We start from the raw sequence: 57,671 nt of genomic DNA, 5'->3' as shown, positions 1-57,671 counted from the left end.
TTGTCATGGTTAGCACTCCAAACTAGATTTACGAAGTATTACTGCCTTATGTAAATAAATATAACAAAAAAGTTGAGAAATGCAAAGCTAATTAATTTTTTATTGCTAAATCTTGACTTATTTGCTCGTAGTTAGTTTTAAGCAAATCACATCTATCACCGGGTATATTTACAGAAAGTTCTCGGCTGCCTGAAATTTATTGAGATATATTCTTAATAACTATAACATCCAATAAAAAATTTTGAGAATAATTTGTAATTGATAATGCCTCTTTTCCTGGGGAACGCTACGGGAACAGAGGCGCTTCGCTTTAAGCGCAGTTATGCCGTCGTAGGCTTTACCGTAATTCGTAGTTAGAATCTGTGGGGGCTTGTACCCATCTAATTACGAATTACGTTAGCGTAGCTCCTCTGCAAGAGGCATTACAAATTACGTTAGCGTAGCTCCTCTGCAAGAGGCACTACGAATTAGTAATTATTTGGCTGGCATTACCGTGATAATTCTTTCATCGCGCTGCAAGTCAAGAATGTTTTCACCGTGACCTTCTCTAGTTAAGATTGGCACTGTGTCTACAGGTATACGGACAACACGGTCTTTATTAGTAACTAGTGCTATCTCAGTAGAGGCGATCGCCTGAATCATACCCAGTAAATGATCAGTTTTACTCGCAAATTTCAGGGCTTGTGTGCCTAAATTAGCCCTTTCCGCCCGTTTTAAATGACTCACAGGCAGACGTTTGGCATATCCTTCTTCAGTCACTAATAACAAGTGATCTTCTGCTCCAGCACTGACACAGCCCACCATCTGTTGATGTTTCAGCAGGCGCAAGGCTTGTAACCCCATTGCGGTGCGTCCCATCATCGGCAATTGTTGATCATCGGCGGCGAACTTTAACAACCTACCGCCAGAACTGGCTAAAATCAGATGTTCCTTGGGACTAGTTAACTGGGTAAATAACAATTCGTCATTTTCCTTGAGCTTAAGAATAGTAATTCCCCGACGAGTCAGATTAGTTAATTCTCCTAAAGACAGGCGCTTAATTCGTCCTTCCTTGGTGAGCAGCACTAATTGTCGAGTTTCCAGATTTTCCGGTAGCACTAAGCGACCGACAATGGGTTCCTGCGTCCCTTGAGCCGTAGGACTGAGCATGGTAATCAGTGGAGTTCCCCGTGGAGAACGTCCAGTAGTCGGGCGAATATCTCCCACGTTTACAGGGTAGACTTTGCCGCTACTGGTGATAATTAACAAGTCTTTATCTGTGGCGGTGACATCGCTTTGGAAGATAAAGTCATGATCCGGTAAACCGTTTTCCAGTTTCGATTTTTTGCCTGACGCCTGGAGGCGACGCACATATCCCCGATGGCTAAACTCTAAAACTACTTCCTCTACTGGTTGGGAAGGGGGGGAATTGAGGGGAATTTCGGGTATTTTGCCTTCAAGTTTTTCGGTTTCTTTGTTTTGACTGGACTTGAGACTATTTTGGGTTAATAGCTTAGTGCGGCGGGGATTGTTATATTTGCGCTTGAGCGATCGCAAGTCTTTTTTCAGTGTCTTCAGTAATTCTCGGCGATCGCTGAGTAATATTTGCAATGAAGCAATTTGAGTGCTGAGTTCCTCAAACTCCTGCTGCAAGTTATGCTGTTCCAAACTAGTGAGGCGACGTAATGGCATCGCTAAAATAGCATCTCCTTGTGCCTCACTCAAATCCAGGCGACTACAAAGACTGATTTTGGCCGTACTACCATCAGCAGCTTGGCGCAAAATGTCAATTATTTGATCCAATTGAGATAAAGCTTTCAGTAGTCCGGACACGATATGTAGGCGACTTTCTGCCTTACCCAACTCGTAACTGTAACGACGGTTGAGGGTTTCTTCGCGGAATTTCAAAAACTCCTGCAACATCTGGCGCAAACTTAACTGGCGGGGTTGTCCATCCACCAAGGCTAAGAGAATCGCCCCAAAGTTACTTTGCAAAGCGGTTTGATGATACAAATTCTGGAGTAGTTCTTGCGGGTTAGTATCCCGTTTGAGTTCAATGACTACTCGCATTCCTTCCCGATCGCTTTCGTCCCGCAGATCAGAAATTCCTTGCAAGCGGCCTTGATTTACTAAATCCGCCACCTTCTCAATCCAGCCAGCCTTATTCACTTGATAAGGCAATTCCGTAATAATAATTGCCGTCCGCCGCTTACTACCCCTAGTAGCTGCAATTTCCTCCATATTTGCCACTCCTCGTAGCAAAATTCCCCCCTTACCACTGGAATATGCTTCCCGAATCCCGGCATTACCAACTATTTCTCCACCAGTAGGAAAGTCAGGGCCAGGGATAATTTCCCATAACTTTTCATTTGACAAATCCGGTTGATCAATCAGCGCAATCAAGCCATCAACCAATTCCCCTAAATTGTGGGGAGGAATATTCGTCGCCATCCCCACAGCAATACCAGAACAGCCATTCAGCAACAGAAAAGGTAATTGAGCCGGCAATACCGTTGGTTCTTGCTGGGAATTATCAAAATTACCGATAAATTCCACAGTTTCATCAGCAATTTCCGCCAACATCCCCTCATAGCTGATGGGGGCGAGACGTGTTTCTGTGTAGCGCATCGCTGCGGGGGGATCGTTATCGACGCTACCAAAATTACCATGTCCTGCCAATAGGGGATAGCGGCAGGAAAATTCCTGTACTAACCTGACTAAGGCATCATAAACTGATTGATCACCGTGGGGATGGTATTTACCCAGCACATCTCCCACCACACGAGCGCATTTACGATAGGGTCTATCTGGCGTTAAACCCAGCTCATGCATGGCATATAAAATTCGCCGATGCACTGGTTTTAAGCCATCCCGCACATCTGGTAACGCTCGCCCCACAATTACACTCATGGCATATTCTAGGTACGACCGTTGCATCTCCGTGTGCAGGGCTGTTGTGATTACCTGTCCTTTAGGGAGAAGGTTTAACTGTTTTGCCATGAGTTTTTTCCCTGAAATTTAATTACACAAAAGTCGCTTGAATTGAACACCGCAGCAAACACAGCATAACGGATGAAATGGGATTCCTGACACAATTTTGATCTTTAAAGGATAAATAGCAGTAGTATTATCCTTGATAATGGGTTGGCAATTTGATTGTGCAAAAGGAGTTAGACAACTGTTTTTGTGCGGGTGTCATCTCCCTTAACTCTATAAATAAAATTGTCATGAAAACTGTTTTAATTGTTGAAGACGATTTGATAAATGCGCGAGTTTTTTCCAAAATCTTGACTAAGCGCGGTGGCTTTAATGTCAAACATACAGAAAATGTGGCAGAAGTGATTCAAATTGCCGAAGCCGGAGAAGCCGACTTGATATTAATGGATGTTTCTCTCTCCAGAAGCGTTTACCAAGGTCAGTCTGTGGATGGAATCAAAATTACCCAAATCTTGAAATCCCACCCAAAAACGGCGAATTTACCTGTGATTCTAGTAACTGCACACGCAATGGAAGGCGATCGCGAAAACTTTCTCAAGCAAAGCGGCGCTGATGGCTACATCTCCAAACCCATTGTCGATCATCAAGAATTTGTGGAACAAATCACTGCACTTCTCCCTAATTCAATGCCTTAACTACTGCTGACTTCTCATAGGAATACTCGCCCACTGATATTTTGGGCGAATAGTTCCGATTTATCTAGTCTATATGTACTATAAAATGGTGTCTTGAGCAACTTTTACAGGCTTTACCCATGATCACTGCTATAGCAATGGACAAAGGGGTTAGGACATAAAGTGATATTGAAACCCTGGCAAATAGATGATTTCAAACCTGTTTCTACTCCCCACTCCCCACTCCCCACCCATAGGAGTGAGGAATTAGCACAAAGCTAAATTAATTGTCTGATTGCTGTAAAGCCGCTTGAATCCGGGGCAATTCTAAGAATATTTTGGTATCAGATAGCAATCTTTCACCCCAGAGATTTTCCTTGAGGAAATCCAAATTAGCATAGCGCTGATCAATACGGATTGCAGCTTCACCCATTGATAGAGCTTGTTGGCGGTCGCCTTGATTATACATGGCTACAGCGAGAGCCAATAAAGGTTCTGCCGCTTGTTTGTCGATTTCAACAGAAGTGCGCCATTGTTTCATAGCACTTTCAATGTCACCCTGTTCGTATTTGATTAAACCAATGTTATTAATCGCCGGCCAAAATTTTTGATCTTGAGAGAAAGATTTATTGTACTGGGCGATCGCTTCCGGTAATCGACCTAACATATAGTAAGCATTTCCCAAATCAAACAAACCTTCTCGGTAATCAGGTTTTAACTTTAAACCCTGTTTGTAATGATCGGCTGCGGCTTGGTACTTTTGCTGCTGGAAATTAGCCGAACCCAAAGCAAAGAAAATGTCAGGATTTTCAGGATTCAGAGAGTTAGCTTTTTCCAAAGCCGCCATCGCCGCATCAACATCTTGGGCTTGTAAATGTAACCCACCCAGTAAAAACCAGACTCGATCATTATTAGGAGCCAGTTGACTAGCTAATCTCGCCCGTGGTAAAGCCAGATCAAACTGCTGAAATTGTCCCAGTTGAGCTGCTTCTTGTGCTAACTGCAACCCTTGTCTTTCTAAATTTTCTGCATCTAGTTGCAGTGTATGCGGTATCAGTGCCTGCGCGTGAACTGCCTGGGGCATATTCCACAAACTACAGACCACCAAAAGAGAAATCAAACTAATATGTTTAGGCACAGTATCGCCTCTTAGCCACAAATCAAGGAATCTTCCAGTTAGCTTAAACGATCTCTGCTGGAGAATAAAGGGAAAGTTAATCATAAAGCCCAATTACAGCATCTTTTAGGTAAAGAAAATACACAGTAAGACTTAAGCCTTACCGCCACTGCTTAAGATGATTTTTCCACCAGCCAATTAGAATTTAGGTAATTTTTTTGGTTGATATTTGCGTATTTTTTCTCAAATTAGCCAAAATAATGACTTTTGTCATACTCCCAAAAACACTGACTAGTGACTTTTGTCATAGATAGCCAATAGCATTTTGGATAGATAATATTTACCATATACTGAAATTAATTCATCTCTCACTTAAACTCAGCCCTTTTTCTATTTATAGTCATCCGGTTTGATTTTTCAACCTATTTGCGTAGGTGGGGAGTAGGGAGTAAGAAACAGGTTTTTTAGTTGTAAGCGCAACGAGCAGGCTACGCCAACAGAAATCACATAGGAATCCCATATATAAACCAAGAAACTCAGAACTTACGCAAAAACTCTCTAAAACTGTTAACTCCCTAATTTATGCGTAAGTTTTAGTAATTTTTCTCAACTGGAATTTTATATGAAAATTGATACACCAAAAGCAGTAGATTCTTCAGATTTGATCACCAAGGTCAACACAAAGAAGCGTCATCATTGGCTATCCTGGTTACTTATCCTGGGACTGGTGGGAGGTGTGGGCTATGCGGTTTATTACCAATTAGCAGTTCGTCCCAACCAACAAGCCAGACAAACCTTACTAACACAGCCTGTAGAACGACAGAGCCTGACCCTCACAGTGTCTGCAAATGGCACAATCCAGCCTGAACGGTCAATTAACCTCAGCCCGAAAAATTCCGGCATCTTGAAAAGATTGTTGGTGGCAGAAGGAGATATGCTCCAGGAGGGACAAATTGTTGCTTACATGGATGATTCCAATCTCCAAGGACAACTCACCTCGGCCCGTGGACAACTGGCGCAAGCCCAAGCAAATCTCCAAAAACTAGAAGCCGGTAATCGACCTCAAGAAATTGCTCAAGCTCAGGCACAATTAGAGGAAGCTCAAGCAAATTTGCGGAGAGCCGAAGCGGGTAATCGTCCCCAAGATATTGCCCAAGCTGAATCCCGCTTAAACAGCGCTCAAACTAATTTCAATCAAACAGAAGATAATTTCCGCCGCAATGAGCAACTCTACAATGCCGGTGGTATTTCCCTTCAGATGCTCAATCAAGTCCGTGCAGAGCGGGACAGCGCCCAGTCCCAAGTCAATGAAACCCAGCAAGCCTTGGCTTTGCTACAAGCAGGATCACGGCAAGAGGATATTGACCAACTCAGGGCTACAGTTAGGCAAAGAGAGGAGGCTGTAGGACTGTTGAGAGCCGGAACCAGAAGAGAAGATATTGAGGCAGCCCGCGCTCAAGTGATGTCTGCTCGTGGTTCCCTGCAAAACATCGAAGCGCAAATCAATGACACGATAATTCGCGCCCCTTTTGATGGTCTAGTAACTAGGAAATTTGCTGATCCTGGGGCTTTTGTGACTCCCACAACTGCTGGTAGTGATGTATCGTCTGCTACTTCTTCGTCGATTTTGTCTTTGGCTTCTATTAATGAGGTGGTGACAAGTTTAGCTGAAACCAATATTTCCCAAATTAGTTTGGGTCAACCAGTGACGATTAAGGCTGATGCCTATCCAGGCAAGACTTTTGCGGGAAAAGTTAGTCAAATTGCTGCCCAAGCTGTGGTGGTGCAGAATGTGACGAGTTTTGAAGTCAGGGTATCACTGCTAGACCCAGAAGGCTTACTGAGGTCGGGGATGAATGTGGAAGCGGAGTTCCAAGTGGCTGAGGTGAAAGATGCTTTAGTGGTTCCTACAGCTGCGGTTGTGCGGCGACAAGGTGGTTCGGGTGTCCTGGTGTTAGGAGCTGATGGGGAATCTGTTTTTACTCCCATTGAAACTGGGGTGACAGAAAATCAGTTTACTGAGGTGAAGTCGGGTTTGTCGGGAGATGAGGAGGTTTTACTGAGTTTTCCGCCGGGATCACGTCCACAATCTACTCCACGAGGGGGGGTACTTCCTGGTATGGGTGGGGGTCGTCGTTAAGTTGAGGTTAAAGTTTATAGATATTTTGGGGGAATTGTGAAGATTAGTTTTTTACCGCAGCGCCTTCGCGCAGCGTATGCCCGCAGGGCGCTAGTACGCCAAGTACGCCAAGGAGGGGGAGAGGGTTTACGAAGTATTTCTGTGCCGTTGTGGGAGATATTATCAATGGCGGTGGAAACTCTTTGGAGTAATAAGTTACGCACGGGATTGACTATGCTGGGTGTGATTATTGGTATTGCTTCGGTGATTGCTATTACTTCTGTGGGTCAAGGGGTGCAACGGGGTGTTGAGCAACAAATTCAAGCTTTGGGTACTGATGTGATCCAGGTTTTGGCTGGTGCTGCTAGAGGGGGTAATGTTCGTCAGGGGTTGGGTTCTAGTAGCACTTTAACTTGGGAGGATGCAAAGGCGATCGCTAACCAAGCTCCATCAGCTGAGGTGGTTTCGGCTTATCTGCAACGGAATACGCAAGTTGTTTATGGTCAACAAAATACTTCTACAACGGTTTTTGGGACGGATTTAAATTATCCAGAAGCTAGAAATACTTTTCCCCAGGAGGGGAGATTTTTTACTCAGGAAGAATTGGATAATGCTACACAGGTGGCTATTATTGGCCCCACAGTCCAAAGAACTCTTTTTGGACAAAATACTAATGTAATCGGTGAGAGAATCCGCATTCAGGGAGAGCCTTATGAAGTGATTGGGGTAATGGAGGCTAAAGGTTCTCAAGGCCCCAATGATCGAGATGATCAAGTTTTTATTCCTCTGACGAGTATGTCCAGACGAATTGTGGGTAACAATGCGCTCACAGGTATTTCTGTAAATGGGATTTTAATTAAATCCAGTGATCCACAGAAGTTAGAAGCGGCTCAGTTTCAAGTCACTAATTTGTTACGTCTGCGCCATAATATTTATCCCCCCCAACCGGATGATTTTCGGTTAACTAACCAAGCAGATATTGTTAGCACCTTTACAAATGTGGTGGGTTTATTTACAGTCATGGTAGTGGCGATCGCCGGAATTTCTCTAGTAGTCGGTGGGATTGGAATTGCTAATATTATGCTAGTTTCTGTTGTAGAACGCACGCGAGAAATTGGCATTCGCAAAGCCGTAGGAGCCACCAATTCAGCCATCCTCAATCAATTTTTAGCCGAAGCCATCCTAATTTCTACCTTGGGAGGATTAATTGGCATGGGAGGTGGGGTGATGATAGCTTTTGGGGCGGCAAATGTATTTAATTTTCCCTTTGTAATTTCCTTATTATCAATCATTGCCGGCTTCGGATTATCTTTAGGCGTAGGCTTACTAGCTGGTGTAATTCCTGCCCGCAACGCCTCCAAATTAGATCCAATTACAGCCTTAAGAAGCGACTAATATAACTTTCTTTTTTACTTCTTTCCTTTCTTGACTTGGCGTACTTGGCGTACTTTGCGGTTCGTTTCTCCATCTCCAAACTTATAGCAACAGCCAAGGAGGTGTGGAAGGTGCAGAGGGCAAGATTTTGAGTTTTAAATACCCAATACCCAGTCCCCAATACCCAATCCCCAGTCCCCAGCTATATAAATAATTCATAATTAATATGACTACAATGATTTGGCTAGAATCCATTACTAAAACCTACAACTTAGGAGAAGTATCTGTCCCCATCCTCAAAGGTATTCAACTCTCCATTGAAGAAGGGGAATATGTCTCGATTATGGGTGCTTCTGGTTCTGGTAAATCTACCCTCATGAATATTGTCGGGTGTTTGGATCGTCCTACAGATGGAAACTATATTTTTGAAGGCAGAAATCTAACAACTTTTGATGATGATGAATTAGCATATATTCGTAACCAAAGAATTGGTTTTGTTTTCCAACAATTTAATTTATTAGCACGAGCTACAGCCCTGGAAAACGTCATGCTACCGATGATTTATGCTAATTTACCCAAAGCCAAACGCCGCGAAAGGGCATTATCAGCATTACAAAGAGTGGGATTGGGCGATCGCATCTCCAACCGTCCTAATCAACTTTCTGGTGGACAACAGCAACGAGTAGCGATCGCCCGTGCTTTAGTCAATCGTCCAGCCTTAGTTTTAGCAGACGAACCCACAGGTGCTTTGGATACTGAGACTTCCTACGATGTGATGAATTTACTCACCGAACTGAATCAGCAAGGTATTACTATTGTGATTGTGACTCATGAGCCAGATATTGCCGCCCAAACTCACAGAATTATTCGGGTTCAGGATGGTTTAATTGTAGGCTGATTCTATAATTGTTGAGAAAACTGATTAATTCCTAGATAAAAATATGAATTTACGCTTATTTTATCGGTATTATCCGAGTTTAGCTGTAGCCTGCGCTCTTCTTCCGTTTTTTACTACCAGTGTGGCGGCACAAACTCCCAATTCTCTCAACCCTAGTCCCAATCCGCTCCTGTTTCCCACTCGTCCAGAAGAAGTTAGAATTGAACGCAGTCAAGCCATTACTTTAACTGAAGCCTTGGAGTTAGCAAAACGGAATAACCAGGATTTACAGTTAGCCGTCTTAGAACTAGAACGTAGTCGCTCCGCATTAAGGCAAGCTCAAGCAGTTTTCTCCCCCAATGCCAATGTCAACACGAATTTAAATAACAATGGTGAGGGTTTTACTGGGAGTGGTTCCCAGACAAGCACTAGTTTTACTGGTCAAGCACAAATCAGTTATAACCTCTATACCTCTGGGAATCGTCGAGCTACCGTCCGCGCCGCCGAGGAACGGCTACGGATAGATGAACTGAATGTAGAGAACAGAAATTTAGAAGTTCAGTTAAGTGTCACTACCCAATATTACGATTTGCAGGAGGCTGATGAACTAGTCAGAATTAATCGCTCGGCGGTAGAAAACGCTCAAGCTAGTTTGCGGGATGCTCAATCTCGACAAGAATTTGGTGTGGGTACACAGTTTGATGTCCTACAGTCTCAGGTGAATTTCGCTAATGCTCAACAAGCTCTGACTAATTCTCTGTCACAACAACGAATTGTCCGGCGTAATTTTGCCGCTTTATTAAATTTGTCGCAGTCAGTGGATGTCAGCGCCGCAGATGCTGTGGAAGTGGCGGGACTTTGGGAACCAACATTGGAAGAATCTATTATCCAAGCCTTTCAAAACCGCCCAGAATTAGAACAGTTTCTAGCACAACGGAATATTTCTGAGCAACAGCGCCGACAAGCGATTTCACAGCTAAGACCCCAAGTTGGTGTCAGTGGTAATTACAACATCACAGATCGGTTTAATGATGGTAGCAGTCTGACTGATGGTTATTCTGTAGGAGTTCAAGCCAGTTTGACTTTATTCGATGGGGGAGCTGCTAGAGCTAGTGCAGCTCAGTCAAAAGTTAACATTGCGATCGCCGAAAATCAATTTGCTAGTCAACGTGACCAAATTCGCTTTAATGTGGAACAATTCTATGTGCAGTTACAGTCAAATTTAGATAACATCCAAACTTCTACCGTAGGTTTAGAGCAAGCTAGAGAAGCTCTGCGTTTATCAAGGTTACGCTTTGGAGCTGGGGTGGGAACTCAAACAGATGTGATTTTTGCCGAAAACGATTTGACAAGAGCTGAAGGAAATCGCATCACAGCGATTTTAAATTACAATCGCGCTTTGGCTAATTTACAAAGGAGTGTTACCTTGACGGGTTCCATCTAATTACTCAGGGAAAATTAACCCAGTAAATGTAGGCATAAATTAACACTAAAAGCTAAGATGAAGAAAGATTAAGCAATTATGAAGCTGAAATTCACCTTGCTGCATCTATGGATAAATATTTAGTATTTATTCCCAAATTGTTGAAAATTTCTCCACTGGCTTAATCGGGCTATTCCAGCCAAGTGTTATTCGTAGGCTAATATTTATGGTTACACACATAAAATTTCCCCTGATTGGCAAAGTTAAACATCCCCTACGGTGGGGCATAGGGTTAATAGTTGCAGGTTCTCTAGCAGTGGGTACAACTATTACCTATAACTTGGTAAATCAGAGAAATCGTCAACAAAATATTACAGAATTAACTGTCCCTGTAGAAGCACAAGATGTGACTTTAAGGATTACTGCCAGTGGTAAAGTTGTCCCAGTTCAAAGTGTAAATATTAGCCCGAAAAATCCCGGTGTGTTGGCACAGTTATATGTGGAACAAGGCGATCGCGTGGAACAAGGTCAAGTGCTGGCGCGGATGGATGTGGGTGACATCGAAGCTCAAATCCGCCAATTCCAAGCTAATTTAGCCCAAGCCCAGGCACAACTAGATCAAGCTCGTGCGGGGAGTCGTCCCCAAGAAATTGACCAAGCCAGAGCCAGATTAGCCCAGTCCCAGGCACAGTTAGATCAAGCCCGTGCGGGAAATCGTTTGCAAGAAATTGACCAAGTTAAAGCACAGGTAGATTCAGCCCAAGCACAAGTAAATCTCACCCAATCACGAGTTAATAGATATCGGCAATTAACAGAGGAAGGGGCAACTTCTCAAGACCAATTAGAACAATTTATTAGTGAAGATCAAAGGGCAAAAGCTAGTTTAGCAGAAGCAGAAAAACGTTTATCACTATTAGCAAGTGGTAGCCGCAATGAGGAAATTACTGTCAGGGAAGCTGCTGTTACTGAAGCCAGAGCAGCTTTGGTATTGTTGGAAAATGGCAGTCGTCCAGAGGAAATTGCTCGATTGGTAGCAGGGGTAAATGCGGCAAAAGCTCAAATTCAAGCGGCTGAAGTGAGGTTACAAGATACTGTAATTCGTGCGCCATTATCGGGAATTGTTACCCAAAAATACGCTAATGTGGGTGCTTTTGTGACTCCCACAACTTCGGCTTCTACTAGTGCTTCGGCTACTTCTAGTTCTATTGTGGCTGTGGCGAAGGGTTTGGAAATCCTGGCTCAAGTTCCAGAGGTAGATATTGGCAGAATCCAACAGGGACAACAGGTGGAAATTGTGGCTGATGCTTATCCTGATCAGGTATTTAAAGGTAATGTGCGGTTGATTGCTCCCGAAGCGGTGGTAGAACAAGGTGTAACATCTTTTCAGGTGCGGGTAGCTCTGGATACGGGGATAGAGGAACTGCGTTCTGGTTTAAATGTGGATCTGACTTTTTTGGGCGATCGCCTCAGTGATGCTTTGGTGTTACCGACGGTAGCAATTGTCACAGAACAAGGACAAACTGGGGTATTAGTTGTAGATGGGCAAAATCAGCCCCAGTTTCGGGAAGTGACTATTGGAGCGCAAATAGCAGACAAAACTCAAATTTTACAAGGTCTGCAACAAGGCGATCGCGTATTTGTTAACCCACCACCAGACTATAATAAGGAGCAACGCCGCCGATGAATTTCTTAGAAAGTATGGAAATGGCAGGAAAAACCCTGCTGTCTAATAAGTTGCGTAGCGCCTTAACTATGCTGGGAATTGTCATCGGTAATGCTTCGGTAATTGCCATGATTGGGATTGGAGAAGGTGGACAAAGATTTGTTAACAGACAACTAGAATCTTTAGGACCCAATGTCTTATTTGTGATTCCCGGTAATCAAGCAGCTCAACGCATTTCTAACGATGTCCCTAAAACTTTAGTCTATGAAGATGCTCTGGCGATCGCCAATCAAGTCCCAACAGTAGCCGGAGTCACCGGAGAGTTGAATAGTCGGCAGATACTCATATATGGTAATCAAAACAGTAATGTCAATATCATTGGCACAACTCCCTCATTTTTAGAGGTGCGTGACTTTGCAACTGCGACCGGGCGGTTTTTCAGTGACCTAGATATGAGGCGCAATAACCAAGTTGTGGTACTGGGTGCAGACTTAGCAGCAAGACTATTTGGTAATAGTAACCCCATCGGTGAGCAGTTGCGGATTAAAAACGCCAGTTTTCAAGTCATTGGCGTACTGGAAAGCAAAGGCGCAAATTTAGGTGTGAATTATGATGAAGCGGCTTTAATTCCCCTGATCACAATGGCTAACAGAATTGTCGGGCGAACTTCTCCCTACGGCTTAGAGTTAACTTATATTGTCGTCTCAGCGAAAAATGCCGAAAGTGTAGATGCAGCCCAGTTTCAAATTACTAATTTACTGCGGTTACGCCACAAAATTACAAATGAAGATGATTTTACGATCAATACTCAAAAGGATGCTTTGCAAACCGTCGGTCAAATCACAGGTGCATTAACCATTATGCTGGCTGCGATCGCCGGGATATCATTATTTGTCGGTGGGATTGGCATCATGAATATTATGCTCGTTTCCGTCACCGAACGCACCCAAGAAATTGGACTGAGAAAAGCCATTGGCGCAACGGAACAAGATATTTTACTTCAGTTTATGATTGAAGCCGTGATTGTTTCCATCATCGGTGGTGTAGTTGGCACTACAGTTGGTGTGAGCGGTATTCTATTCGTAGCAGTAATAACTCCCTTAGAAGCCGCAATTTCTCCAGTTGCGATCGCCACAGCCGTTGGTGTTTCCGGCGCTATTGGTTTATTTTTTGGTGTCGTTCCCGCCAGACGTGCAGCACAGCTAGACCCCATTGTCGCCCTCAGAACAGCTTAAAGTCTAATTGATTACTCTCCTATCAGTAGGTCAACATAATTAAACATAAAACCTTGACGATATAGATACCCGACTTCTTGAAGGAAGTTGGGTATAAGGATTTTAGAGAGTTTTTGCGTAAGTCATGAAACAAATTAGTGATTCTTTTCAACTAATTTGATTCCCTTTTGAACTAATTCTGGAATCAGAGAAGGACGTTCAGCGACTGGAATTTTAGCTTCTTGAAAAGCAGCTAGTTTACTTTGTGCTGTGCCAAAATTAGGGTCACGTCCAATGACTGTGGCTAAAGTTCCAGTTTGTCGCCAATTTTTAGCTGGTGGTGCGTGTCTACCTGCAATGTAGGCAATTACTGGTTTATCAATTGCTTCTGTAATATAGCGTGCTGCGGCTTCTTCACTATCGCCCCCTGGTTGACCGACTAAGACAATGGCCTCTGTGGTTTCGTCTTCATCGAGAATTTGCAGCCATTGCAGAAATGATGACCCCACGATCGCATCACTACCAATACTGACACTAATTGATTGCCCTAAACCTGCTTTGGTCAATTCCCACGCCACTTCATAAGTCAGGGTACTGCTGCGACTGACAATCCCCACGGGGCCAGGTGTATATAATTCACTAGGTTGACTACCTAAGAGAATTTTTCCCGGTACAATAATTCCCGGACTGTTCGGCCCTACTATCAAGGTTTCCCCGGCTTCGGCTGTGCGGAGTAATTGCACCATATCCAAGGGTGGTACACCCCCAGTGATAATAATAATCTGGCTGATATGGGAGGCGATCGCCTCTAAAGCTGCATCTAAAACTTGGTATGGGTGTACGCAGATAATCGCCGTGTCAATTGTGCCAAACTTCTCCACCACCTCCTCCACCAAATCAAATATCGGCAGATTATAGAATTGCTGTCCACCACATCCGGGATTCACACCAGCAACCAAATTTGTTCCATAGGCTTTCATTTGGGTAATATGAGTTGCTGTAATAAATTCCGAAAAGCCCTGGATTAATACTTTGCTGTCTGGTGTTAAGTTCATAAAAATTTGTGGTAAATGGGGCAAATTACAGAATAAGTTTATTATTACTTATAAGAATTAGTAGCCTCTTAATATTCCTTGTTGCTTGGCTTTGCCTTCAGCTTGACGAAATATCCATAATCCTACGGCAAAATATACTGCGCCATTGATAAAAGCTATTAATAATTTGGTTAAATTCAAACTTTCACCTCTAGCCATTAAATCACGGAGTAATTCAGCACCAGGAGTCATGGGAAGGAATGCTGCTAAAATTCTGGCTGATCCTGTCCAATTTTCGGTGGGTATGGTTAGTAAAAATAATAACGGAAATTGCGTCAGACCTAAAAGTTCTTGCAGACGTTTAAAGATTAAAGATAACGACCCCAATGCAAAAGCAAAACCATTAGCCCCTAAGACCACAGTAACAAAAGGGAAAAGCAATGTGGGAGGAAAGTTGAGACGGCTACCTGTTAGGATCATGATGATCACCAGAATGCCGAATATTTGAACTATCTGCAAACTCAAATCAGCCAACATTCGCATTAAAAAGACCTTAGTAGCACCATAGCGTGAGAGAAAAAGTTGTTCTAAAGTCCCAGTTTGGGCTTCTATTTGCAACTCTCCCGCCAGACTAGCTAGAATGAATGACGTTAAAGTCCAAAGCACGTAGCCAATAACAATAGAGTCGAGGCGATCGCCTAATTGAAAAGCATCACCAGAGACATAACGAGAACTTAAGAATAATCCATAAAATATGGAAGTAAACACAAAAATCCGGCCTATTGACTGTAGAGGATAACGAATGGATATAATCCAACTACGGCGCAATTCCGCTAAAAATAATTTAAGCATCTTGATTTCTGCCTTTTCTAATTATCCGCAAAAAGATTTGGGTGAGGTTCGCTTGCTCTTTTTCCAGAGATGATATAGGCAGAGGTTTGATTATATCAAGGATTTTGTAAAGTAATTCCGGCTGGGATAAATGGATAATTTGTGTGTCTTGAACTACTGTACCGAGATTTTCTAAGGCTGAGATTCGTGCATCATCAAGGACAGTTTCTACCTGAATTTTGTAACCAGTTCCAGAAAATTGGCGAATTAATTCACTGGTGGATAATTCTGTGATAATTTCCCCTGATTGAATAATTGCGACTCTATCTGCAAGTTCTTCAGCAATGCTGAGTTGATGAGTGGTTAGTAAAATAGCACAACCAGCAGCAGCAATTTCTTTGACTAAAATTTTGACATCTTCTGTGGCTTCTACGTCCAATCCTAAAGTTGGTTCATCTAATAATAATAGTTGGGGTTTATGAACTAAAGCCACAGCAAATGCTAACTTCTGCTGCATTCCCCGTGAAAGATTTTCCACTGCTGTTTGGCGTTTAGACATCAGTCCAAATCTATCTAAAAGTGCTAAACCCGACCTAGTAGCTTCTCGACGGCTAAGTCCTTTTAATACACCAAAATATTCCAAATTCTCTTGGGGAGTTAATCGCCAGTAAAGGTTACGATTTCCTTCAAGTACAGCGCCTAAATTTTGTAACGCTGTGGGGTTACGATGGGGATCAGTACCAGCAATTTTTACCCAACCCGCATCAGGCTGAATTAATCCAGCAATCATTTTAATGCTAGTGGTTTTACCTGCGCCATTGGGGCCAAGAAAAGCCAATACTTCATGAGGATGAATATTTAGGGAAACATCTTTGACAGCTGTAATCATCTGTTTACTTTGACTAAAAGTTTTTTGCAGCTGATGAGCTTCTAATGTTTTCATAAATAATTACAGTGTTTTTTTTGGAGGAAATCTGAAAAATTGTCTCAAACTTTTTTATGGCCGGTTAGTTTCGCCAAATGCACAGCTGCGGCGACGGCTTCATCTAAATTTTCTACTACTATGAGAGTATCCGTGTCAGTCTCGACACTGGCTAAAAAATTCTGCGCCATATTAAATTCTGACCCCGCAATCCGTACCACCAAGCGGGGAAAATGGGAATCGCGCCGGGTTCTGCTGCTACCTCTGACAGTGGTTGATTTGGTTTCCGGGTGTTCTGGCTGGACAAAATTACGAATAATTGCTGTGACTTCTTCTGTTTGAGGTACACTACCCAGAAGATTCAGTAGTATTACTTGAATGCTTTTGTCAGCAGCTAAGATGTTCAAACCTTTGGCGAGGCGATCGCAGAAAGTCGTAGGGGAAACATCTGTGAGAAAAGCATGGCGCAGATTTAGACAACTCCCAGCCTTACCACCCACACTGGTAACTAAATCTAAGGTAGCCATCATGGAACCCGTACCATTACCTAAAATCCCTATTTTACCGTGTAGGTCTAAACCATCCCAATCCCCCAAGTGACGACTCATGGAACCTCTGCTATCACGGTTAGCTATTTTTACAGCTATTTCTGCTAAATCGGGATGGCGACCAATGGCGCGTTCGTTGATACTGACTTTCCCGTTCAAAGCCATGACTTCACCCGCAGCATTCACCCCCAAGGGATTAATTTCCACCAAGTCTAAATCTTGCTGCACAAATAAATGATACATTTTCTCCACAACGCAACTAACAGACTGCATTAATTTACCTTGTAAACCCATTTTTAACGCCAGTCGCCGCGCATAAAACGGGGAAAATTCTTGTTCCACCACCACATGATGCATTTTCTCCCCTGCGGCCTCCCAATCAACATCGGCTTCTGTGCAACCTAAAAGCACTGGTCGGCAGACTGCTGTATCTAAAACTACTGCTACATAAAATTCTTGTGCGCTAATGTACTGAGATTCTGCCAGTAAAACCTCTGGTAACTCCCGTCCAATGGGCAAATTAAACAGAGTTTGTGCAGATGCGATCGCATCAATAGTTGTTTGCACAAATCTGACTCCCCCAGCCTTTGCTCTTTCCCCCGCATACACCTGAGACTTCAATACAATGGGATAGGGAATTTTTAACCGTTTCAAATCTGTAGGATGGTCAATTCGTTGGGAAGGCAATACGGGAATACCTATTTTGCCAAACCATTCTTTAACTTGATATTCTAATAAATCCATTTACTTGCACCTTGTATTTACACTGCCAATAGCATTTATCTGGTGCTGTTTTAAACTTTTAATAGCACTCTATAGTTACACAATTTAGCTTTGTTCATTTAAATAAGTAATTTATTTATTATGTAGTAATTCTATCGGATGCAGTGAACTCTGCCCATATTCTATTTCCTAGATATTTTATACCATTTTTATCTAAATTTGCCCAAAAACAACCCCACTTTAACCTCTGGCTGGGCTAAAGTCTAGGCACAAATCATTAAATTCATTGAAATACCTAGCCAAAGTCTATCTTATCGCCTTTTTACCCTGGGGTCATCTACCCTGCACCCAAAGATATGAGTGAATTAGACTACCACAGGATTCCTCTTTGATTTCTGCACAACTCAAAAACCTGATGATGTTGTACTGAGATTTTCCAACCATAGTGCAGGCTGTGTGAATATACAGCAGATTACATTCCTATCCAACCGTAATTATACTGACGGAGATAGCCCCGACATCTGAGATAATTCCGCACTATTCCCCAAGAAAATTCAGTAAATTCTATGTAAACTGTGATTCCCATTTCTTGAGTGATCAACTATCATGGTGTTGAATTATGTACAGTGCCACATAAGCTAATTCTCAAATCATAGGTGGCGTGCAAAATTCCGCTCTGGGATTTTTAGCTTGCATAGATAAACAAAACAATATAGAAAATCAGTAGTAATACTCCATGAAAGTAGCAGTTCCACAGCAAGACTTACAACTTTTAGCCCTAAGTTTGCAGCACGAAGTTGAGAGCAAAATACCTTCTGGTGACACTTTCCAAATTAAGTGTGTTGTTAAAAAAGATGAGTTACTGATTTTAGCTCAACATCCAGTGGGTGTGACTGTTAAGACTGAAGATATTTTTGTATTACTGAAAAAAGCCCTCCAGTCGTCACTGACTGAAAGAGAGCAACCTGTACAATGCTTTCTCAAAAAATTGGGGGAAGAACTACCTTATGCTAAATGTTCTTTCATCATCCAGCAACGGGAAAAAGGGCGTTCATCCATACCTCTGTCTTCTTCTCTCACCTATAATCCGCCTATTGTAGAGGATGAACCAGAACCAGAGTTTGAGGTTTGGGTAGATACACCGGATTCATTAATTACCGAGCCACAATACCCCGTGAAATTCCTGCTGCTAGGGATAACTATTTTGGGGACTTTTATTTTTGGTAGTGGATTTTACTTGCTGAGTCGTCCTTGTGTGGTGTCTGAGTGCCAAGAAATGCGGACTGCGGAACAATTAAAACGGGAATTGCCAAAGATGATCCGTAGTGCTAATTCCGCAAATGAATTAATAGCAATACAACAGCAACTAGATACAGCTAGCAGTGATTTAGGAAATATACCTTTTTGGTCAGGGCGTTACAAACAGGGTGAGCAGTTACAAGCTAGTTTATCTATGCAGTCAAATCAAATTCAGCAGGTGGTGAAAGCTTTTGAGGCGGGTGATATAGCGGAGAAAAAAATGCCCCCGACGGGAAATAATCTCAGAGAATTACAAGAAATGCAACATTTATGGCGAGTGGCGATCGCATCACTGGAAGCTATATCCCCTACTAGTGAACTACAGAGCATAGTAGAACCGAGACTATCAAAATATCGTGTGAGTTTGCAATCTATTAATCAGGAATTTCTGGGAGAAGAACAATGGCTCAAAAAAATCAATGATGCTAAGGCTGTGGCTATTGTTGCTCAACAGAGGTCAATGGGGGCTACATCCTTAAGTGAATGGCAAAAAGCCCAGGCTACTTGGCAAATAGCCATGAATGCTTTAAATATTATTCCTAGCACTAGCCCCGCATACTCAGAAGCACAAAACCTGTTATCAGAGTATCAAACCCAACTAGCACGGACACGCGATCGCACCACCAGAGAAGAAATAGCTGCCAGAAATTATCAAGAAGCGATCAACATGGGTAATCAAGCCCGAACCTACGAAGAAAAGAATCAGTGGCAAATAGCAGCACAATACTGGTCGCAGGGGTTAAAAACTGCTCAACAAGTTTCTCAAGATAGTTTTTATTACCATCCATCTCAGAGACTGATTCAACCTTACGCCACGGCTTTTCAACAAGCAGAAAAACAAGTCCAAACCGTAACTCGTTTGGAAGACATTCGTTATGACTTGGATGACATCTGTACTAGAGAAGTGCGGGTTTGCACTTTCACCATCAATAATACAGGAATTGCCGTATCACTTACCCCTGACTATGAACATCTGATCTACATGACATTATTATCTAGAGACACAGAAGATACTACAAACCACTGGGATATTTTACAAGAAGCTCTAGGCAGAGTAGGCGATCGCGTCAATCTCCCAGTATTTATTTATGATACCCAAGGTCAGGGATTACATACTCATATACCCGTAGCTGGCAATAATAAAGTTTACACTACTAATTAAACGCACATGATATCAAGAACCTTCAATTAAGGCTGGTTGAGGTTTGGTGAGATTTTCCAAAGATGTAGCCAATTCTTCACCAAAACCACCTGCTTGGGTATGGCGCAGTAATGATTGAATAATTGGCATAGCAATACTTATACCAAATAGAGAATTAAAACCTGCGACCACTACTGGCGCTGATAATAAAACTGTAAATTCTGGGAATAAAGCTAATACAGCCACTAAAACCAAAAAGACAATTGGTGTAGCTATACCGGCAGTTTTTGCCGTTTCTAAAATTAAACTTTTATACTGTTCAACGGTAATATCACCGCGATACAGATCCAATGAGTATGAAATGGCTGTAACTACAACTTGAGTGAGAACAGCAGTTCCTGTGGCTGTGATCCCCAGTTTAGCAATTGTGGCAGAATTGCTGATGATAGAATCCACCGCATTATAAACTCGAATATAAAACTGTTCGCCAACAGTCATCGCTGCTGCACCACGACGCAGATTATCCACACCTACTTCCCAAACAATATTATCAGCACCATTAGACCCACCTTGGGAGCGGGCAATAATATGACTACCGTGTTTGTCACTGAGAAATTCACGAATAGTTTGCTGGTTGGCTTCTAGTTTTGATGTCCCTGGAATTTTATCAAAGAGTTTCATCACATCTGCATCAGAGCGAGGAGAGTCGCCGACTCTCAAACCAGCACCATTTCTTAACCTATTAGCAATCTTTGGCATATCAACCGCTAAGTCAGTTGCTGTTCTGGGGAGATTTTGCAAAGCACCTGCGATCGCAGCACCAGACGTGGTGGCACCAATAGCAAATTTTTCCCAGTTTTTACTGAAGTTTTGCCAAGTCTGCTGACCTTTCTGTGCTACTACACTACTATTCTTGATTTCACCAACAACTTCTTCTATAGTGTCTGCTGTATTATTAGCAACTTGTTCAACTTTTTCTGTCAGGGCATTTACTGCCTTTTGAGCTTGGTTGATGAAATCCATATTGCTACATACCTCTTAGAGAATAAAATTATGGATAGCTGTGATTGTCTAAAACCGAATATTCTAGTCAATAATTCCAGGTTTCTAGTCAGGACTAAATTACAGTATTTTCACATTATTTCACATATTTAGCTTTATTCTCGCCCATTTAGTTAATATGTTTTTTAGGGTCAAGTGGTTCTAGTAAAGCAAAGTTGTTACCCCCAGTTTTTGGTAGAATTATACCTTTAGACATAAGAGGGGAATGCCGATGACTCGTGTCATCATTGTGCGCCACGGACAAAGCAGCTATAATACCGAGCGGCGAATCCAAGGACGCACCGATGTATCAAGGTTAACGGAAAAAGGTTGTGCAGATGCCAGTCAGGTAGGAAAAGCCCTCAGCAGTATTTCCTTTAGTGGTATTTATCACAGTCCTCTTCAGCGAGCCAAACAAACAGCCGAGATTATTTATAGTGAGTTAAAGAGTGATTCTCAGCAATCTGTAGCTCCGCAAAGTTCCGAGCAGTTGATGGAAATCGATTTGCCTTTGTGGGCAGAAATGCTGAGTGCTGATGTTAAGGAAAAGTTTAGCGAAGACTACCGCATCTGGAAAGAACGCCCCCATGAATTGCGGATGTTGGTAAAGGATGGAGCCGGAACTAAAGAACATTTTCCGGTGCTGGCTATCTATGAACAAGCGCGGTCATTTTGGCTAGAAATTTTGTCACGTCATCAAGGGGAAACCATCCTGATAGTGGCGCATAATGGCATTAATCGCGCGCTGATTAGTACCGCTTTGGGGATTCCTCCTAGTCGCTACCATTGTCTACAGCAATCTAACTGTGGTATCAGTGTGCTGAATTTTGCTGGTGGTTTAGGTGAACCAGTACAATTAGAATCGATGAATCAGACGCAACATTTAGGAGAAGTTTTTCCTTCTTTGCGACCGAATCATCAAGGTGTGCGGTTGTTATTGGTGCGTCACGGTGAAACCGAATGGAATCGCCAGACTAGATTTCAAGGTCAAATTGATATTCCTCTGAATGAGAATGGTAAAAAACAGGCGCAAACAGCTGGGGAATTTCTCAAAGAAGTGACTATTGACTTTGCAGTTAGTAGTTCAATGGTTCGCCCCAAGGAAACCGCCGAATTGATATTGGCTCACCATCCTAGTGTAAATTTAGAGTTACAAGATGGTTTAAGAGAAATCAGTCATGGACTGTGGGAAGGAAAGTTAGAAAAAGAGATTGAGGCAGAGTTTCCTGGAGAGTTACAGCGCTGGCGACTTGTACCAGCAGAGGTGCAAATGCCAGAAGGCGAAAATTTGCAGGATGTTTGGGAGCGTAGCGTTGCGTGTTGGCAATCAATTGTAGCCGCAGCTTTGGCTAAACAAGTTCAAACTGGTTTAATAGTGGCTCACGATGCGACTAATAAAACTTTGCTCTGTCATGTTCTGGGTTTATCAACAGAAAATTTCTGGAATTTCCGCCAAGGTAATGGTGCTGTGAGTGTGATAGATTACCCATCGGGATTAAATGGTTTACCAGTGTTACAAGCTATGAATATTACTAGTCATTTGAGTGGAGGGGTGTTAGATAAAACTGCGGCTGGAGCTTTGTAAATAAAGTAATTAATCTCTGGCTAAAATGAACTTAAACCACAGATACATAAGAAAAACACTGTTAATTTATTCTGTGGTTATATAGCAACCGCCAACGAGTTTAGGACGTAAGACCTCCCCCATTAAGGGACTACGGTGTACACAGAAGTTGGTAAATTCTCGTTTGTGTCATCAGACCCCACCCCTAACCCCTCCCCCTTCGGGTGATGCCTCCGGCACGCTACGCGAACACCAGTCGCCTACGGTGGGAAACCCGCCTGCAGCGCTGGTTCACCGCAAGCGAGGAGGGGAACCGGATTTAGAGTGAAATTGGGTTTTTAGGGCTGGAAACCCTTTTTGGCTCAGGATGTGTGTACACGGTAGCCTTAAGGACGGGGTTTATCAAGCCGAGATACTATTCGGGTCGGGTCTTAACCCAGTCCCCAGTCCCCAGTCCCCAGTCCCCAGTCCCCAGTCCCCTAGAAGGAAGAAGTTTAAAGCCACTTGGCAAATAAATAGTCGAAATAATCATAATTTAAAATTATATGTCGGAATTGCTACAACAGGTAAGGATAATTGACCCAGGTTTAGAAATTGACACAATAGGTGATGTTCTGATTAGTGATGGTGAAGTTCAATCTGTAGCTAATCAGATTTCCGATTTTAGTTCGGATACTGAAATTAAAGATTGTCGGGGTTTGGTTCTGGGTACTGGTTTAGTTGATTTGTATAGTCACTCCGGCGAACCTGGATTTGAGGAAAGGGAAACTCTCTCTTCGCTGTTACAAGGGGCTGCTGCTGGTGGGTTTACGCGCATCAGTATTTTGCCTGATACCTCTCCGGCTATTGATCATCCTGCTATTGTGGCACAGTTGCACCAAAGGGCTGGGGAAATGGTGAATATGCCCCATCTTTATATCTGGGGGGCGCTGAGTCTGGATTTGGCTGGGAAGCAGTTGACGGAATTAGCAGATTTAGCTGCTGTTGGTGTGGTGGGTTTTACGGATGGTAAGCCTGGGGAAGGTTTGGGATTTGTGCGTCGGGTTTTGGAATATGTCCAACCTTTCGGGAAATCGGTGGCTTTTTCTCCTGGCGATCGCCTATTATCTGCTAATGGAGTTGTTCGTGAAGGTACTGAAGCTCTGCGTTTGGGTTTACCTCCTATTCCAGCTAGTGCGGAAACAACGGCGATCGCATCTTTGATCGAATTAGTCGCAGCCACGGGTACACCAATACATATTATGCGCCTCTCTACAGCTCGGAGTGTGGAACTAATCGCTTCAGCTAAGGCTGCGGGTTTACCAATTACCGCCAGCACCACTTGGATGCATTTATTACTGGATACTAAAGCTATTAAGAGTTACAATACAAGCCTCCGTTTAGACCCACCTTTAGGTAATGCCACTGATGTTGAAGCTTTACGGGAGGGAGTGAAAGCAGGGGTCATCGATGCGATCGCCATTGATCATGCAGGCTACACCTATGAGGAGAAAGTCCAAGCCTTTGCCGAATCTCCACCAGGGGCGATTGGTTTGGAGTTAGCATTACCTTTGTTATGGCAGAATTTGGTAGAAACTGGCAAATTTACAGCCTTACAACTCTGGCGGGCTTTAAGCACTCAACCAGCTAGATGTTTGCAACAGCAACCCAGTACAATTACTCCTCACCACAAAGCCGAACTCACCTTATTTAATCCCCAGGAAATCTGGAAGGTGGAAAAGAAAAATCTGCATTCACTGTCTCAGAATACACCTTGGCTCGGACAAGAACTCAAGGGGCGGGTTGTGCAAATTTGGGTATAGACGCAAGGCGTTTTTGAGGACTTAAGTCCTCACTACATTTATTCCTCTACACGGTAGCCTAACTCTGCTAAACTCATCCGCGATTGTCGCCATTTTGGTTGCACTTTCACGAACAATTCTAGATAAACTTTCCCATCAATGAGCTTTTGGATTTGTTCACGAGCGGCACTGCCAATAGCTTTCAGCATTGAGCCACCTTTACCAATCAGAATACCTTTTTGAGAATCTCTCTCAACGTGGATAGTGGCAAGTATGCGGGTAATAGCGGGAGTTTCTTCAACTAAATCAATGGCGATCGCCACAGAATGCGGAACTTCTTCCCGTGTTAACAGTAAAATCTGCTCCCGAATTAATTCACCCATAATAAACCGTTCTGGTTGGTCTGTTACCAAATCGGGGGGATAATAAAACGGCCCCGTTTCTAAATCTGCAATTAATAACTCTTGCAGTTCTGGTAATCCGGCGCTAGTCTGGGCGGAAAACTTGACTATCGGCCATTGTTGCTCTGCGGCTAAATTTTGATAACTTTGATCAATTAGTTCAAAATTTGACGGTTGTTGGTCAATTTTATTTAAACCCAAAATCACTGGGGTTTCCGTTTTCACCAGCAAATCAGCAATAAAGCGATCGCCCGCGCCACAAGCAACTGATCCATCCACCACAAACAAGACTACATCTACGGAATCAATCGCATTTTTAGCATTTTTCACCAGGACTTGTCCCAACTCATGATGGGGTTTATGGATTCCTGGTGTATCCACAAAAATTAATTGTGCTTCTGGAGTAGTTAAAATCCCCCGTAAACGATTGCGTGTAGTTTGGGCTATGGGAGATGTAATAGCAATTTTTTGTCCTACCAATTGATTCATCAAAGTAGATTTACCGACATTGGGGCGACCAATAATGCCGATAAACCCTGATTTAAATTCAGGAGGAGCCTGGGGGATAGATACCTCTCCTGAAAAAGAGAAGTTGTGATTATCAATACTAGTCACCTTTAGCTCCACCGTCATATATTACAGGTCAGATGAATTGATTCTTGTCTCAGATTCGCAACAAACATAATTTAACCCTGGCATTTTTAGGGATTACCCTTATATAAGTCTAATCTACTAATGACCTAGCTAGATGGGAGGCAGAATTTAGGCGATCGCTAATATCATAGAAAGAATTGCTCACACGCTCAGGGGATCTGAGCCTCTGCTAATCCAGCATCGGGAAAAATTGCCGAATTAAGCCAATGGTTACAGCCGGGAGTTCTAACTGAGGGGTTAATCCCACGTTTTCTAATTGTTGAAACACTCGGATAGCTTGGGGATTCTTTTGGGAAAGACGACGACCAATTTCGGGGCCAGTAAATTCTGACTGTTGTCCCCAAATTATGGCAGTGGGAGTTTTTAACTGTTGAATGTATAGAGACAAATCAAAACATAAGTCACCCCGCACAAAGGACAGGGCTGCATATTCAGCATTGGGTTGTTGAGCTGATTCTAGATAAGCCGCCACAATTTCCTCATAGATGCGATTAGATTGGGCAAATTGTCGTTGTTCTAAAAAATTCCGAATACCAAGGCTCGTGGCAATTCCAGTGCTGTATAGTAAGCGATCAACAATAGGAACACTAACTATCTGGGCGAAAACGCTGCGAGAGTAGTCTTGACCAAAATCGGAGAGTCCGGCTGGTGTAACTAAAATTAAGGATTGGAATAACTCAGGATGGGCGATCGCCACTCGAATTGTGAAGGCCGCAGTTAGCGAAGAAGCGATGACTTTCACCGGGCCAGTACAAGTTTGTTGGAGAAATTCCCGAATTGTCGTCAGATAATCATCAATCATATAGTTGCGGACTGGATGTTCTGACCTACCCCAACCTATTAAATCTGGTGCAAGAATACGATAGTCCCCAGCAAAAGCCGGATAAACCTTTGACCATTCATAGGCAGAAGATCCCCCACCAAAGCCGTGGAGAAATACCAAAGTCTCCTGTTCATTCTGTGCGCTCAAATCATCCTGCCAAGGTGAGCTAGTAGCAGTATAATAAACCATCTTACCCAGTGAGGTAATTATGGAGCGTTGTTCAAATCCTTGTGGTTGAAACATAAGTATTCATTAAATTTCTGTGATCTTGGCTGGAGTACGACCTAAGTGGATAGTTGCTTTTCTCCCAGCAGTATTAAACTGTGGAATGGAAACTTCCCACAATTATTATTATCGGTGCTGGAATAATTCTGCACCTCTAGCCTCCGTGAGATTAACATTTATCTCGCTATTTCTCGCACCAGTCCAGTTATCCTTATACATGAGTGATAATTTAATTAAGTAAGGAAAGACTATGGCAAAGGCTTCATATTCTTGGCAGCAATTGATCAAGGAGAGTCCTCATTGGTCGCTTTTACACAAGACAGGAAGCCCAAAGCAACGTACCTTCAAGCCTTTATCTGGGCCGGGAGGGATTCTGGGCTTTTTGACAATTATTGCGGCTATGCTGCTCTGGAACTGGAAACTACTCTTGGCGCTGATGGTTGGCGTTGGGGTGATGTTACTAGTTTACTCAATGCAGAAATGGGACTGGCAACTACGCTTGTCTCAGATTTGGCGGTTTGTCAACAGCCCCAATTCTCGTTTAGCCTTGGCGGTTGGTAGTGGCGGTGTTGCTACTGTTAGCACATACATGGCAGCTGCTATTTGGGTAGATTCGCCCAGTTCTTGGATTGCCACCGGTGCAATTGTCCAAGGTTTGGCAACTTTATTAACTTTAATTTTATTGATTTGGCACATTGTCAGCTTTTACGGCAACCAACAGCAAAAAAATCTCGATTCGTTATTGAGTAATTTAACAGATCCAGATCCTTTAAAGCGTTTGATTGCCATTCGACAATTAGCTAAAATAGTTACTAGTCGGTCAGTTGACTCTCAAATACAGCAAGATGTTGTTCAATGCTTGCAACTATTACTCACTCAAGAACGGGAAACTGTGATTAGAGATGCGGCTTTAGACAGTTTACAAGTTTGGGATAGCTGGCGATCGCTCCCATCCCATAAAGTTAAACCTGTCATCCCTTTATCCACAAAGTTAAAAGTCCCCATTTCTTCTTGACATAAGCGACAATATATGTAATTGCACAACCTTTGTAGGGAAAATTGATCATTCTCCCTACATTCTTTTTATTCTTTTTATATAGCTGGGGAGTGTGGGGAGTGTGGGGAGTGTGGGACGTGTGGGACGTGTGGGACGTGTGGGGAGTGTGGGACGTGTGGGACGTGTGGGACGTGTGGGACGTGTGGGAGGGACAGATTTTTAATATCCAATACCCAATACCCAATACCCAATACCCAATACCCAATACCCAATACCCAATACCCAGTCCCCAGTCACTAACCAAAATTCACACCTTTGGCGATTGGCGATAAATGCGCCCGTTACGCACTTGCACAACTGGATAATTGCACCGACGCACTAACTGTTCATCATGGGTAGTCACAATTACAGTTGCGCCAAAGCGATTTAACTTTTGCAAAATCTGCATAACTTGCCAGGAATTATCAGGATCAAGGTTTCCTGTAGGTTCATCAGCCAACAGTAAAGGAGGCGTACCGACAATAGCACGGGCAATACTGACTCGTTGTTGTTCTCCCCCAGAAAGTTGATCGGGAAAACAGTCGGCTTTACTGAGTAAACCCACTAACTTCAAAGTTGGTTCTAAACGCCGTTGAATTTCCTTACGAGTATACCCTTGAGCGTGTAAAACAAACTTGACATTTTCCGCCACTGTTCGTTGGGTAATCAGTTTGTAGTCTTGAAATATAATCCCAATCCGTCGGCGTAATTGTGACAGGCGATCGCCCCGCAAACTCTTGACATCCAATCCATCAACAATTACATTACCCTCTGTTGCCAATTCCTGACCATACAACAGCTTTAATAAAGTTGATTTACCCGAACCACTTGGCCCTGTAATAAATAAAAATTCTTGTGGTTTGATATCTAGATTCACATCTAATAGAGCCTGACAGCCATTTGTATAGGTTTTTGTCACCGAGCGCAATTGCACCATTGCACCTCTAGCATTACTATCAGGTTGATTCTGGGACTCTGCTGTCTGATTGGATTTATCAGTAGTATTTGGCGTTGTTAATACTGGCATTACAAAAGTTTCCTCATTGAGTCATACTCCTATTCCTCTTCCCAATTCTCTATATTGCACCCCTGGCTGTGAAACGATAAATAAACGCCTTCACAGCAAATTGCGGTAAAGCCAACATCCGCCGCCAACGCCAGGGTTCTTGATAAAGACGATACAACCATTCCAAATTGTTATTTCCTAACCAAGCCGGAGCGCGACTTTTAGTCCCTGACCAAATATCAAAGCTACCACCCACACCAATCCAAATCGCATCAGGACATAAATGACGGTTTTGGGCGATCCATAACTCTTGACGTGGTACACCCAAACCCACAAAAATTACTTGTGGCTGCAATTGGGTAAGTCTTTGTTTTAATTGTGCTTCTACTTCTGGGGTATGATAGCCAGAATAATTACCGACAAGATTTAAACTCGGTATTTCCTGCTGCCAAAATTCTGCGGCTTTTGCAGCTACTTCCGGCGCTCCACCGTAGAAAAAAACTTTTGTATCTGTCAGATGTTTTCCTATTTCTTGTAACAGGGTTTCTGCTAGCTCAATTCCCGGACAACGTTCAACTTTTTGCCAAAACAGCCATCGTAAATATAGAACTACTCCCGCGCCATCAGGAATTACCAGATCGGCCTTTTGAATGACTTCAGCCAGAATTGGATTTTGCTCTGCTTGCATAGTCATTTCTGCATTCAAGGTAACTACATGAGTACCTCTACTCTCTTGTAAGCATTCTATTAACCAGCCTGGATAGTTAGTTGTGACATGAACTGGTATTCCCAGTACCGAAAACACTTGCAGAGTTTTAAACATAGACTATCTTGAATTTGACTCATATCAGATTCTGTTGACCGTTAGTTTATCAAATTTTTTCATGGAGCAAAAAATAATTATTTGAACGTAGAGCAAAATACAAAAATTAGTTACCTCAGAAGATTTGACAATCACTTTGATCAATTGATGGTGATCATCGGATTTATCTATATAGGACTCCTATTTGATTTTTGAAAAAACTCCGTACACATTATTCTTCTTTCCCTGTTCCCTAAAACTAAAAAACTTTGTACCTCACGAGCATGGGAACTGCTATAAAAGACTAATTGTAACAAAACAAGTAAGTATGAGATGACCATAATTTTGGTAATATTTACAGCGATGTAAAGCCAAAATTCCGTTTTTAGGTCGTCTAGTGATTTCACAACTATATTGGACGTGTGAGGAATTTATTTTCCATAAATCACATTTGTCAACCTCCCTTGGTAACAGATGTGGTGAAGTCAATTTTGAAGTTTCAGTAATGTAACCTACGTAATGCTATATGAGTAAGATTCGGATTGCTCTGATTGAAGATCATGACCTCACCCGTGTAGGTATTCGGACAGCTTTATTACAAAAAGCAGAAGTTGAAGTGGTAGGAGAAGCTGCTAATGCGGTAGAAGGTCTGAAGATGTTAAAAAAAGTACAAGCCGATATTGCCATTGTGGATATTGGCTTACCAGACAAAGATGGGATTGAACTGACAAGGGAATTGAAAGCGCTGACTCCTGGGGATGATTCCGCAACCAAAGTTCTAATTTTGACTCTCCAGGATAACAAAGATGCTGTATTGGCTGCTTTTGCGGCTGGGGCGGACTCCTATTGTATGAAGGATATCAAGTTTGATAATTTACTGGAAGCGGTGCGAGTCACCTATGATGGTAATGCTTGGATTGACCCGGCGATCGCCCGAATTGTTTTACAACAAGCACAACAAAATCCCATATTAGGGGAAACCCAACCGACTCACCACCCAAGTCCTTTACCCAACGCAGAATCAGAAGCAGAATCTGAAAATATTAACGCTTATACCCTTACAGAAAGGGAGTTAGAAGTGCTACAGTTAATCGTTGAAGGTTGTAGCAATGCACTCATTGCCGAACGACTATATATTACTGTTGGCACAGTGAAAACACACGTTAGAAATATTTTGAATAAGTTATGTGCAGATGACCGTACCCAAGCCGCCGTGCGCGCCTTACGTTCTGGACTAGTGGGATAAAGTTCAACTTGAGCCGATAAACCATGAAACCAACTCCACCTGAGTGAAAAATCGGGAATGCATTGATCGCATCCCAGTGGGTAAATTCTCTTGAGAAACTAATTTTTCATCTTTGAGGTAATCAATGGGATAAAAATTGCCCAATTTCCCCATTTTAGTATCCCCCAACTCAAGTCAAATATGACTGAAACAGCCACGGAAAAATTGAAGCTCATGGTAGTAGACGATGAGCAAGATAACTTAGATTTACTGTATCGTACCTTTAGGAGAGATTTTCAAGTATATAAAGCTAATCATGCTTTGAATGCGCTAGAAATTCTAGACAGAGAAGGTGAAATGGCTGTCATTATCTCAGATCAAAGAATGCCGGAAATGAACGGTACTGAGTTTCTGAGTCTGACAGTGGAGCGCTTTCCGGATACAATTCGCATTTTACTGACTGGTTTTACTGATGTTGAAGATTTGGTAGCTGCAATTAATTCGGGTCAAGTCTTTAAGTATATCACTAAACCCTGGAGTCCTGAACGACTCAAAGTATTAGTTGACCAAGCTACAGATACCTATCGTCTAGTTAAGAAGCGTACCCGTGAATTAAGTCGCTCTTTGCGGCGAGAATCTTTATTTAATGCAGTAACTACAGCAATTCGGGAATCTCTGGATTATGACAGTATGCTGCAAAAGATTGTCACAACTATTGGCGAAAAATTCGCTACTACTTGTTGTTTACTCAGACCAGTAGAAGGCGATCGCTTAACAGAAGTAGAATTTTGTTATCAAAATCCTGATCCTAGACTACCGGATTTCTCCTACGATCCCAGTGTATTAATTGAAAAGATTTTGCAAACCCGTCACTATGAAATTAGTCAAGAAATACGTGACGGTTACAACTGTCAGCAGATGGTTGTTCCACTAGCCTACCAACAGCATTTGCTCGCCGTTCTAGCTATTTATCAATGGGGTAATCAAAAACCTTGGCAAGAAGAAGAAATTCAACTAATTGCAGGTGTAGCCGAACAAGCAGCTTTAGCACTTTCCCAAGCAAAACTTTACCAACGCCTCCAGGAAAAGCAAGCACAACTCAAGACTGAATTGGAAGTAGCGCGCAAAATTCAAAACAACCTGCTGCGCCAAACTCTACCGGAGATTACCGGAGGAAAAGTGCAAGCCTGTTGTTACCCAGCCCGTGAGGTGGGTGGGGATTTTTTTGAAGTATTTGTCCATCCCAAAGGCGATTTATGGCTAGCTGTGGGGGATGTTTCCGGTAAGGGTGTACCGGCTGCTTTATTTATGGCTAGTGCAATTTCGGTATTACGGCGGGAATTAGCGCAAGAAACACCAGCCGAACCCAATATAGTTGTACATCATCTCAACAACGCTCTTTATGACGACTTAATGAGCAACAATTGTTTTATTACTCTCGTCTTGGCTCGTTATACTCCCACAAATAAAGACCTAGTTTATGCTAATGCTGGTCATATTTATCCCCTGCTGTGGTCAAATAAAACCAATGTAAATGTTAACCCTAATTATTTGACAGTGCGGGGCATTCCCATAGGTATTTTACCTCAATGGCAAGCCCAGTCAGGTCATTTAGTTTTAGATTCTGGTGATACCTTTCTCTTAGCTAGTGATGGCATTACAGAATCAATGGTATCGGATCAACTATTAAATCAGAAAAAAAATGAGGATAGCGGACAACTAATCAGCCGTTCTATGCTCAATCAAGAAGGACTTTGGCAACTTTTACAGACAGAACCTCAACCCCTTTCTTTAGAAAATTTACTAGCCCGCATTCAGGCAGATAACTACATTCAAGAAGATGATCAAACTATACTCTCATTGGAGGTTTTGTAAGCAATGAAAAGTGAGCTTCATGTACCAAGTGACCTGAATTATTTAAATATCGTTGAAACCTGGTTATTAGGATGTTTAAAAATTCATCTCAAAGAATCTGTTGATTGGTCAAGACAATCCAGCCGTCTGCGATTAGCTTTAGTGGAAGCATATTCTAATGTAGTGCGTCATGCCCACAAAGAACAGCCTACCTTACCGATTTTACTGCGTTTAGAATTGAAAAACCGAGATATTGCTATAGAAATTTGGGACTATGGCGAAGGCTTCGATATGTCTACCTATTTTCCACCTAATCCCGAAGATAAACAAGAAGGTGGTTATGGATGGTTAATTATGAACCAACTGATGGATAATGTCGAATATCAGTTACAAGTTAATGGTGGAAATTGTCTTAAGTTAGAGGCTACTTTACCAGAGCTTATGAGTTGATATCTACATTGCTTGTTAGCATAGTTTGTCAGTATTTAAAAGTATTCTCTACGTTTACTTACAAATAAGTCTGTTGATTCTCAAACTTGCCGTAAGTCAGCGAGAAAAATTTAATATATTTGAACAAATGTATAGCAACCGCCAAGGACGTTAGGACATAAATTGATCATAAAAGTTATACACCGAAAGGCTTTTACCCTACTCCCTACTCCCCTAATTCTTCCCCACACTCCCCACACTCCCCACACCTCCCCCACTCCCCACTCCCTACTCCCTACTCCCCACCTATAAATAAATTGTAGGGTGATTATTTAACCTCCATTGAGGCAAAAAACACTCTACATTAAATTCTCTTAACTATACTTATAAATCCTCACACAGAATTACTAACTACTGTGAGCCGATAGAACCTTGATTATTAATATGGTGTATGGGGGTTTTAAATGATTCCCAAAGCTCAAGGAAGAATACAAGTAAATCTATGAATTTTAATAAATGTTAATAAACTTAATAACTTTTGCTAACTTTATTTGATTTAGTACGGGGAATTATTAAATACTTAATTTAGTAGTGAGCCTAACTGCCGATTTTAGCTGCATTAAAACAAGTTGATGGCATAGCTCCACTAATCCCATGATTGTCAATTGGGTAATCAATTCACCTCAGAAACCAAAATGATGACTAAATCTATGGAAGCTTTATTTTGTTTGTCGCCACGCTATCGCCTTGATGATCAATCACCTTGGCTACAGGGTATCGACCCCAGTCGTCATTACTGGATTGCAGTCAATGGAGACAGGGATGCAACAATAGCTGTACCGGGGTTAGTGGTGTACTCAATTAGTGATTTAAAGCAGGCTATTACTAAATTTCGATCTTTACAGCCTGGGGAACAGATGAGTATCAACAGAATTGCTAGTTCTTACACTATTTACTGTGTGGAACCTAATTGTTATGCTGTGGAAGATATAATTGATGATGCTCCGGTTTGGCATCTGTTTGATCAAGAAACTTTGGATAGTTTGTTAATGACAGCACACCCAGAATGGCAATGTGCGGCATCAGATATTGATTTGGGTCGAAGATTGTTAATGCGTTCTTTACAAAAAACTACTGTATCCAAACAATAAGCTAATTTACCGCCGTAGAGCCAGCAACTCTTCAGGAGAGGCTAGAAGTTTAATTTTCGTACTGATAATTTGCTGTTGTCGGTTGAGGATAAATAGCCATTTAACATTTACACTGCACCAAGAAGTTTCTGCCTTACCAGTTACCTGGAATTGAGTTTGGTCAATGTCCAGAGTTGTAAAAATTCCTTGATGGGGAAAGGCTTTAATATTTTCAGATTCTCGTTGTAAATAATCAGCGATCGCCCCTCGTCCCACAATACCAGATTCAAAGGGTGGATACATCACACCATCATCAGCAAAGAGCGCAGCCGTACCCTGAAATTCCCCAGCGTTGAGAGTTTCAAAGTAACGCAGGATCACAGGTTCCACTACACCTTCAATGGTAATTTTTTGGTTTGTTTCCATATATTCAGCAGCTGTAATATCTTTTCCTCTTTTAGGCTAACTGAAATTTATAGCTGTTCTCAGTTGAGTTAGATATAGGAACTTCACCCCCAACCCCTCACTGCAAGCAAGGAAGGGAGTATGATGTGAAATTACTCAGCAGTTGATAGTTGAAATACGCAGCTAATTAATAGGAGGTTTCTTTTACCTCTGTATTCACACTTTGCATTATTTCTTAACAAAAATCAAATAACTATTACATATAGGTATATTAGGAAATGTTTAACACAGGTTTTGCTAGTCAATTCACAGGAAAAAATGGATCAGAATTATGTAACTAGTAGCAGTATAGTTAAGGAGAAAGCCAGAGAGTTGGGATTTCACGAGGTGGGGATTGCTGCTGTCAATGGAGTAGAGAATACAGAGGCGCAGAGGTTACAAGCATGGATATCCTGGGGTTATCATGCTGAGATGGAATGGATGAAGTATCCCCAGCGTCAAGATATTAGCTTAGTTATGCCAGATGTGCGATCGCTGATTAGTGTCGCGCTCAATTACTACACACCAGATCAACGTCCGGAAGGGGAAGAATACGCGAAAATTTCTCGCTATGGCTGGGGTAGAGACTATCATAAGGTGATGCACAAAAAGCTCAAGGCTTTGACTACTTGGCTAGAATCACTGAATGCAGGTATTAAAGCCAGATATTATGCAGATACAGGCCCGGTACAAGATAAAGTCTGGGCGCAACGGGCGGGTATTGGTTGGATTGCTAAAAATGGTAATTTGATTACTACGGGATATGGCTCTTGGGTATTTTTGGGAGAGGTATTGACAAATCTGGAGTTAGAAAGCGATCGCCCCCATACAGAACACTGTGGTAGCTGCACTCGTTGTTTAGAAGCTTGTCCCACAGATGCAATTACCCAGCCTTATATAGTGGATGCCAATCGGTGTATAGCCTATCATACCATTGAAAATCGCGCAGAAACATTACCAGAGACAATTTCACCCCATTTACAAGGATGGGTTGCAGGTTGCGACATTTGTCAGGATGTCTGTCCTTGGAATCAACGTTTTTCCCAAACAACTGATGTGCCAGATTTTCAACCGTATCCTGCCAATATTGCGCCTCATCTGATAGAATTAGCCAACATCTCAAAAGAGGAGTGGGATCAAAGATTTCCCGCCTCAGCTTTGCGGCGGATTAAGCCAGAAATGTTTAGAAGAAATGCCCGTGCTAATCTTGACGCATCCCAATTAAAGAATGACCCCGAAAGTAATTATTTTTGATTTTGATGGCACGATTGCGGATACAGTAGATGCTCTTGTGACTATTGCCAATCGTTTAGCTGTAGAGTTTGGTTATGTACAAATCACTTCAGAGGAACTTGCTTTACTGAAGAATTTTACATCTAGGGAAATTATTAAATACTCAGGTATTTCTTTATTTAAAATTCCATTTTTACTTAAAAAAGTTAAAGGAGAACTGAAACATAAAATTCACGAACTGAAACCTATAGAGGGAATTGATGCAGCATTAATAGAACTACATAATCAAGGTTATAGATTAGGAATTATTACCTCTAATTCTCAAGATAATGTCACAGCTTTTCTGGAAAATAACCAATTAGAACAGTTGTTTGACTTTATTTATTCAGGAGTCACGATTTTTGGGAAAACAACTATTATTAATAATGTTCTCAGACAAAAACAAATAAAAACTGAAGCTGTGGTTTATGTGGGTGATGAAACCAGGGACATAGAAGCCTCACGAAAGGCGAATATTAAAGTTATTGCTGTGACTTGGGGTTTCAATTCTCCAGAGGCTTTAGCTAAACAAAATCCTGATTTTTTGATTCACAAGCCCAGTGAATTACTGGATGTGATGGCTGTGCTTTCGTGAGTGGGGTACAGAAAAAACTGTGCTGAATGTATCACCTAAGATTTGAGAAAGCCTGTTGACGCAGGCTAATTCAGTTTAGTTAGACAAAATTACTGTTTTGATTTACCTTTTTTCAAAGCTTTTTCCACTAACTCATCACTCACATTAGTCACAGCCTCAGTTCTAGAACCCCCGACTTCCTTGGCCATTTCTAAATAATCTTGGGGATTACCAGTGGATTGTGCTTCAGTTTTTGTTTCTTTAACTTCCGAAACTTTTTTTTCCGGTGCAGTTGCTGTTACACCTGCGTTTGTTCGGTCGATTTCACTCACACTAAATTGCTGTGCAGCTGCATAGTCTGATTCAAAATCAACCTTTGGTGTTTTTTCTGCACCACTAGCCATATTATCAGCAGCTAGTTGTGCATCATGGGTAGAAGCTTGATTGACATTGGGTTTCACTTGATCAGCCATAAATAAAACCTTGGTTAATTTTGTAATTACTGGGGTGATCATACCAAGGCGAGTAGCAATTTTATTTCTGTCTAGGGAGATAGTTCTATATCTATTAAAAGTGAGTAAATATTATTTGATATAACTCTTTCTTTAGGAAGTAGATTGTGGATGTCAAACTTTGATAATTCTTATTGGGATTGGTAAATCATGGAGATAAATTATGACTGTCAGTGCTAATCAAAGAACTTCCCAAGCACTAAGCAATGAAACTATCAAAGTAGTTGAAGGATTTAATGCTTTAGAGACAGATGCTAAATTAGCATGGTTTTATTTTGTTTATGAAAAAATGGGTAAATCCATTACTCCGGCGGCTCCAGAGGCGGCTGAACCAGAACTTGCACCGATGCTGTTAGGAGACTATTTCAAGTTGTCACCTGAGCAACAATTAACAATTATGCGGGATATTGTGGAGGGGAAAGATACAGAATATTCCCGTGCTTATGGTGCGATTAAAGAAAATAACCAACTTTTAGTTTGGTATGCTTGGGCTGTGTCTATGGGTGATACTGTGGTGGGAATGCCAGATAATTATAAATCTACTGATGCCATCGACAATTTGCTTTCCCACACTGAGCAACTAGATTTTGAAGGACAAATATCTGTATTCCGGACAATTGCTGGTGACATGGGCTACAGTGATGTTCAGCCTATTGAGACACAAGCGGAAACAGGTAAAACTCCTAGCTTGTAACTTTGGTTAAATCCTGTGGTGTCAAGTTGTTGTGGACTACTCCACCATCACGAAACCAGACAATACGTTTGGTTTGCATGGCTACTTCTGTTTCATGCGTTACCATGACAACTGTGATTCCACTGGTATTTAATTCGGTAAAGATATCTAATACTTCCTGGGTTGTATGAGAATCTAGTGCGCCTGTGGGTTCATCGGCGAGGAGGACAACGGGACGATTTACTATAGCACGGGCGATCGCCACCCGTTGTTGCTGTCCACCAGATAATTGCGTGGGTTTGTTATTCAGACGCTGTTCTAAACCAACTTTTGTTAAGGCTTCGGTGGCGCGATCGCGTCTTTCATTAGGATTAACACTGGCATAAACCATTGGTAACATGACATTTTCTAAGGCTGTCAGTTGGGGTAATAAGTGGAATTGTTGAAACACAAACCCCAGTTTTTTATTCCGGATTTTGGCTAAATCGGCATCTTGCATTTGAGCGACATCAAGATTATCTAAATAATAATGTCCCGTGCTGGGGCGATCTAAACAGCCGATAATATTCATGGCTGTAGATTTACCAGAACCAGAAGGCCCCATAATGGAACAATATTCACCCTCATTGATCGTTAAATTGACATCATTCAGGGCTTTTACTTCCGTTTCACCACTTCCATAGATTTTAAAGATATTTTCTAGGCGAATAATTGCTGATTTGGGTGCAGGATTGGGAACAAGAGCATCGGTAATTGTAATAGTATTTGGCATAAGAGTTTAGTTATTGGTTGTGAGAGGCAGGATGAATGGCTTGTGTACAAGAGTTTATTTAGTTATTATAAAAAAAAACTCGTCCTAAAAGAGCATTGAAAGAGTAAAACACACTACTTTCACCATTAATATATAGATACAGTCCCATAGTCAGCAATCTTGAGTTACGATAACACCTGCAAATACCTTTAAACACCAAAAGTACATAATTATCTGCCTCTATATGGGTTTAACTATTAATTTGATGTAATGGTAATTACATACTTTCTTTGTAAATTTCTAACAATTTGGGAATGTAATCATATCCATCTACACCAATAATCGCAATCATTTTTGGGCGATGTTGTTTTAATAAAGTTTGGAAGGCTTCTGCTCCTATTTGTCCTTGTAGAATTGTTAGTAAACCTGCTGATTGTCGCCATTCATTAGAAGCAATTTGCTCTAACAAATACATTCCTAAGCCACCTGTATAAATTGCTTTTTCTGAGTTTTGTAAATTATAATAGGCTTCAGATAAATAAGCTAAATTCCGCCCTTGCAGATATAAATCACCAGCAACTTGGGCTGTTTTAAACCCATTTTCTAAATAGGGAATTGCTGCGGCTGATTGACCTATAACTAAATAGGCAATACCTAAGCTACTAAAACATAAGGCTTGACTTTGAATATCTCCTATTTGTTCTGATAACTTTAAGCCTTGTTCTAAATAGTTAATCGCTGATTCATAAACTTCTGTTTCTGCTTGTTCCAGCTTTTGCGCCTGCATGACTTCGCTGTAACCTAAATTTACTAAAGCATTGGCTTCTCCTGTGCGTTCTCCGGTTTGGCGACTCAGCATTAAGGCGCGTTGACTGTAGTTAATAGCCTCTGTGTAATTTTTTTCTTGTACGTGGGTACGGCTGAGGTGGTTGAGATTGGCGATTTCACAGGGGCGATCGCCTGCGGTTCTCGATATCTCTAAGGCTTGTTGATGAAAGTGAATTGAACGCTGATATTGTCCTAACGCCCGTTGGGAGTAGCCTAACAGGGTGAGAATCCTGGCTTTTTCTTGGGTTCCCTCGACTCGGCGCAGTGGTTCATCGAGATAATCCAGTGCATCCCGTAAATAACTGCCAGAAAAAGAGGCGAAAATGCCGCCATACAGGGGAAAATATGGACGCTGGGAAAAGTTTCGCAGAATTTGCAGCATAATTTGAGAACAACCATTACTGTATGTGGTTATACTCTGAAAACCACTGGCTAACTGACTCCAAATGACTGCAAAGGTTAAGAAGGTGGAAATTGATAACTTGGAGCCGGCTTGGACGTTGTAAGCTTGTTGGTCAAACCAGTTGACTAAACCTCGTTGTAGATACTGTAAAACTAATGCTATTTCTACCCAGTCACTGAGGCTGATACTGCTGTGTTTTTGGGCAAATTCAATGGTGGATTCCCCCATTGCTAAGGTGCGAAACAGCCTTTGGGGTAGATCATGATTAACTTTTTTTGCCCAAGTTGCCCAAGGGCCAGTTTCTCCGGGAACGCCACCAAAACCTAATTGCTGATTTTTTTCATACATCCAACTGACTAGGTTTTCTTGTAATCCTTGCCAAGTGGCTAAACCACTGGTAATTCCCTGGGAGATTTCCTCTAAGTCAGAATTTACTTGAGCAAATTGTTTTAATCCTTTGGCTAACTGCTGTAGTTGTGGAAGATTTGGCGGTTGCTTCTGATTGGGGTCGATCACTCGTAGGAATATAGCCAGTCGTTCATCTGTAGCGGCTGTGGTAATTTCTCTAACTGCGGTGGCGATCGCTTCTGTAGCTTGATTTTGCTGAGAATATCTTTGCCATTGGCTTTGAATGGTTTTAATCGCTCTCAATTTCCGGTTGGCTTTGGCTTGCTTGAGTTCATCTGTTTCACCATCCACTTGGCTTTGAATGCTACTGAGGCGATCGCTCAAAACTAATTCAAAGACTTCCCCCGTTCCTGAAACCAGATTTTTTTGCAGCATCTGATACACCATCTCTACAGAGCTAATTTGCCCCTTGAGGGTGGATTCGACAATTTGATCAATTAAAGCAAGATAGCTATCGCGTATTGGCAGAGATTCAGACACTGTAACTGCTGGGGAACGTCAATTTCTATTTTAGGACATGGGGAGTGGGGTTTTGTGTAGAGCATTCCAATTCAATGGGATTCATTTCGGAAAATAATTAGCTTTTTACTGCTCGCTCTCTCACCCATTGTTTTAACAGAGGAACTTCAAAATCATATCTGCCATTAATTTGTTGTAGGATATGATAACGCAACAAGCGGGTTAATACCTTTTTTTCAATTGGGGTATTAATAGAATTTAAATTATCTGTCCTGGCAATTTGTAATAAGAATTGTTGACCAATTGCTATTTCCTCTGGGTTTGTGCCTGTAAATTCTGTCCAAGTATTTGTAAAATAAGGTTGACCAGAAGTAAATGCCTGATTAATAGAAGCTTGCAGGACTTCAGAGGTAATTAAATCAGTGTGGTTCAAGTTAGCTTGATTCACCATTGATGCGCCTAATAATTGCAAGCAATAAGGGTGACAATTAGTAAGCTTTAATAATTCTTCTATAATACCTGGAGCATAACGCAGTTTAAAAGCTGGATCTGGATTAAGCAGTAATTCTTCAGCTTCATCAGGTTCAAGGTAAAGCATTTCTATCGGTACAACGCTGATGAAATAGCTGCTCCAATTCGGACCTAATTCTTCTAAGGTTTGCACGCCACAAAAGAGAAATCCGAGTTGTTCATAATGTTGAATTAGGTGGCGTAATTGATCAAATAAACGTAAAGTTATTTGTCCTTTTTCGATAGCAGTACCAATTTTTTCAAATTCATCAAGATTGAGAAGGATGCGCCGTTCTCCGATTTTGTCAAGTGCTTCATCTAACCAATCTTCTAAAGTTGCATAGGGACTAGCTTCAAATTTGGTGCGTTTGGGGACAATTGGTAATTTAACGCCTTGACTTTTGCAGTCTTTATGAATTGCACGGACTAAGCCAAAACAGAAATCAGATTCTTTGTTAGTAATAGCAGAACTTTGCATATCCATAAACACGGGGAGAATATCACTGGGAAGCAGGCGAGGTAAGTTATACAAAAAAGAAGTTTTGCCACAGCGACGAGGACCATGTAAAACGAGGGTTGGTCGGTCACGGTCTAAAACTCGACGGACAACTTCATCAGCGAATCGCTGACGACCTTTAAATAAATCTTTTTGGTTAAGGCGCACCGGATTTCCATATTGGAAAGGGTTGATTAGTTCACCTTGAGAGAGTTGGCGTTGTTCCTTTTTTTCCAGTTCAATAACCCTTTCCCAACGTTCCAGTAAAGGTGTCCAGCGTTTGATGGCTTTGTTGTTAAGTCCAAGTGAGGGTAATTGAAGTTTTAACATAGCTAGATTATTATTTATTCGTTCTAATCCTCGTTCTCGCAAGGCTATATTTTTGCTTTCTAGTGCAGATTGAATATCTCTAACAATAGTTTGCAAGCGAGGAAGCAGGATAGAAAGTTCGGGTTTAACCTTTGGTAAGGGGGTGTCTGGAGTGGGAGTGTCGCTGTCATCATCGAGGTGATAGAAGGGGGAAATCAGGAAAGGTAAGATGGGATGGTCTGAGTTGGTAGTAAAGATTAGTTCTCGGATACTTTTAATTTGCTGGAGTTGGTCAGCAATAATTTGAGGTAAGGCATTTCGCAGGGTTATTTGAAATCCGGGTAGGGAAAAAGTTTGGGTATATTGAAAGATGTTTAAAGCTTGTTGAGGATTCCTACGAAAAGCAGATATGAAAAGCTGCTCATGTTTAGGTAAAGGTAGCGAAATGAGTTCGCTGGTATAGGGAGGTAAGCTATAAAGTAACTGCAATGGTTGAGGGCGGAGACGATTAATAATTGATGCAAAAAAACTGAAAGGCACAAATAAAAGATAGTCAGGAACTCGGTAATAGCTGACTAAGGTTACAGGAATAACTAATGCGGAAAGCCATCCTAAATTTTGGGCAGAAATAGTTATTAACGTCACTGTAGTATAGATAAAAAGCTGGGTGTTTTTTGCTGGTGCAAGAGTCAAAGCAAAGCCTATTAAACCTGCATAAACCAAAAACCAAGAAAGGTCTAAAGTAGCACCTCCTGCCAAGACTCCCGCTACGACTCCCGCCAAGACTCCCGCTACGACTCCCGCCAAGACTCCTGCAACTTCTTCCACCACGACTTCCGCCAAGACTTCCGCCACTCTGAGCGCCACTCTGACCGCCAAGACGACCGCCACGATGACTGCAACTCCTGCTCCCGCTACGACTCCCCCCAAGAAGACCGCCAAGAAGACGGCCAAGACGACCGCCACGATGACCTCCGCTCCTACCAGCAAGAAGACCGCCAAGCAGATATTCAATCCGTACACAACTCCGCCCACCACGACGTACGCCACGGCGAACGCCACGGAGAACGCCACGACGTAGGCATCGTCCCTATCTACTATCTTTTCTCTAAAAAAAAATAGCAAAAAGCTTGTTATTCCACTTACGAGCAACAGAAACAACCAGTTTTGATTTACTAACCACGCACCTAACATCGCATTGATTGTTCCTCCCGCCACCATTACATTACGAGCAAGGGAAAGATGTTCTTTCTTTAATAGTTGTAAGATTAACCCAAAAGTTAATAATAAAGATACTCGCAAAACTGCAAGAGCTATCCCCATTTGAGATAAAGGAGCTAAAAATTTAAAAGCTTCGGTTAAGCCCTTTAACCAGCTATCAGGCTGATTTAATATAACTATCAACCACAAAAACGGTATAACCAGTCCTAAAGGTAAAAATAAAACGGCTATTCCATAGGCAATTAAAATTATACAAGGGAATTGTAGCCAATCTAATAATTGATTACTTGCAATTAGTCTTAAAATAAGAGGAATATTAAAAATGAATAAAAGTAGTAAATACTGACTAATAAATCGTAAGTTTCCGAACAATAAAATATTGTAAAATTCTGTGTTTACTCTGCGCCCAACTTTTCCTGCTTGAGGCAACCATTCATTCATGCGTTGCTGAAGCCTGGAAGGACAAAATATTGCCCACCAAAATAATTCCCACGTCTCCCGCAAAAACATTAACATTTTATTTTAAATTTAATGATTAAATCCTTGGCTTCTAGCTTTATTTTTGACCTTTCACAAATTCCGCAAACATACTGCTAAATAAACTGCCATCCTTTCGTAATAACCCATGACGCTGAAGGCTATCTACAATTGCAAAATCAGGACTAGGTAAATTGCCCCCTCCCAACTGATAACGCAATGCTAAACGTTCAACTTCGGTTAAATCTTTCCAAAGTTCTTGAAAACGAGGCTGGGCTTGGAAACTAAACTCTTTTTTAGCTATTTCTTGATTCTCATCTTGCCACAACATCGCCCCTGCCATCTGCACATAATAGGGCAACCCTCCTGCTAACTCATCTACCCATTCCCATAACCCAGAATTAGGCATAAATCCTTTATAAATAATGCTTTGCCACGCTTGCTCCTCTAATGCGCCTAAAATAGTTGTACTGAAAATATTGGCGAAAGGAGAACCCAAACTCAAGGTTTCGTAAACTTCATTAAGAGGGCGTTTGCTGGCAATGACCATTGTTAATAACCCAGCAGAAGCTTTAGCACGCCAATCTTCTCCCCAATCCTGAAACAATTCTAATCTTTCTCTGTTACTAGCTATAGCTTCAAACTCATCCAATAAAATAATTAAACGATACCCTTCATCTACTAAAACCTGTAAGCCATCTTCTACTGCAAAGCCATCTTGATTATCTTCCTTTAACCAAGGATAATTCCCCGTTAGTCTGTGAATCCCTCGCCTTAAACCTTCAATAATCCCCTCTGGAGTATTAAAATTCCTATTGCTTAAATCCAAATCAACAACTAAAGGCTTTTGTGTATCAGAACAAAATTCGGTGATTCTTTTTTTGATATATTGCAGTAGAGAGCTTTTTCCATTGCGTCGCAATCCTACCAAATTGATACATTGAGGGCTAATTGCACCAATCCGGTTTTTAATCTCTAAAATCTCTCTCTTCCGTCCGTAAAAACGTTCTGGAGGAACGGGAAGACCATATTCAAAGGGATTTTCACCTTTGGGCTTTTGTTGATGAAATTCTTGATTCTGTCTGAAAATATCTGGAAATTTTTCTTGAATAACTTGAGCCGAAACTGCCCGCCCCCCTAAATCGCTACTTTCATCACGAGAAAGATGTACAATGCCACAAACTTTTCCTGTTCGTAAATTTAGTAAAGGCGAACCACTAAAGCCTGAGTTAACTTGCCCTTGCTTTAACTTATAGAGAATAATCTCCTGTTTAAAACTGATTCCTTCATATCTAAAGCTAGCCGAATCTCCCTGAGAATAATCATTGCCCCTACTTTTGGGATAACCGAAAATATAGCAATTATCGTTAATATTGGGTTCTGTGCTATCCAATTCAACACAGGGATGAGTCCAACAATCTCCCTGTAATTTCAGCAAAGCTAAATCAATAGGAGATTCGTATAATTGCGTAACCGTAGCTGTGTAATTCTGGTCTTCTGCCTTCCAGAATACCTGAACCGGGTTATCTTTAGCGAATTGAACTACATGGGCGCAGGTGAGAATCAAATTCGGCGCAACAAAAAAACCTGTTCCCTGACTACTGGCAAAGTTCAACCGTACCGTACAGCGTTGTAAATCGTCTTCTTTGGCCATTAATTGCCCTCACACAGCATCTGGATGGAAAGATTATACTAGATGTGAGAAAAATAACTCTTATTTACCCCATTCCATCGTAATTTCCAGGTTAGCTGTGCCTGTACCTTTGACAATTAAAGCGGTTAGTTCTCCTGATTCAACTCCAATTTGTAAACCTAGTTTGACGCTAAATTTATCTGGTTTGACTGTATCGCTAATGTCTTTTAATGTACCTGCGACATCTTCAGCAATGGATTTAATAATTCCGGTGGCTTGTTGAAAGACTCTGGTTTCAGCCGAAACAGGTTGTTCTCCTATAGGCGTAACTTCTACTTCAACTATTTTGCCGTCAGAAAGTTTAAAGGGAATAATTATGGTATTATCTGCCATACTTTATTTTTTCCTGTTAATTTTTTGTGCCAGGGTCTTCGTAAATAACGAAAATAATGTATATATTACTACGGTTTGTACTATAAATTTGAGTCTTTGGTCATTTGTCATTTGTCGAAAGTTACCGTCTTCTCCCCCCTGCACCCTGCACCCTGCCCCCCTGCCTCTTTCTGGCTTACCTCACCAACTGGGCGGCGGAATTGAAGAACTGACGATATAAACCTCTGGTAATTAAGATGGTTGTCAGCAAATTAGCGATCGCCACCATGAAAATAATTAAAATTTCGTAAGCTACAGCATTTACAGGCGTGATTCCTGCAATTAACTGTCCAGTGGTAATACTGGGAATAGCTACCATCCCCATGAGCATCATTTGATTGAGAGTCGGTAAAAATGCGGCTTTGATGGCTTCTTGGCGATACTGGTTGACTGCTTGCTGGGGAGTTGCACCTAAACTTAAGTGTGTTTCTATTTCTACCTGCTGGGTGTTCATGGTACTTACCAGACGTTCCCCGGCGATCGCAGCTGCATTCATCGCATTACCTAAGACGATTCCCGCTAGGGGAATTAGATAACGAGGTTCATACCATCTTTCCGGTTGCAGAATTAGGAAGTTAGTATAAAGAACTGTCAGGGTGGTACTGATAAAAATTGCTCCCCCAACCAAGGGTAAAACCTGGGGAATTTTCGGACTAATGCGATTTCGGGCAACAATTGCTGTCATAGTGAAAATTATGGCTAAAATCGCCAAAACCCCCCAAACATTGTTTAAAGCAAAGATGAAGTCTAAAACGTACCCTAATACGAGTAGTTGTAAGATAGTTCTGCCTGTAGCGATCGCTAAATTCAACTCTATGCCTAATTTTTCCCAAGCTGATAAACCAATGGCGATCGCCATCAATCCTACAGCCAAAGCTAAATCAACTACATCCAGCTTAATTAAATCTTGCATTATACTCACCGGAAAATATTAAAATATTTCTGTCCCATGGCACTTTTTTCTCCAAGTTTTCCCCATGCAATAGCAAGCATACTTGGAACTTTAATTCCAACTCTGGGATCTTGATTTATATCTATCAATTTTTCTGCCTACTAATGGTATCCTTGTCCATAAAATAATTTCCGTAAAAACCCAAGTTGATGCTGATTTGGGGCGACAATCTTTGCCAAGGTTTTTAATAAAAATAAACGAGGGCAAAAATGAGCAGTCGTAGAGCATCCTTTGTATTTTTAGATAAAATGAAAACTCATGATCCAAAGCCTAAATTCTATTCCTGCCTTTGATATTAAACAACAATATACTCATATTGAAGCAGAAGTGAGTGCAGCCGTTTTAGAAGTTTTAGCTTCTGGGCGTTATATTGGCGGCCCTGTGGTAGAAAACTTTGAACAACAGTTTGCGGCTTATCACAATGTCAGCCATGCCATAGCTTGTAACTCTGGGACTGATGCACTGTACTTGGCTCTCCGGGCTTTGTCAATTGGTGCAGGTGATGAAGTAATTACCACACCCTTTACCTTTGTAGCCACAGCCGAAGTGATTAGTGCTGTGGGTGCAAAACCAATTTTTGTTGATATTGACAGTGATAATTTTAATCTAGATTTGCAGCAAGTAGCCGCAGCAATTACACCTCAAACTAAAGCTATTATCCCGGTGCATTTATTTGGACAACCTGTGGATATGACAGCGCTGATGGCTATAGCGAACGCCCACAATTTAGCAGTTATAGAAGATTGCGCCCAAGCCACAGGTGCAAGTTGGAATCATCAAAAAGTGGGTAGCATCGGACATATTGGTTGCTTTAGTTTCTACCCTACCAAGAATTTAGGTGGTTGCGGTGATGGTGGAGCCATTACCACTAATGAGCCAGAGTTGGCGGCGAAACTGCGAGTAATCAAGGAACATGGGCAGAAAAACCGCTATTACTATGAAGAAATAGGTGTAAATAGTCGTTTGGATAGTTTGCAAGCTGCGATTCTGCAAATTAAACTCCGTTATCTCGATACTTGGAATAGTCAACGGAGAGCGATCGCCGCTTATTACCAACAATTTCTCAGTCAAATTCCCGGTATTGTTGCACCACAAGAATTAGCCGGGGGGTTGAGTGTCTGGAATCAATATACTATTCGCGTATTAACTGAGGGGCGAAATGGTGCGATCGCCACTCACCGAGATGCAGTGCGAAATAAACTGCAAGAAAGGGGAGTAAATTCAATGGTTTACTATCCCCACCCCTTACACTTGCAGCCAGTGTATAAAAACCTGGGATATCAGCCAGGACAATTACCAGTAGCTGAATTAACTTGTCACCAGGTTCTATCTTTGCCCATGTTCCCAGAACTGACACAGGAACAGCAAGATCAAGTGATTTATGCCTTGAAAGATAGTTTGGAGTGAGCCATTCACAAGCCCTGTAGAGATGTTCTATGCAACGTCTCTACTAATGGAACAGGGGTTTTTCTCATACCCAATCCCCAATCCCCAATCCCCAATCCCCAATCCCTAATCCCCAGTTAAACGATCGCGCGGCTGTTAGCAGTAGCCAAAGCTTCAACTAAACCACGGACAGCAGCAATCATCGCTACTTCGCTGTTGAGTTGATTAATTGCAGAACCAACACCAACACCAGCTGCACCAGAGGCGATCGCCAGGGGTGCGGTAACGCTAGAAATACCAGAAGCACAGAGTACAGGTACAGAAACTGCACGAGCAATTTCATAAGCTGCTGCTAAGGTGGGGGCTGCTTTTTCAATTAATCCCAAAGTTCCGGGGTGTGCAGGTTGGCTGCTAGTACCGCCTTCAGTTTGGATAATATCAGCCCCGGCTTTTACCAATTCCTCCGCTAACTGTACCTGTTGGTCTAGTTCCAGGATGTGGGGAACAGTCACAGATAGGGTAATTTCTGGCAACAGGGCGCGGGTTTGGTAAGTTAGGGCTAAAACTTCCTCCGCTTCAAATTTGCGTCCTTGGGCGTAAAAACTATCAAAGTTACCGATTTCAATTAAATCTGCACCAGCATTGACAGCTTCCACAAACTTTTCTGGTTCCACTGCGGAAACACAAACTGGTAAATTAATCAACTTTTTAGCCATCTGCACTAAAGCAGCATCGGCGGCGATATCCACAAAAGTAGCACCACCCAGTTCAGCCGCTTTGATAGTAGCAGCCACGCGATCGCGGTCAAAATTATTCAAGCCGCTAATCACTTTCAATACACGGCCATGAGCAAATGCACGTTGGAGAGTAGAATCCATTGTCATAGTTTTTCTGTTGACGGTAAGAAATAAGACCTATTCTACCCTTCTTGAGTTGGTGCAAAGCGCAGAAGAGCAAAAATCACCATGATCTTTATACCTAGAGACAAAAAACTACAAGCGATCGCTTTCCCGAATCTGGAAATTTTCTTAATTTAGGCATATTGAAACAATGATCAACAATGTGAGAGAATGTAAGTAGATTTGTAGCAATTAACCATACATTTTTAACCACTAAAACTTCAACACCATAATTCTGGTGGATGACAAAAATCTGCAAATCCGATACTTGAAATTATCTATTAAATATCTATGTTTGAACGAATTTTAATTTGCACAGATTTTTCTGACGGTTTCCAGCGTCTATCACAGTTTACTTCCAGCCTGAAGCTAGCAGGAATCAGAGAAATTGTGTTTCTGCACGTCGTGCCATTATGGGAAAAAGGAATTGTTACCAAAGTGGATAACGAGAAAGTAGAACAAGCTGAAACCGAACTGGCAAAAGCTATTGGTGAAAGTCCTAGCGATGTGAAAGTCACAATAGAAGTGCAATCAGGTAAGGCAGTAGATACAATTCTGAAAGTAGCTCAAAGCCATGACTCTCAACTGATTATATTAGGTTCTCAGAGCCGTAGTATCCTTACAGAGAAACTAGTGGGTAGTACGATGGCTGACTTATCCCGCCAAACAAAAATACCTTTACTAGTCATCCGTCCTCAGTTACTGTCTGTTTACACCACCGAAGAGTTAAGCCTACGGTGTCAGCATCTATTTCGCTCTTTGCTAATTCCCTATAACGATACTAAAACCTCAAATTATGTGTTGCAACAGGTTAAACAGTTAGCTGAACAGCAATCTGATAGATATCTCCAAGAGTGTGAGCTTTGCTGGGTGTTAGAGGATAACAATAGTTCCAAATCACCGAGAAGAGTCCTTCCAGAACAAGCAGAGGAAAGGCTATCTCAGATTCAAGCTGAGTTAGAGACAGTAAATTTACAAGTCAAGACACACATTCAAGAAGGAAACCCAGTTACCGAGGTTTTACAGACAGCAGTCATGGCTAATATTAGTGCGATCGCCGTCTCTTCAGGAACCATAGGTAAACTCCAAGAATGGCTAGTTTCGAGTTTTGGGGCAGAAATATTGCGTCAAAGCTGGTATCCTGTCCTCTTTTTCCCACTCACAGATTAGTCCCAAATTAATAAAAATCTTTCTCCCACACCTCCCACACCTCCCCCACGTCTTCTCCCCCCTGCTCCCTGCTCCCTGCTCCCTTGCCTCTTCCCCCACTCCCCATTCCCCATTCCCTCGTATGATGAAAAGATAAGAAAATATCAAGTCGCCAGAATCTCACGGCAAAACATGGGTAGTATTTGGGAAATCGATTTTTACTCTCGTCCCATATTGGACGAAAAGCAGAAAAAAGTTTGGGAAGTCTTAGTCTGTGAAAGTCCTTCGGATATTCGCACAAAACCGGAATCTCTATTTCGTTACGCCAAGTATTGTCCTAGCACTGAAGTAAATTCGGTGTGGTTACGGACGGCGTTACAAGAAGCCATTGACAAGGCTGGGGAAGCACCAATCAAAATCCGCTTCTTTCGCCGTCAAATGAGCAATATGATTACTAAAGCTTGCCAGGATGTGGGTCTCCCCGCTCAACCTAGCCGCCGCATTTTAGTTCTCAATCAATGGCTGAAACAGCGTATGGAGGAGGTTTATCCTCAAGAACCAGGGTATCAAGGGGGAACTAATCCTTCAGTACGTTTAGATAGTCCTTTACCCCAACGTTTACCAGATGCTTTAGAAGGTCAGCAGTGGGCATTTGTGAGCTTACAGGCTGCTGAATTTGCAGAAATGCCAGATTGGGAGATTGGATTTGGTGAAGCTTTTCCCCTAGAATTAGCTAATGTCACTCCTGAAACTCGCATTCCTGGTGTTTTAATTTTCTCCCCTAGAGCTTTACCCATCGCTGGGTGGCTATCAGGTTTGGAATTGGCTTGCTTGAATTTTGACACCAAACAAGGGGAAAGATTGGTTTTAGAAACTGGTGCTACTGAAAGTTGGATTTTGGCTAATATCAGAAGTCCTCAAACTTTAGCAGAAGCCAAAGGTTATGAGAAAGCCAAAAAAGCAGCTAATGGAGTGCATTTTATTGGTGTCCAGTCTGATCCGCAAGCAGAGTCTTTCACGGGATTTTGGCTTCTACAAGATTTTAATCTGGCTTAAGGCTTACGGGGATTGGGGATTGGGGATTGGGTACTAGGGACTGGGTACTAGGCACTAGGAAAATTTCCCCCCTGCTCCCTGCTCCCTGCTCCCTGCTCCCCTGCCTCTTCTCCCCCTGCCTCGTCGGGAATTGTCTACTTCCATCTGCATATATTGGCAAATGTGATTTTTAAATGCAGATAGATACCAATGATTTGCGATAATTATCTGCGTTCATTGTTATGCATCTCAAAATCCACCATCCACAATTCACCGAGGGTCATGGGTTCTGAAAACTTGTCACAAGATACACTAGCAGAACAACTGCTGGAACTAGCTATCAAATCTGGAGCGGAAGCGGCGGAGGTTTATCAATCGCAATCGCTTTCTCGCCCCGTATTTTTTGAGGCTAACCGTCTCAAACAGCTAGAAACGAGTCAATCTGAAGGTACAGCACTACGACTGTGGCGCAAGGGTAGACCAGGATTGACGGTAGCCTATGGTACTGTCGATGCTCAAACAATGGTGGAAAGAGCTTTGGCTTTAAGTCAGCTAAATCAACCAGAAACAGTGGAGTTAGTCCAAGATTCTCACGCATCTTATCCAGACATCGGGCAAGCTGTACCCTCAGAAGTATTGGTCAATTGGGGTAAAGAAGCTATTGCGCTCATCCGTGATGTTTATCCTGATGTGCTTTGCAGCAGTGATTGGGAATGTGATGTAGAAACTACTCGACTTGTTAATAGTCGGGGTTTAAATTGTTACTACAATGATACTACCCTGAATTGCTATATGTCAGCAGAATGGGTGAGGGGGAATGATTTTTTAAGTGTGGCGGATGGACAAACTCAACGGGATATTCTGTACCCGGAAAAATTAGCCCATCAAATTTTACAGCGATTAGATTGGTCCAGAGAAAATGTCCCACCCCCCACTGGTCGCGTTCCGGTGTTATTTACTTCTAAAGCGGCTGATATGCTTTGGGGGACTGCACAAGCAGCTTTAAATGGTAAGCGGATTTTAGAATTGGCTTCTCCTTGGGTGGAACGTTTAGGTACACCAGTGATGTCATCTAGTCTCACTCTGTACCAAGATCCCCAGGCTGGCCCCTATAGTTGTCCCTTTGATGATGAGGGAACTCCGACTCAGGGTTTAGTATTTATTCAAGATGGAATTTTACAAAATTTTTACTGCGATCGCACTACTGGAAAAAAACTCGGTATTCACAGCACTGGTAACGGTTTTCGCCCTAGTTTCAGCAGTTATCCCACCCCGGAATTGTATAATTTCTTAATTCAGCCCGGAGATGTATCACTATCAGAATTAATTCATCTTATGGATGATGGTTTAATTATTGATCAAATGCTAGGTGGTGGTAACGGTATTTCTGGTGACTTTTCCATAAATATTGATTTGGGTTATCGTGTCAAGAATGGTGAGATCATTGGGCGGGTTAAAGATACAATGGTGGCAGGTAATGTTTATACAGTTCTCAAGGAACTGGTAGCATTAGGCAATGATGCTGATTGGAATGGGTCTTTTTATACTCCATCACTGTTAGTAGAAGGATTGTCTACAACTAGCAAAAAGTATTAAATATTGCATCAGCGTTGAATATTAATAGTGAAAGCTGATTTTTATATGATTAATTTTTAATGATCATGGCGCTTTCTGATTTGACTCAGCGCTTTCGCCCTTGGTTACAACCGCGCAAAGGTTTAGCGATCGCCGAAGCTTGTATTATTGGTCTGGTGGCTGCCCTATCTGCGGTATTCTTGAAAGTAGGATCAGGATGGTTAGGCACATTACGAGTCCAGACTAGCCAAGTTTTCCCAGCATTCTTAATTTTACCCGCCATTGGTCTTAGCTTTGGGTTTATTGCCGGCTGGTTAGTAGATAGATTAGCACCAGAGGCTTCAGGTAGTGGGATTCCCCAAGTTAAAGCGACTTTGGCGAATGTGCCGATGAGCTTGTCTTGGCGAGTCGCAATTGTCAAGTTAATCAGTGCGATCATTACCCTGGGTTCCGGAATGGCTTTAGGGAGACAAGGCCCCACAGTACACGTCGGGGCGGGTTTAGCAGCAGGAATGAGTCACTTGGTACCCACTTCCCCAGATCATCGCCGTCAGATGATTGCTGCGGGTGCGGGTGCGGGTTTAGCAGCTGCTTTCAATGCCCCTATCACAGGTGTACTGTTTATTATTGAGGAATTACTGCAAGATTTATCCGGGCTGACTTTAGGAACGGCAATTATTGCTTCCTTTATTGGTGGTGTAGTATCCCGGTTGTTGGGTGGTGGTACTTTGCAACTCAATCTGGAATTGATGCAACACTCTAGTAATTTCAGCTTACCAGAAATTCCCTTTTTTGTAGTGTTGGGAATTTTAGCTGGGTGTCTGGGTGCATTATTTAATCGTGGTGTAATTGCTAGTATCAAAATTTATCAATCTTTCCATCTCAGCTTACCCCTGAAAATGGCGTTAGCTGGTTTTATATCGGGTTTATTAGTGGTGATGCTGCCGGAATCTTTCCGTAATTATGCGGGTTTGCGCGAGTATATGATTATTAGTGAAGCTAATGTATCCTTTGCGGCGATCGCCTTTGTCTCCCAATTTCTCCTCACCCTAATCGCCTTTGGTTCCGGTGCGCCTGGGGGGTTATTTGCCCCTAGTCTAATTTTAGGTTCCTGTTTAGGACACCTAGTGGGTGTATCCGCCTCCTATTTCTTACCAGTAGATTCTCCCACTACTTACGCCTTAGCCGGGATGGGAGGTTTTTTTAGTGCGGTTTCTAAAGTCCCAATTACCGCCATTGTGATTGTGTTTGAAATGACTACAGATTTCAATCTCGTACTACCGCTAATGATTGTCTCTGTAGCCGCTTACTTAGTTTCGGAAAAAGTTATCCCAGGTTCCCTATATGACAAACTATTAGAACTAAAAGGGATCACAATTACCAAAGCAGCTTCTTCTGAAGGCATATTAACCAAGTTAACAGCCCACGATGTCATGCAGGAACGAGTCGAAACCCTGGATGCAGACATGACGTTGGAAGAAGCCATGCAAGTATTTTCCCGTTCCCATCATCGCGGTTTTCCCGTAGTAGAGAATGGCAAACTAGTAGGAATTGTCACCCAATCAGATTTTGTTACCCAACGGGATAGTGATTCCTACATTCTCAGTAATAGACAGTCACCCAAGAATGTCTCACTGAGGGAGATTATGATCCCCTCCCCGATGACAGTGAAACCCCAGCATAACCTGACTCATGTATTGTATTTACTTGATAGGTATCAAATCAGCCGTTTACCAGTGGTGGACGGGCGAAAATTAATTGGGATTATTACTCGTGCAGATATCATCCGCGCCCAGGCTGAACATCTCAATTATGGTAACGTGATTCCAGAATCACAACTGGAACCTTCCTATGTAGTTTATCAAACGCGATCGCCCAATATTGGTAGAGGTCGATTATTAGTCCCAGTAGCAAATCCCGAAACCGCCGCCATACTGTTACAAATGGCCGCAGCTATTGCCCGCGATCGCCACTACGAAATAGAATGTGTGCAAATCATCTTAGTATCCCGCAACAGTTCCCCATCAGAAACACCAGTCAGAACAGCCAAAAGCCGCCGCTTACTCAGACAAGCCGAAGTTTTAGCAAAAAAGTGGAAAATTCCCTTACACACCCAAATTAGAGTCGCCCACGATCCCGCCCAAGCCATCTTAGAAACCATCCAAGAAAGACACATCAACCTGATTTTAATGGGGTGGAAAGGTGAAACCTCTACTCCGGGTAAGATATTTGGCAATGTTGTAGATACGATAATTCGCCAAGCCACCTGTGAGGTAATGTTAATCAAACTGGGTAACATTCCCTACTTCAATCGCTGGTTAGTGACAATGGCTGGGGGACCAAATGCGAAAGTCGCAATTAAATTATTACCAGCCTTAGTGACATTGGGAAATCATCCCTACATTCGGCTGACTCAGGTATTTAAACCATCTCAATTAAAACCGGATCTCAAAGTTTTAGAACAAGCTACCCGTATATTTATGCGTCGTCGCAAATTATCCAGCAATGTAGTAGCTATCCCCGTCCAAGCTAATTCCGTGTCTGAAGGAGTAATTAACCTCGTGAAAACCGAAGGTTATGATGTGGTGGTAGTTGGGGCTTCTCGTGAGGGATTATTACAGCAAGCAGTACAAGGTAATATTCCCGAAGCGATCGCCTCTGGAGTGGACTGTACAGTAATTTTAGTTAGAGGCGCGATTATTGATACTCCGGTATAGGTGGGGAGTGGGGAGTGGGGAGTAGGGAGTAGGGAGTGGGGAGTGTGGGAAGTGTGGGAAGTGTGGGGAGTCTGGGAAGTGGGGTAAGACCCGAATGGTGTCACATAGAATTTAGTTCTCCTCCGATACCCGCCAAATCATAATCCTGTTGTCCTCACCACCACTCACCAGAGTCTGACCATCAGGGCTAATAGCCAGGGAAGTCACAGTATCAGCGTGTCCCACCAGGGTCAACATTTCCTTACCTGTCACCACATCCCAAAGTTTAATCATGCGATCGCGCCCACCACTAATTACAGTCCTTCCATCTTGACTAAAAGCAATAGCTGTCACAGTCGCCGGATTTTCTGGTAACGTCTGAATTTTCTGTTTTGTAGCTAAATTCCACAATTTAATTGTGCGATCGCGGCTAGCACTCGCCAGAGTCAGACCATCCGGACTAAAAGCCACATCCGTCACCGTTTCCGCATCTTCCCCCAAAGTCCCGATTAAAACTGCTTTCTGCAAATCCCACAGTTTAATAGTTTTGTCAAAACTACCACTAGCTAGAGTCATACCATCGGGACTAATAGCCAGAGAACGCACCCAAGATGTATGACCAGTCAGTGTTGTAATTAACCTTCCCTGGGACATATCCCAGAGTTTAATAGTTTGATCATCGCTACCACTAGCCAGCGTCATCCCATCCGGACTGATAGCTAAGGCTTGAATCGAATCCGAATGTCCCCAAAAAGTGCGAACTAACTTACTAGTCTCCAGATCCCAGATTTTGATAGTTCTATCATCACTACCACTCACAAGAGTCCTTCCATCCGGGCTAATAGCCACCACATTTACCCTGTGGATATGACTATTCAGGGTAGCAACTTCTTCTCCCGTAGCTAGATTCCAGACCTTAATCAGGCGATCGCCACTACTAGCAAACAACCCACCATCCGGACTAATAGCCACCGATAAAACCAAATGTTCATGACCTTCTAGCCCTTGATCTAAAGTCAGATTCCTTAAACCCAAATCAGCCGACAAATCAACAACCGACTCAGCCGAACTACTACGATGTTCACTTAGCTGAGAAAATAAAACAGTTTGAAAACGGCGATATTGCTGATACCAAACATCTTCAATCCCAAATAACAGAATTAACCCACATACCAAAACTAAAGTTTTCAGGAAAGTATATTTAACTGGTAAAAATGCAAGCTGAGTTACTGGTAATTTTGCAGAAGACTTACCACCGGCGGGTAATGCTAGTAGTTCTTTTGGAGTCAAATCTCTAATAACATCATCTGCTGATTGGTAACGCTGCTGCAAATCTTTACTCAACAGTCTATCAAGAACATAATCCAACTCCTGACTCAATGGACTGCGTAAATATTTTCGCCAATCAGTTACCCAACCATAGCCATACTCCATCCACAACTGAAACGGCGAAATTCCAGTCAGTAAATGAAAGCAAGTAGCCCCCAAACCAAACAAATCACTAGCCGGGTAAGCCTTACCATCTCTAATCTGTTCCAACGGCGAATAACCATGAGAACCAATAGATGTACCCATCTTCCTCTGGACTCTCGCCGTTAATTGCTTCGACGAACCAAAATCAATCAGGCTTAATCGCCCGTCACCATGTCGGCGGATAATATTTTCTGGTTTGATATCACGGTGAATCACACCACGATCATGAATAAACTTGAGAACAGGCAATAAATGTAGTAGAATACCGCGAATTTCCTCATGTCTATAAACTTTTCGCCGTTCTAACTCCGCCAACAAATTCTGTCCATTCACAAACTGTTGTACCAAATACAAACAATTATCTTGGTCAAAATAAGCTAATAAAGTCGGTATTTGTGGATGTTCTCCCAACTCTTGTAAACGCTTTGCTTCCTCAGCAAATAACTCCACAGCCTTCTTTTGCGACCAAGTTCCTTGAAACTTTGGCGCTAATTGTTTAATAACACAACGTTCATTCAGTTTATCTGTATCTTCGGATAAATAAGTTCTGCCAAATCCCCCTTCATCGGAAAGTACCCGAATCACACGGAAGCGATTTCGTAAAAGTGGCACCAAGGGTGTGCTACAAGTTCGGCATAACTTCGTTTCTTCAGGATTTAGGGGATTTGAGCAATCAGGATTTAAGCAGCAGATCATCATCTGACAGGCGCGACTGCACAATAAATTATCTTAAGTTAGCCCCCGAAATTTCCCTGAACTCACATTGGCTCTCGCGTGATCATAGTAGAAAACACTGCTGTCCGGGATTGGGGAATTACTAATATGCTAAATTTTGGTAAATAGTCACCCTTGTGCCTTTTTTAGCAACAATACAAGAGCCACAAAATCCCTGATTTTTCTTCGACTATACCATATTATATAACAATTGCATGAGATGCTAAAAGCAGTCTCATAGTCATCAATAAATCGCTAAACAACAGACTATAAACATAGCATTAAAATTGTTTAAAACAGTAACTTTCAATACAGAAAATCTCTAAAATAATTCAATAATAACTTGGCTATTCTATAAGTAAAACTAGATTAATTTATAATATTTGCCCAGTAAATGATTACAACCACAGATAATAAAACCCTGACATCTCTCAAAATTTCAACCTGTTTTTACTATAGGAATCCTCCTCCCCACTCCCTAAGTCCTACTATACAGCACTTCCGTCTGTTATGAGGTACACTTAATTAAGATATAAATACTTTA

Annotated in this window: 46 protein-coding genes (1 of these 46 running past the window's edge); 23 read left to right on the top strand and 23 right to left on the bottom strand. The window is 42.1% G+C overall.

Going from position 1 to position 57,671, the window contains the following annotated elements; translation table 11 throughout:
- Nucleotides 1–7 carry the start of a chlorophyll a/b-binding protein gene (locus tag ACM0OP_RS06020; protein ID WP_414527488.1) on the bottom strand. The gene continues 173 nt to the left of window position 1, outside the view, so only the first 7 of its 180 coding nucleotides appear in the window; its start codon is at nucleotides 5–7; its stop codon lies beyond the left edge, outside the window.
- Nucleotides 8–474: 467 nt separating this feature from the next.
- A complete protein-coding gene (gene gyrA / locus ACM0OP_RS06015) occupies nucleotides 475–2,979 on the bottom strand; it encodes a DNA gyrase subunit A (RefSeq protein ID WP_414527487.1) in 2,505 nt (834 codons plus the stop codon).
- A 227-nt stretch (nucleotides 2,980–3,206) separates the two neighbouring features.
- On the opposite strand from gyrA, the gene ACM0OP_RS06010 reads away from it, so the two are divergent.
- On the top strand, nucleotides 3,207–3,611 hold the full coding sequence (locus ACM0OP_RS06010) for a response regulator (RefSeq protein WP_414527486.1): 405 nt from the start codon (nucleotides 3,207–3,209) through the stop codon (nucleotides 3,609–3,611).
- 262 nt (nucleotides 3,612–3,873) lie between these two features.
- Here ACM0OP_RS06010 and ACM0OP_RS06005 read toward each other — a convergent pair whose 3' ends face one another.
- Nucleotides 3,874–4,728, bottom strand: coding sequence for a tetratricopeptide repeat protein (locus tag ACM0OP_RS06005; RefSeq protein ID WP_414527485.1), 855 nt, complete (start codon nucleotides 4,726–4,728; stop codon nucleotides 3,874–3,876).
- Between the two features lie 601 nt (nucleotides 4,729–5,329).
- On the opposite strand from ACM0OP_RS06005, the gene ACM0OP_RS06000 reads away from it, so the two are divergent.
- From ACM0OP_RS06000 to ACM0OP_RS05975, 6 genes are all read left to right on the top strand, one after another.
- Complete coding sequence (locus ACM0OP_RS06000) at nucleotides 5,330–6,847, top strand: efflux RND transporter periplasmic adaptor subunit (protein WP_414527484.1); 1,518 nt, start codon at nucleotides 5,330–5,332, stop codon at nucleotides 6,845–6,847.
- Nucleotides 6,848–7,012: 165 nt separating this feature from the next.
- A complete protein-coding gene (locus ACM0OP_RS05995) occupies nucleotides 7,013–8,221 on the top strand; it encodes an ABC transporter permease (protein ID WP_414527502.1) in 1,209 nt (402 codons plus the stop codon).
- Nucleotides 8,222–8,426: 205 nt separating this feature from the next.
- Nucleotides 8,427–9,098: an ABC transporter ATP-binding protein gene (locus ACM0OP_RS05990; RefSeq protein WP_414527483.1), complete on the top strand. Its 672-nt coding sequence runs from the start codon at nucleotides 8,427–8,429 to the stop codon at nucleotides 9,096–9,098.
- 43 nt (nucleotides 9,099–9,141) lie between these two features.
- Nucleotides 9,142–10,521, top strand: a complete 1,380-nt coding sequence (locus ACM0OP_RS05985; protein ID WP_414527482.1) for a TolC family protein — start codon at nucleotides 9,142–9,144, stop codon at nucleotides 10,519–10,521.
- Nucleotides 10,522–10,726: 205 nt separating this feature from the next.
- The gene (locus ACM0OP_RS05980; protein WP_414527481.1) at nucleotides 10,727–12,184 is read left to right on the top strand and encodes an efflux RND transporter periplasmic adaptor subunit; all 1,458 of its coding nucleotides are present in this window, start codon (nucleotides 10,727–10,729) and stop codon (nucleotides 12,182–12,184) included.
- Nucleotides 12,181–13,398: an ABC transporter permease gene (locus ACM0OP_RS05975; protein WP_414527480.1), complete on the top strand. Its 1,218-nt coding sequence runs from the start codon at nucleotides 12,181–12,183 to the stop codon at nucleotides 13,396–13,398. The genes ACM0OP_RS05980 and ACM0OP_RS05975 overlap by 4 nt, the downstream gene beginning before the upstream one ends.
- A 134-nt stretch (nucleotides 13,399–13,532) precedes the next feature.
- Here the strand turns inward: ACM0OP_RS05975 and ACM0OP_RS05970 are convergent, their stop codons facing one another.
- The 4 genes from ACM0OP_RS05970 to ACM0OP_RS05955 are packed head-to-tail and all read right to left on the bottom strand — an operon-like array spanning nucleotide 13,533 to nucleotide 17,456.
- A complete protein-coding gene (locus tag ACM0OP_RS05970; RefSeq protein ID WP_414527479.1) occupies nucleotides 13,533–14,432 on the bottom strand; it encodes a succinate--CoA ligase subunit alpha in 900 nt (299 codons plus the stop codon).
- Nucleotides 14,433–14,489: 57 nt separating this feature from the next.
- Complete coding sequence (locus tag ACM0OP_RS05965; RefSeq protein WP_414527478.1) at nucleotides 14,490–15,263, bottom strand: ABC transporter permease; 774 nt, start codon at nucleotides 15,261–15,263, stop codon at nucleotides 14,490–14,492.
- Complete coding sequence (locus ACM0OP_RS05960) at nucleotides 15,256–16,185, bottom strand: ABC transporter ATP-binding protein (protein ID WP_414527477.1); 930 nt, start codon at nucleotides 16,183–16,185, stop codon at nucleotides 15,256–15,258. The genes ACM0OP_RS05965 and ACM0OP_RS05960 overlap by 8 nt, the downstream gene beginning before the upstream one ends.
- 44 nt (nucleotides 16,186–16,229) lie before the next feature.
- Complete coding sequence (locus ACM0OP_RS05955; RefSeq protein ID WP_414527476.1) at nucleotides 16,230–17,456, bottom strand: ATP-grasp domain-containing protein; 1,227 nt, start codon at nucleotides 17,454–17,456, stop codon at nucleotides 16,230–16,232.
- Nucleotides 17,457–18,171: 715 nt separating this feature from the next.
- On the opposite strand from ACM0OP_RS05955, the gene ACM0OP_RS05950 reads away from it, so the two are divergent.
- Nucleotides 18,172–19,896, top strand: coding sequence for a hypothetical protein (locus ACM0OP_RS05950; RefSeq protein WP_414527475.1), 1,725 nt, complete (start codon nucleotides 18,172–18,174; stop codon nucleotides 19,894–19,896).
- A 12-nt stretch (nucleotides 19,897–19,908) separates the two neighbouring features.
- On the opposite strand, the gene ACM0OP_RS05945 is transcribed toward ACM0OP_RS05950, so the two are convergent.
- Entirely contained in the window at nucleotides 19,909–20,898 is a 990-nt protein-coding gene (locus tag ACM0OP_RS05945; protein ID WP_414527474.1) for an HNH endonuclease, read from the bottom strand.
- A gap of 250 nt (nucleotides 20,899–21,148) precedes the next feature.
- Here ACM0OP_RS05945 and ACM0OP_RS05940 point away from each other — a divergent pair, with 250 nt between their 5' ends.
- The gene (locus ACM0OP_RS05940) at nucleotides 21,149–22,501 is read left to right on the top strand and encodes a histidine phosphatase family protein (protein ID WP_414527473.1); all 1,353 of its coding nucleotides are present in this window, start codon (nucleotides 21,149–21,151) and stop codon (nucleotides 22,499–22,501) included.
- A gap of 524 nt (nucleotides 22,502–23,025) precedes the next feature.
- A complete protein-coding gene (locus ACM0OP_RS05935) occupies nucleotides 23,026–24,282 on the top strand; it encodes a dihydroorotase (protein WP_414527472.1) in 1,257 nt (418 codons plus the stop codon).
- Nucleotides 24,283–24,320: 38 nt separating this feature from the next.
- Here the strand turns inward: ACM0OP_RS05935 and era are convergent, their stop codons facing one another.
- Entirely contained in the window at nucleotides 24,321–25,295 is a 975-nt protein-coding gene (era, locus tag ACM0OP_RS05930) for a GTPase Era (RefSeq protein ID WP_414527471.1), read from the bottom strand.
- 190 nt (nucleotides 25,296–25,485) lie between these two features.
- The gene (locus ACM0OP_RS05925) at nucleotides 25,486–26,382 is read right to left on the bottom strand and encodes an alpha/beta fold hydrolase (protein ID WP_414527470.1); all 897 of its coding nucleotides are present in this window, start codon (nucleotides 26,380–26,382) and stop codon (nucleotides 25,486–25,488) included.
- Nucleotides 26,383–26,614: 232 nt separating this feature from the next.
- On the opposite strand from ACM0OP_RS05925, the gene ACM0OP_RS05920 reads away from it, so the two are divergent.
- Entirely contained in the window at nucleotides 26,615–27,379 is a 765-nt protein-coding gene (locus tag ACM0OP_RS05920; RefSeq protein ID WP_414527469.1) for an armadillo-type fold-containing protein, read from the top strand.
- Nucleotides 27,380–27,668: 289 nt separating this feature from the next.
- Here the strand turns inward: ACM0OP_RS05920 and ftsE are convergent, their stop codons facing one another.
- Complete coding sequence (gene ftsE / locus ACM0OP_RS05915; protein WP_414527468.1) at nucleotides 27,669–28,427, bottom strand: cell division ATP-binding protein FtsE; 759 nt, start codon at nucleotides 28,425–28,427, stop codon at nucleotides 27,669–27,671.
- Nucleotides 28,428–28,476: 49 nt separating this feature from the next.
- On the bottom strand, nucleotides 28,477–29,229 hold the full coding sequence (locus ACM0OP_RS05910) for a WecB/TagA/CpsF family glycosyltransferase (RefSeq protein WP_414527467.1): 753 nt from the start codon (nucleotides 29,227–29,229) through the stop codon (nucleotides 28,477–28,479).
- 505 nt (nucleotides 29,230–29,734) lie between these two features.
- Between ACM0OP_RS05910 and ACM0OP_RS05905 the strand changes: the two genes are divergently transcribed.
- Complete coding sequence (locus ACM0OP_RS05905; RefSeq protein ID WP_414527466.1) at nucleotides 29,735–30,454, top strand: response regulator transcription factor; 720 nt, start codon at nucleotides 29,735–29,737, stop codon at nucleotides 30,452–30,454.
- Between the two features lie 3 nt (nucleotides 30,455–30,457).
- Here the strand turns inward: ACM0OP_RS05905 and ACM0OP_RS05900 are convergent, their stop codons facing one another.
- Entirely contained in the window at nucleotides 30,458–30,607 is a 150-nt protein-coding gene (locus ACM0OP_RS05900) for a hypothetical protein (protein ID WP_414527465.1), read from the bottom strand.
- Nucleotides 30,608–30,634: 27 nt separating this feature from the next.
- Between ACM0OP_RS05900 and ACM0OP_RS05895 the strand changes: the two genes are divergently transcribed.
- The 3 genes from ACM0OP_RS05895 (at nucleotide 30,635) to ACM0OP_RS05885 (ending at nucleotide 33,867) form a co-directional block, all read left to right on the top strand.
- Nucleotides 30,635–32,308 (top strand): SpoIIE family protein phosphatase, encoded by a 1,674-nt coding sequence (locus ACM0OP_RS05895; protein ID WP_414527464.1) that lies wholly within the window; start codon nucleotides 30,635–30,637, stop codon nucleotides 32,306–32,308.
- A 3-nt stretch (nucleotides 32,309–32,311) separates the two neighbouring features.
- Nucleotides 32,312–32,737: an ATP-binding protein gene (locus tag ACM0OP_RS05890; protein WP_414527463.1), complete on the top strand. Its 426-nt coding sequence runs from the start codon at nucleotides 32,312–32,314 to the stop codon at nucleotides 32,735–32,737.
- Nucleotides 32,738–33,426: 689 nt separating this feature from the next.
- Nucleotides 33,427–33,867 (top strand): hypothetical protein, encoded by a 441-nt coding sequence (locus ACM0OP_RS05885; RefSeq protein ID WP_414527501.1) that lies wholly within the window; start codon nucleotides 33,427–33,429, stop codon nucleotides 33,865–33,867.
- Between the two features lie 6 nt (nucleotides 33,868–33,873).
- On the opposite strand, the gene ACM0OP_RS05880 is transcribed toward ACM0OP_RS05885, so the two are convergent.
- On the bottom strand, nucleotides 33,874–34,272 hold the full coding sequence (locus ACM0OP_RS05880) for a nuclear transport factor 2 family protein (protein ID WP_414527462.1): 399 nt from the start codon (nucleotides 34,270–34,272) through the stop codon (nucleotides 33,874–33,876).
- 297 nt (nucleotides 34,273–34,569) lie between these two features.
- Between ACM0OP_RS05880 and queG the strand changes: the two genes are divergently transcribed.
- Nucleotides 34,570–35,544 carry a tRNA epoxyqueuosine(34) reductase QueG gene (gene queG / locus ACM0OP_RS05875; protein WP_414527461.1) on the top strand — a complete coding sequence of 325 codons (975 nt, stop codon included), beginning with the start codon at nucleotides 34,570–34,572 and terminating at the stop codon, nucleotides 35,542–35,544.
- A complete protein-coding gene (locus ACM0OP_RS05870; RefSeq protein WP_414527460.1) occupies nucleotides 35,519–36,157 on the top strand; it encodes an HAD-IA family hydrolase in 639 nt (212 codons plus the stop codon). The genes queG and ACM0OP_RS05870 overlap by 26 nt, the downstream gene beginning before the upstream one ends.
- A gap of 89 nt (nucleotides 36,158–36,246) precedes the next feature.
- Here the strand turns inward: ACM0OP_RS05870 and ACM0OP_RS05865 are convergent, their stop codons facing one another.
- A complete protein-coding gene (locus ACM0OP_RS05865; RefSeq protein WP_414527459.1) occupies nucleotides 36,247–36,609 on the bottom strand; it encodes a hypothetical protein in 363 nt (120 codons plus the stop codon).
- Nucleotides 36,610–36,811: 202 nt separating this feature from the next.
- Here ACM0OP_RS05865 and ACM0OP_RS05860 point away from each other — a divergent pair, with 202 nt between their 5' ends.
- Nucleotides 36,812–37,342, top strand: a complete 531-nt coding sequence (locus ACM0OP_RS05860; protein WP_414527458.1) for an orange carotenoid protein N-terminal domain-containing protein — start codon at nucleotides 36,812–36,814, stop codon at nucleotides 37,340–37,342.
- On the opposite strand, the gene ACM0OP_RS05855 is transcribed toward ACM0OP_RS05860, so the two are convergent.
- From ACM0OP_RS05855 to ACM0OP_RS05830, 6 genes are all read right to left on the bottom strand, one after another.
- The gene (locus ACM0OP_RS05855) at nucleotides 37,332–38,093 is read right to left on the bottom strand and encodes an ABC transporter ATP-binding protein (protein WP_414527457.1); all 762 of its coding nucleotides are present in this window, start codon (nucleotides 38,091–38,093) and stop codon (nucleotides 37,332–37,334) included. The two genes, ACM0OP_RS05860 and ACM0OP_RS05855, sit on opposite strands and share 11 nt — an antisense overlap.
- 256 nt (nucleotides 38,094–38,349) lie before the next feature.
- Nucleotides 38,350–40,191, bottom strand: a complete 1,842-nt coding sequence (locus ACM0OP_RS05850; RefSeq protein WP_414527456.1) for a tetratricopeptide repeat protein — start codon at nucleotides 40,189–40,191, stop codon at nucleotides 38,350–38,352.
- Between the two features lie 97 nt (nucleotides 40,192–40,288).
- Nucleotides 40,289–43,216, bottom strand: coding sequence for an AAA family ATPase (locus ACM0OP_RS05845; protein WP_414527455.1), 2,928 nt, complete (start codon nucleotides 43,214–43,216; stop codon nucleotides 40,289–40,291).
- A gap of 46 nt (nucleotides 43,217–43,262) precedes the next feature.
- On the bottom strand, nucleotides 43,263–44,837 hold the full coding sequence (locus tag ACM0OP_RS05840; RefSeq protein WP_414527454.1) for a trypsin-like peptidase domain-containing protein: 1,575 nt from the start codon (nucleotides 44,835–44,837) through the stop codon (nucleotides 43,263–43,265).
- Nucleotides 44,838–44,897: 60 nt separating this feature from the next.
- A complete protein-coding gene (locus ACM0OP_RS05835) occupies nucleotides 44,898–45,209 on the bottom strand; it encodes a CU044_2847 family protein (RefSeq protein ID WP_414527453.1) in 312 nt (103 codons plus the stop codon).
- Nucleotides 45,210–45,384: 175 nt separating this feature from the next.
- Nucleotides 45,385–46,161 carry an ABC transporter permease gene (locus ACM0OP_RS05830; RefSeq protein WP_414527452.1) on the bottom strand — a complete coding sequence of 259 codons (777 nt, stop codon included), beginning with the start codon at nucleotides 46,159–46,161 and terminating at the stop codon, nucleotides 45,385–45,387.
- Between the two features lie 297 nt (nucleotides 46,162–46,458).
- Between ACM0OP_RS05830 and ACM0OP_RS05825 the strand changes: the two genes are divergently transcribed.
- Nucleotides 46,459–47,607, top strand: a complete 1,149-nt coding sequence (locus ACM0OP_RS05825) for a DegT/DnrJ/EryC1/StrS family aminotransferase (protein WP_414527451.1) — start codon at nucleotides 46,459–46,461, stop codon at nucleotides 47,605–47,607.
- Between the two features lie 116 nt (nucleotides 47,608–47,723).
- Here ACM0OP_RS05825 and ACM0OP_RS05820 read toward each other — a convergent pair whose 3' ends face one another.
- The gene (locus ACM0OP_RS05820) at nucleotides 47,724–48,470 is read right to left on the bottom strand and encodes a DUF561 domain-containing protein (RefSeq protein ID WP_414527450.1); all 747 of its coding nucleotides are present in this window, start codon (nucleotides 48,468–48,470) and stop codon (nucleotides 47,724–47,726) included.
- Between the two features lie 306 nt (nucleotides 48,471–48,776).
- On the opposite strand from ACM0OP_RS05820, the gene ACM0OP_RS05815 reads away from it, so the two are divergent.
- The 4 genes from ACM0OP_RS05815 to ACM0OP_RS05800 all read left to right on the top strand — a co-directional run bounded on the left by ACM0OP_RS05815 (nucleotide 48,777) and on the right by ACM0OP_RS05800 (nucleotide 54,961).
- Entirely contained in the window at nucleotides 48,777–49,655 is an 879-nt protein-coding gene (locus tag ACM0OP_RS05815) for a universal stress protein (RefSeq protein ID WP_414527449.1), read from the top strand.
- A 171-nt stretch (nucleotides 49,656–49,826) separates the two neighbouring features.
- The gene (locus tag ACM0OP_RS05810) at nucleotides 49,827–50,690 is read left to right on the top strand and encodes a Tab2/Atab2 family RNA-binding protein (protein ID WP_414527448.1); all 864 of its coding nucleotides are present in this window, start codon (nucleotides 49,827–49,829) and stop codon (nucleotides 50,688–50,690) included.
- A gap of 261 nt (nucleotides 50,691–50,951) precedes the next feature.
- Nucleotides 50,952–52,265, top strand: a complete 1,314-nt coding sequence (locus ACM0OP_RS05805; protein ID WP_414527447.1) for a TldD/PmbA family protein — start codon at nucleotides 50,952–50,954, stop codon at nucleotides 52,263–52,265.
- A gap of 65 nt (nucleotides 52,266–52,330) precedes the next feature.
- Nucleotides 52,331–54,961 (top strand): chloride channel protein, encoded by a 2,631-nt coding sequence (locus ACM0OP_RS05800; RefSeq protein WP_414527446.1) that lies wholly within the window; start codon nucleotides 52,331–52,333, stop codon nucleotides 54,959–54,961.
- Between the two features lie 111 nt (nucleotides 54,962–55,072).
- Here the strand turns inward: ACM0OP_RS05800 and ACM0OP_RS05795 are convergent, their stop codons facing one another.
- Entirely contained in the window at nucleotides 55,073–57,109 is a 2,037-nt protein-coding gene (locus ACM0OP_RS05795; RefSeq protein ID WP_414527500.1) for a protein kinase domain-containing protein, read from the bottom strand.
- Nucleotides 57,110–57,671: the final 562 nt, after the last annotated feature.

The organism is Nodularia chucula CCY0103, from assembly GCF_963923915.1.
In the GTDB taxonomy this organism is placed as follows: domain Bacteria; phylum Cyanobacteriota; class Cyanobacteriia; order Cyanobacteriales; family Nostocaceae; genus Nodularia; species Nodularia chucula.
This window is presented reverse-complemented; position numbering and strand designations above follow the sequence as displayed.

Coding starts and splice junctions, on each gene's coding strand:
- ACM0OP_RS05860 (WP_414527458.1), top strand. CDS start 36,812: ATGACTGTCAGTGCTAATCAAAGAACTTCCCAAGCACTAAGCAATGAA.
- ACM0OP_RS05895 (WP_414527464.1), top strand. CDS start 30,635: ATGACTGAAACAGCCACGGAAAAATTGAAGCTCATGGTAGTAGACGAT.
- ACM0OP_RS05970 (WP_414527479.1), bottom strand. CDS start 14,432: ATGAACTTAACACCAGACAGCAAAGTATTAATCCAGGGCTTTTCGGAA.
- ACM0OP_RS05965 (WP_414527478.1), bottom strand. CDS start 15,263: ATGCTTAAATTATTTTTAGCGGAATTGCGCCGTAGTTGGATTATATCC.
- ACM0OP_RS05940 (WP_414527473.1), top strand. CDS start 21,149: ATGACTCGTGTCATCATTGTGCGCCACGGACAAAGCAGCTATAATACC.
- ACM0OP_RS05905 (WP_414527466.1), top strand. CDS start 29,735: ATGAGTAAGATTCGGATTGCTCTGATTGAAGATCATGACCTCACCCGT.
- ACM0OP_RS05980 (WP_414527481.1), top strand. CDS start 10,727: ATGGTTACACACATAAAATTTCCCCTGATTGGCAAAGTTAAACATCCC.
- ACM0OP_RS05820 (WP_414527450.1), bottom strand. CDS start 48,470: ATGACAATGGATTCTACTCTCCAACGTGCATTTGCTCATGGCCGTGTA.
- ACM0OP_RS05945 (WP_414527474.1), bottom strand. CDS start 20,898: ATGGATTTCATCAACCAAGCTCAAAAGGCAGTAAATGCCCTGACAGAA.
- ACM0OP_RS05985 (WP_414527482.1), top strand. CDS start 9,142: ATGAATTTACGCTTATTTTATCGGTATTATCCGAGTTTAGCTGTAGCC.
- ACM0OP_RS05935 (WP_414527472.1), top strand. CDS start 23,026: ATGTCGGAATTGCTACAACAGGTAAGGATAATTGACCCAGGTTTAGAA.
- ACM0OP_RS05960 (WP_414527477.1), bottom strand. CDS start 16,185: ATGAAAACATTAGAAGCTCATCAGCTGCAAAAAACTTTTAGTCAAAGT.
- ACM0OP_RS05880 (WP_414527462.1), bottom strand. CDS start 34,272: ATGGAAACAAACCAAAAAATTACCATTGAAGGTGTAGTGGAACCTGTG.
- ACM0OP_RS06000 (WP_414527484.1), top strand. CDS start 5,330: ATGAAAATTGATACACCAAAAGCAGTAGATTCTTCAGATTTGATCACC.
- ACM0OP_RS05990 (WP_414527483.1), top strand. CDS start 8,427: ATGACTACAATGATTTGGCTAGAATCCATTACTAAAACCTACAACTTA.
- ACM0OP_RS05805 (WP_414527447.1), top strand. CDS start 50,952: ATGGGTTCTGAAAACTTGTCACAAGATACACTAGCAGAACAACTGCTG.
- ACM0OP_RS05995 (WP_414527502.1), top strand. CDS start 7,013: ATGGCGGTGGAAACTCTTTGGAGTAATAAGTTACGCACGGGATTGACT.
- ftsE (WP_414527468.1), bottom strand. CDS start 28,427: ATGCCAGTATTAACAACGCCAAATACTACTGATAAATCCAATCAGACA.
- ACM0OP_RS05835 (WP_414527453.1), bottom strand. CDS start 45,209: ATGGCAGATAATACCATAATTATTCCCTTTAAACTTTCTGACGGCAAA.
- era (WP_414527471.1), bottom strand. CDS start 25,295: ATGACGGTGGAGCTAAAGGTGACTAGTATTGATAATCACAACTTCTCT.
- ACM0OP_RS06010 (WP_414527486.1), top strand. CDS start 3,207: ATGAAAACTGTTTTAATTGTTGAAGACGATTTGATAAATGCGCGAGTT.
- ACM0OP_RS05800 (WP_414527446.1), top strand. CDS start 52,331: ATGGCGCTTTCTGATTTGACTCAGCGCTTTCGCCCTTGGTTACAACCG.
- ACM0OP_RS05845 (WP_414527455.1), bottom strand. CDS start 43,216: ATGTTTTTGCGGGAGACGTGGGAATTATTTTGGTGGGCAATATTTTGT.
- ACM0OP_RS05855 (WP_414527457.1), bottom strand. CDS start 38,093: ATGCCAAATACTATTACAATTACCGATGCTCTTGTTCCCAATCCTGCA.
- ACM0OP_RS05955 (WP_414527476.1), bottom strand. CDS start 17,456: ATGGATTTATTAGAATATCAAGTTAAAGAATGGTTTGGCAAAATAGGT.
- gyrA (WP_414527487.1), bottom strand. CDS start 2,979: ATGGCAAAACAGTTAAACCTTCTCCCTAAAGGACAGGTAATCACAACA.
- ACM0OP_RS05810 (WP_414527448.1), top strand. CDS start 49,827: ATGGGTAGTATTTGGGAAATCGATTTTTACTCTCGTCCCATATTGGAC.
- ACM0OP_RS05840 (WP_414527454.1), bottom strand. CDS start 44,837: ATGGCCAAAGAAGACGATTTACAACGCTGTACGGTACGGTTGAACTTT.
- ACM0OP_RS05795 (WP_414527500.1), bottom strand. CDS start 57,109: ATGATCTGCTGCTTAAATCCTGATTGCTCAAATCCCCTAAATCCTGAA.
- ACM0OP_RS05885 (WP_414527501.1), top strand. CDS start 33,427: ATGGAAGCTTTATTTTGTTTGTCGCCACGCTATCGCCTTGATGATCAA.
- ACM0OP_RS05950 (WP_414527475.1), top strand. CDS start 18,172: ATGAAAGTAGCAGTTCCACAGCAAGACTTACAACTTTTAGCCCTAAGT.
- queG (WP_414527461.1), top strand. CDS start 34,570: ATGGATCAGAATTATGTAACTAGTAGCAGTATAGTTAAGGAGAAAGCC.
- ACM0OP_RS05830 (WP_414527452.1), bottom strand. CDS start 46,161: ATGCAAGATTTAATTAAGCTGGATGTAGTTGATTTAGCTTTGGCTGTA.
- ACM0OP_RS05925 (WP_414527470.1), bottom strand. CDS start 26,382: ATGTTTCAACCACAAGGATTTGAACAACGCTCCATAATTACCTCACTG.
- ACM0OP_RS05815 (WP_414527449.1), top strand. CDS start 48,777: ATGTTTGAACGAATTTTAATTTGCACAGATTTTTCTGACGGTTTCCAG.
- ACM0OP_RS05825 (WP_414527451.1), top strand. CDS start 46,459: ATGATCCAAAGCCTAAATTCTATTCCTGCCTTTGATATTAAACAACAA.
- ACM0OP_RS05920 (WP_414527469.1), top strand. CDS start 26,615: ATGGCAAAGGCTTCATATTCTTGGCAGCAATTGATCAAGGAGAGTCCT.
- ACM0OP_RS05865 (WP_414527459.1), bottom strand. CDS start 36,609: ATGGCTGATCAAGTGAAACCCAATGTCAATCAAGCTTCTACCCATGAT.
- ACM0OP_RS05900 (WP_414527465.1), bottom strand. CDS start 30,607: ATGGGGAAATTGGGCAATTTTTATCCCATTGATTACCTCAAAGATGAA.
- ACM0OP_RS05890 (WP_414527463.1), top strand. CDS start 32,312: ATGAAAAGTGAGCTTCATGTACCAAGTGACCTGAATTATTTAAATATC.
- ACM0OP_RS05910 (WP_414527467.1), bottom strand. CDS start 29,229: ATGTTTAAAACTCTGCAAGTGTTTTCGGTACTGGGAATACCAGTTCAT.
- ACM0OP_RS05975 (WP_414527480.1), top strand. CDS start 12,181: ATGAATTTCTTAGAAAGTATGGAAATGGCAGGAAAAACCCTGCTGTCT.
- ACM0OP_RS05870 (WP_414527460.1), top strand. CDS start 35,519: ATGACCCCGAAAGTAATTATTTTTGATTTTGATGGCACGATTGCGGAT.